Raw genomic sequence first — 43,698 nt, 5'->3', positions numbered from 1 at the left:
GCACGCAGTCCACCACAGGCACCGATTCCGACCGCCGGGGCACCGTCTCCGACGACGGGTCGAAGAAGTCGAAGGAGAAGCCGGCCGCCGCCGGCTCCTCCTCCCAGCGCCCCGCGCACGCGGGCGCGAACGCTGAGAACCGGTCGACGAAGCCCGGCCTCGGCGCGAAGAAGGATCGATCGCGCGACTCCCCAGAACGACGCGATTGATGATGGCCGGATCCCCCAATCCGGCCCTTCCCAGCCCCCGGCGTCCCCCAGCGCCGGGGGCTTCTTCGTGCAGGCGAGATCATTCCCAGCGGTAGCCGGCGCCGCGCACCGTGATGATGTGGTCGGGGCCGAGCTTGCCCCGCAGGTAGCGGACGTACACGTCGACGACGTTCGAGCCGGGGTCGAAGTCCAGACCCCACACGCGGCTGAGCAGCAGCTCGCGGCTGAGCACGCGACCGGGGTTGCGCAGGAACTGCTCGGCGAGGGCGAACTCGCGTGCCGACAGGTCCACGTCGCGCCCGCCGACGGTGGCCCGGCGGGCGAGGATGTCGAGCATCACATCGCCGTGGGAGACCGCCACCCCGACCTGCGGAGTGGACTCGCGCAGCCGCGAGCGGACGCGGGCGAGCAGCTCCTCGAAGGTGAACGGCTTCGGCATGTAGTCGTTGGCTCCGGCATCCAGTCCCTCGACGGTGTCGCGCGTGCTGGAGCGTGCCGTCAGCATGATGACCGGAACCACCGAACCCCGGGCGCGCAGTTCGCGCAGCACCTCGAAGCCGTCCATCGTCGGAAGGCCGACGTCGAGGAGAACGAGGTCGGCGTCACCGCGCAAGGCGACGGCGAGGGCTTCGGCGCCGTCCTCCACGAGCACGGTCTCGTAGCCGGCCGCTTCGAGACCGCGGCTCACGAACGAGGCGATGCGCGGCTCGTCCTCGACGATCAGGATCCTGGTCATGCCGATGTCTCCCGCTGAAGGACGTCGCCCGCGCGCACGGGTGCCGGAAGCTCGGCAGCGGTGGGCGGAACATGGATCGTGAACGTTGCGCCGCCCCCGGGGGTGTCGCTCACTGTGCAGGAGCCGCGGTGGCCCTTCGCGATCGCGTCGACGATCGCGAGGCCGAGGCCGGAGCCGCCGACGGTGCGCTTGCCCTGCGCGCGATCGAAGCGTCGGAAGATGCGGTGGCGGGCGGCCGGCGGGATGCCCGGGCCGTGGTCGCGCACCCACACAAGGCCGCCGTCGGCATCGAACGAGCTGCCGATCTCGATCGGCGATCCCGATGGCGTGTACTTCGCGGCGTTGTCGGCGAGCTGCAGCCACGCCTGCAGCAGCCGGTCCTGGTCGCCGTGCACGATGCCCTCTGCTTCGCTCTCCACGATCCAGGTGTGGCCGGGGATCACCGCCACGAGCTCGCCGACGCGCGCCGTGAGCGCCGCGAGGTCGACGTCACCCATGAGGTACGAGTCGCCCTCCGCCGCGGCGAGCAGGTCGATGTCCTCGACGAGCCGCGCGAGCCGGTCGAGTTCGGCGATGCCGATCTCGCGGGCGGATGCCGCGTCGCCCGCGTCGCCCGGATCCATCAGCTCGAGGTGACCGCGCACGATCGTGATCGGGGTCTTGAGCTCGTGGCGCACGTCGTCGAGCAGCTGGCGCTGCACGTCGACCGAGCCCTCGATGCGGTCGAGCATGGAGTTCACGGTGCGCGACAGGTCGGAGATGTCGTCGTTGCCCTGCGTGTCGAGGCGTGCCGAGAGGTCGGTGATCGTGATGGCATCGGCGGTCTCGCGCATGTGGCGGATCGGCGAGAGGAGCCGGCCGGTGACGAACCAGCCCACGACGCCGATGGCCGCGAGCACGACGAGCGCCGCGATCACGTACGTCGCCATCGCCGCGGTCACGGGCTCGAGCTCGTCGCCCAGGTTGACGGCCCGCACGTACACGCCCGCACGGTCGTCGCCGTCCATCCGGACCGGGATCGCGATGTAGCGGAGCGACCCCTCGTCGGTCACGGCGGTGCCCATCTTCATGCCGCCGGCCGCGGTCTCCTCCACGACGCGATCGATGAGCTCCTGGTCCTGGGAGATGTCGAATCCCGACAGCGTCGCGGGCTTGAACCGCGCCGCTCCGTCGATGATGGCGACGGATGCCTCGTTCCTGCCCGGCACGAGCCGCGAGACGGCCGCGTACAGGAAGTCCTCGACGTCGCGGAACTCCCGGATGTCGATCGCCTCGCTCGCCGTCGTCGCTCCGCCCTCGGTCGCGGCGGGCTCCTCGGCCGGTGCGGCGACGGTCTGCAGGGTCGAGATCTGCATCTTCAGCCGCTGACCGACTTCGTCGACGACGCGTTCGCGCTGCACGAGGAACGTGACGCTCCCGACGACGGCGAGACCCACGCACGCCACGGCGAGGATCGCGGCGAGGATCCTCACGCGGGCCGGGATCGGCCGGGGAGTCGAGGGGGTCACCCCCTGATTATCGCGCTCCGCGGCCTTCCGCGGCACGGGACGGAAGATCAGCCCGGGTGCGTCATCGACAGGAGGTCGAGCTTCTCGTCGAGCTGCTCCAGCGTCAGCTCGCCGCGCTCGACGTACCCCAGGTCGATGACGGCTTCGCGCACCGTGATGCCGTTGGCGACCGAGTGCTTGGCGATCTTCGCCGCAGCCTCGTAGCCGATGAGCTTGTTGAGCGGCGTCACGATCGACGGCGACATGCCGGCGTAGGCGGCCGCGCGCGCGACATTCGCCTCGAGCCCGTCGATGGTCTTGTCGGCGAGCAGGCGCGCCGCATTGGCGAGCAGGCTGATCGACTCGAGCACGGCGGTGCCCATGACCGGGATCGCGACGTTGAGCTCGAACGAACCGGATGCGCCCGCCCACGCCACGGTCGCGTCGTTGCCGATGACCCGCGCGCACACCATGAGGGTCGCCTCGGGCACGACCGGGTTCACCTTGCCCGGCATGATCGACGATCCGGGCTGCAGGTCGGGGATGTGGAGTTCTCCGAGGCCCGTGTTGGGGCCGGATCCCATCCACCGGATGTCGTTGTTGATCTTGGTCAGCGACACGGCGACCGTGCGCAGGGCGCCGGATGCCTCGACCAGCCCGTCACGGTTCGCCTGGGCCTCGAAATGGTCCTTCGCCTCGGTGATCGGCAGCTCGGTGTCGGAGACGATGAGCTCGATGACCTTCTGCGGGAAGCCGAGCGGGGTGTTGATGCCGGTGCCGACGGCCGTGCCGCCGAGCGGCACCTCGGCGACGCGGGGGAGGACGGCCTGCACACGCTCGATGCCGAGGCGCATCTGCCGCGCGTAGCCGCCGAACTCCTGGCCGAGGGTGACCGGGGTGGCGTCCATCAGGTGCGTGCGACCGGACTTGACCACGCTGCTCCATGCCTCGGCCTTGGCCTCGAGGGCGACGGCGAGGTGGTCGAGGGCGGGGATGAGGTCGTCGATGAGCTCCTGGGTGACGGCGATGTGCACCGAGGTGGGGAACACGTCGTTCGACGACTGCGAGGCGTTGACGTGGTCGTTCGGGTGCACGGTCTGCCCGAGGTCCTGCGTCGCGAGGGTCGCGAGCACCTCGTTCATGTTCATGTTCGACGACGTGCCGCTGCCGGTCTGGTAGACGTCGATGGGGAACTGATCGGCGAACTCCCCGCCGATGATGCGGTCGGCGGCCCGGGCGATCGCATCGGCGACGGCGCCGTCGAGCGTGCCGAGCTCCTTGTTGGCCAGCGCGGCGGCCTTCTTGATCCGGGCGAGCGCCACGATCTGAGCGGGCTCGAGCGGGTCGCCCGAGATGGGGAAGTTCTCGACGGCGCGCTGGGTCTGCGCGGCGTACAGGGCGTCCTTCGGGACGCGCACCTCACCCATGGTGTCGTGCTCGATGCGGTATTCGGTGTCGGTCACTTCGTCGTTCCTCCGTTGGTGCGAGTGAAGAGTGTCAGGATTCGTCGGCCACGTCGCCGACGAGGATGTCGGGGATTGCCGTGCCTTCGGCCAGCCGGTAGTTCGCGCCGACGATCGCGAGGCGGCCCTCGGCCACGGCGTCGCTGATCAGCTCGGACGAGTGGAGCAGTTCGCCCACGGTGTCGCGCAGGTGCTCCCGGCCGACCTGCTCGGGGTCGATCGTCACCGGGGGCACGCCGTCGACGGTGCTCTGCCGCACGACGCGACGGACAGCGGGGACGATGGGCGCGATCTGCCGCCAGATGTGGGCGGGCAGGGACGGGGCATCCGCTTTCGTACTGTCGATCGCCGCACCCACCGCACCGCACTCGTCGTGGCCCAGCACGACGATGAGCGGCACCTCGAGGACGGCGACGGCGTACTCGAGACTGCCGACGACCGAGTCCGAGATCACCTGACCGGCGTTGCGGACCACGAACAGATCGCCGAGGCCCTTGTCGAAGATGATCTCGGCCGCGAGGCGCGAATCGGAACAGCCGAAGAGGGCCGCGCGCGGTCGCTGTCCGGCGGCGAGGTCGTGGCGTCGCTCGACGTCCTGCCGGGGGTGGCGCGGTTCGCCCGCGACGAAGCGCGCATTGCCGCGCTGCATCTCGTGCCACACCTTGCGGGGGGACGGGTGCTCGCTCACTCTGTCTCCTTCTGCAGCTCGCGCACCTCGGGCGCGACCGCGGCCGCGGCCTCCTCGAGGATCGCCTCGTCTGCCTTGCCGTAGATGAGGATCGTGTCGCCGGCGGCCTGCGTGGACAGGGCGACAGAGATGTTGCCCGCCCGTGACGGGTCGTCGATCGCGTATCGTTCCCACGTCACGCCGCCGACGGAGAGCGTGCCGTCGGGGCTCGCGCCGGCGATCATGCGCGCCGGCCAGCCGGGGTCGGCGTCGAACCCCTGGGCGACACGCAGGAACCACGTCTCGTCGGCATAGACGATCGTCCACGCGCGTGGGCCGTCGCCCTCGATCGTCGCGGCGTTGACCGTCCAGTCGGATGGGGCGTCGGGGGCGATGAGCGGTCGGCCCTCGGCCGCCTCGTAGCCGGCGGCGACGGCGGCCACGTCGATGGGCTCGCGTGCCGGCGGCTGACCGCGGGGCACGGCGAAGACGATGACGATCACGACCGCGACGATGACGATGAGCGCGGCGATGAGGTTGCGGGTGTTCTGGCTCTCGCGGTGCACCTTCGACGACTCGGCCTTGCGCGCGGCCGTCTCGTCGGGCGTCTCGGGGCGGCCGAGTTCGGCGACGATGCGGGGGGACTTCGCCATCACGCCCCCTCCGCCGTGGACTGAGCGGAAGAGCGTGCGGCGTCGAGGCGTCGCTTGGCGCCCAGGAGCCACTCGTCGCAGCGTGCCGCGAGGGCCTCGCCGCGCTCCCAGAGCGCGAGCGAGTGCTCGAGGGTCGGGGCGCCCTGCTCGAGCTCGGCCACGACGCGCACGAGCTCGTCGCGGGCCTGCTCGAACGAGAGGGTGGCGACGTCGGACGCGGCTCCGCTCGACTCGGTCATGGTCTCCATCTTAGTTCGGCGCCGGGGCGTCGCCTGCGGGCGCGGGCTCGGCGCCGAGGCCCGTGGATTCGGCGATCTCACCCTCCGAGAGCGCGGCGAAGGACCCGCGTCCGACGGTGACGACGACCGGGGTCGACGACGGCGCCTGGGCGGCGTCGCGCACGATGGTCCCGTCGGCGAGGTGGGCGATGGCATACCCGCGCGCGAGGGTCGACGCGGGGGACAGCGCGCGCAGCGTCGCCCGCAGCTCGGCGGTGCGGCGGGCGTGGGCCTCGAGCGCGCGCTCGACGCGGTCGCGTCCTCGCGCGGCGAGCAGCTCCACCTCCTGCGCGCGCGAGGCGACCATCGCCTCCGGTGCGCGCAGCGCGGGGCGCGACCGCAGCTGCTCGAGCTGCGCGATGTCGTGGGTCACGCGCTGCGTGAGGCGTGACGTCAGCCGCGCCCGCAGCTGGGCGACGAGTGCGCGCTGCTCCGCGACATCCGGCACGACGCGCTTGGCGGCATCGGTCGGCGTCGAGGCGCGCAGATCGGCCACGTCGTCGAGGAGGGGACGGTCGTTCTCGTGGCCGATGGCGCTCACCACGGGGGTGGATGCCGCGGCGACCGCCCGGAGGAGCCGCTCGTCGCTGAACCCGAGGAGGGTCTGGGGGTCGCCGCCGCCGCGCGCGATGATGATGACGTCGACGTCGGGCGCGGCGTCGAGGGCCTTGAGCGCCGCGATCGTCTCGGGCACGCAGCGCTCGCCCTGCGAGGCGGCGTACTTCGTGCGGAAGCGCACCTGCGGCCAGCGCAGCTCGGCGTTGCGGTGGACGTCCTTCTCGGCATCCGAGTTCTCGCCCGTGATGAGGCCGATGGTCTGCGGCAGGAAGGGGAGCGGCTTGCGGCGCGCGGGATCGAACAGGCCCTCGGCGCGCAGCTGCGCGCGCAGCCTCTCGAGGCGCTCCAGCTGATCGCCGAGCCCGACGTGGCGCATCGCCGACACACTGAAGGTGAAGTCGCCGGACTTGGCGAAGAAGTCCGCCTTGACGCACACGATGACGTGGTCGCCGACCTTCAGGTCGGCGGGCAGGCGCTCGCGCGTGGACGACCAGATGCGGAACGAGATCGTCGCGTCGGCCCCGTTGTCCTTGAGCCTTCCGAAGACGTTCCCGCCGCGGAGGTTCCACGACGTGATCTCGCCCTCGACCCAGACCGAGCCCCACGTCTGGATGAAGCCGCGGATCGTCTCGTTGAGCCGCGACACCGACGTCGGAGCCTGCGGAGTCGAGTCCTTCGGGCGCACCGAGTCGGGCGGCGGCGCCTCGCCCGCGACGGGCTCGGGCTGGAAGGTCGTCATGCGGTCCTCTCGTGCGCCGGTGGGGTGCCTGCTCGGCCCGCGCACAGGGGCCGCCCGTAGAATCGAGGGGTGAGCACCAGCACCTTGGGAAGCAGTCCTGTGAGCATGCCCGTTCCCCGCGTCCCGCGGCGGCGCGAACGCCTCCAGGATATCCCCGTGCAGGGACAGAAGCGGGTGCTGCTGGCCTCGCCCCGCGGCTACTGCGCGGGCGTCGACCGCGCGGTGATCGCCGTCGAGAAGGCGCTCGAACGCTACGGCGCACCCGTGTACGTGCGCAAGCAGATCGTCCACAACATCCACGTCGTGACCGAGCTCGAGGCCAAGGGGGCGATCTTCGTCGAGGAGGTCGACGAGGTGCCCGAGGGCGCTCACGTCGTGTTCAGCGCGCACGGGGTGTCGCCGGCGGTCGTGAACGCGGCATCCGATCGGGGTCTGCTCGCCATCGACGCGACCTGCCCCCTCGTCACGAAGGTGCACCGCGAGGCGGTGCGGTTCGCGCGCGACGACTTCGAGATCCTGCTCATCGGCCACGAGGGTCACGAAGAGGTCGAGGGCACGGCGGGCGAGGCGCCCGATCACGTCACGATCGTGAACTCGCCCGACGAGGCCGACCGCATCGAGGTCAAGGATCCGTCCAAGGTCGTGTGGCTGTCGCAGACGACGCTGTCGGTCGACGAGACCATGGAGACCGTCCGCCGCCTGCGCGAGCGGTTCCCGCAGCTGCAGGACCCGCCTTCGGACGACATCTGCTACGCGACGCAGAACCGGCAGGTGGCGATCAAGAAGGTCGCCAGGGACGCCGACCTCGTCATCGTCGTCGGCTCGGCGAACTCCTCCAACAGCGTGCGCCTGGTCGAGGTCGCGCTCGAGTACGGCGCCAAGGCCGCGTACCGCGTGGACTACGCCGATGAGGTCGAGCAGGCCTGGCTCGAGGGCGTCGAGACGGTGGGCGTGACGAGCGGCGCGTCGGTGCCGGACGTGCTCGTGCAGCAGGTGCTCGAAGACCTCGCCGGCGCCGGGTACCGCGACGTCGAGGAGGTCCGCACCGCCGAGGAGGACCTCCAGTTCTCGCTGCCGAAGGAATTGCGGACGGATGCCGCGGGCAAGCGCGACGAGCGCGCCCTCGGTGGCCGGAGCCGCGCGTGACCGACGCAGGCGGCGCTCCGGGGGCGCCCGACCCGCGCCCCCGGCCGCAGTTCGGTGAGTACGCCACGCCCGAGGAGCAGCGGGCGCGCATCAAGCAGCCCGATGCCGCTCTCGTGTACGAGCCGGCTCCCGTCGTCGAGTCCGCGGCCGCCGCGGCGGCGCCGGCGGTCCCCGCTCCCGCGCGCGCGGGGACGGCCGCGGCGCCCCGCCCCCGCGCGATCGACCGCATCGTCACGTTCGCGCTTCTGGCCTACGGTCTCGTCAACGTCGTCTCCTCCTTCCCGGCGCTCGTCGACTTCTCGGCCTACGCCCAGACGATGTTCGACCTCTTGGGCGTGGACGCCACCCTCTCCGACCCCGCGGCGGGCCGGCCATGGGGCATCGCCGCCGCGATCGTGCTGGCCGTCGGCTGGCTGCTCACCGCCGCCGTGTCCTGGATGAGCATGCGCCGCGGTCGCCTGTCGTTCTGGATCCCGATCGTCGGCGGTGTCGTGTTCACCTTCGCCTCGGCGATGCTCATGCTCGTGCCGCTCGCGAACGACCCCGCCGTCTGGCAGGCGCTGGTCGACAGCATCCGCTGATCTCGCCGCGGCGGGCGGATGAGCGCCATACTCGGGACACCGAGAGCGTTCACGTGAACTCGCGGGGCCTGCGCCTCGTGTGTCCAGCGGGAGGTGCGCGATGCCCCGCGATCGAGTCGATCGCACGACGACCGACGCCGAGCGTCTGGCCGCCCTCTACGACGCGCACGCGGCGCCCATCTGGCGATACGTCGTGCACCTCACGGGTGATCGCGCCGGCGCTGACGACATCGTGCAGGAGACGCTGCTGCGCGCGTGGCGCACCCCGCGCATCCTCGAGCAGGATCCCGAGAGCACGCGGTCGTGGATGTTCACGGTCGCCCGGCACCTCGTCATCGACGACGTCCGCAGTGCGCGGCGACGCCGTGAGGTCGGCGTGGCCGAAGTGCCCGACCGCGTGACCGCCGACGCGACGGACGCGCTGTTCGAGGCGATCCTCATCGAGGAGGCGCTCGCCGCGCTGTCGGCCGATCACCGCGCCGTCGTGATCCGCGCGTACTTCGGGGCGCTGACGATCGCCGAGATGGCGGATGAGCTGGAGATCCCCGAGGGAACCGTCAAGTCGCGCCTGCACTACGGGCTGCGTGCTCTGCGCCTCGCACTCCAGGAGAAGGGGGTGACGCGATGAATCCCGATCACGCGCACTTCGCGGAATGGGACGCCGCCTACGTCCTCGGATCGCTCAGCCCCGGAGACCGGCGCGCCTTCGAGGAGCACCTCGCGACGTGCGAACCGTGCCGCGCCGCCCTCGCCGACATCGCGCCGACCCTCGGGCTGCTCGCGCGCGTCCGCGCCGACCGCGCGCAGTCGATGCTCGCGGGCTCCGTCCAGGGCGAGGGACCGGATGCCTCGCGCCGGGCTCGCATCGTCGAGCTCGGCGCCCGAGAGTCCCGGCGCCGCCGGCGGGGATGGTGGGCGGGAGGGCTGGCCGCCGCCGCCGTCCTCGTCGTCGCGGTCGTGCTCGCGGTGACGACCGCCATCGCACCGGCGCTGCGCGGCATCCAGGTGGTGGCGCTCGAGCCTCTGGCCGATCTGCCCATCACCGCCACCGTCGAGCTGTCCGACGCCGCGTGGGGCACCCGCATCGAGATGATCTGCCGCTACACCGAGCCCGCGACGGGGGACGGCTCGGACGAGGGCTGGCCGTACGCCCTCGTCGTGACCGGGGTCGACGGCACGACGAGCGAGGTGTCGAGCTGGCGGGCCTACCCGGGATCGACCGCGCGCCTCAGTGCCGGCACGTCGCTCGACGCCGACGAGATCGCGGCGGTCGAGATCCGCTCGGTCCGCTCGGGAAAGGTGCTGCTGCGCACGGAGGTCGCCCCGTCGACGGAGTGAGCCGGGACGGCTCGGACGACGGATGCCTCGGCCCTGCCCGCGAGGGGGCGGGCCGAGGCATCCGCTCTGCGTGTGCGCCGGTGCTCAGGCGCCGAGGCTCTTGCCGGCCGAGCCGAGCTGCTGGGTGGCCTCGACGACTCGGGCGGCCATCGCCGACTCGGCGAGCTTGCCCCACGCGCGCGGGTCGTAGGCCTTCTTGTTGCCCACCTCGCCGTCGACCTTCAGCACGCCGTCGTAGTTGGTGAACATGAACCCGGCGACCGAGCGCGTGAAGGCGTACTGGGTGTCGGTGTCGATGTTCATCTTCACGACGCCGTTGGCGACGGCCTGGGCGATCTCGGCGTCGGTCGACCCGCTGCCGCCGTGGAAGACCAGGTCGAGGGGCTTGGGGCCGGTCCCGAACTTCGCCGCGATGCCCTCCTGGATCTCGCCGAGGAGCTCGGGCTTGAGCTTGACGTTGCCCGGCTTGTAGACGCCGTGGACGTTGCCGAACGTGAGCGCGGCGATCCAGCGGCCCTGGTCGCCGAGGCCGAGAGCCTCGACCACCTGGGAGACGTCGGCGGTGGTCGTGTAGAGGGCGTCGTTCGAGCCCTCGTGCTGCACGCCGTCCTCCTCGCCGCCTACGACGCCGATCTCGACCTCGAGGATCGCGTTGATCGCCTTCATGCGGGGGAGGATCTGCTGCGCGATCTCGATGTTCTCGGCGAGCGGCACGGCCGAGCCGTCCCACATGTGCGACTGGAAGATGGGGTTGCCGCCGTCGGCGACGACCTGCTCGGACGCCTTGATGAGCGGGAGCACGAAGTCCTCGAGCGCGGGCTTCGGGCAGTGGTCGGTGTGCAGGGCCACCGTGATGGGGTAGCTCTTGGCGACCTCGTGCACGTAGGCGGCGAAGGCGAGGGCGCCGGTCGCGCGGGCCTTGACGGTGTGGCCGGCGAAGTAGTCGGCGCCACCCGTGGTGACCTGCAGGATGCCGTCCGAGCCGGCTTCGGTCAGGCCCTGGAGGACAGCGTTGACCGACTGCGAGCTGGCGGCGTTGATCGCGGGATACGCGAAGCCACCGGCCTTCGCGCGGTCCAGCATGTCGGCGTACTGCTCGGGGGTGGCGACGGGCATGAGTGCTCCTTGCGTCTCTGGGGGCTTCCCTCTCGACTTTAGCGCCGGCGGGTGCGGAGAGCGGATGCCGGCGGCCTGCGTGACTGGTGGTGTGCGGTGTTCTGAGTCTCTGGGAAAGAATCGCGTTTCCTTCGTGCTCGCGGGCCGTAAACTCTGCGGATTGCGAGGGCATGCTGGCTACGCTGGCCCCATGGTGAGTCTGACCGCTGACATGAGCCCGCTCCACCCCGATCGCAACCTCGCACTCGAACTCGTGCGCGCCACCGAGGCCGCCGCGATCCGCGCCGTCCCCTTCATCGGCCGAGGTGCGAAGGAGGAGGCGGACGGGGCGGCCGTCGATGCGATGCGCGCGTTCTTCACCACAGTGAACTTCGACGGCACGATCGTCATCGGCGAGGGCGAGAAGGACGAAGCGCCCATGCTGTACAACGGCGAGAAGGTGGGCAGCGGCCGAGGGCCGAAGGCCGATGTCGCGGTGGATCCCATCGACGGGACGTCCCTGACGGCCGCGGGGCGCAACAACGCGCTCTCGGTGATCGCGGTCTCCGAACAGGGGACCATGCTCGATGCGTCGAGCGTGTTCTACATGGACAAGCTCGTGACCGGTCCCGCCGGCGTCGGCGTCGTCGACATCCGCCTGCCGATCGGCGAGAACATCCGCAGGCTGGCCAAGGCGCTCGGGAAGCCCGTCGACGAGATCGTCGTCTCGGTGCTGCATCGTCCGCGCCACGACCAGCTCATCGAGGACATCCGCGCGGCCGGCGCGGGGACGCGCCTCATGAGCGACGGCGACGTCGCCGGCGGCATCAACGCCGCGCGCCACAACGCGCGGACAGACATGTGCGTCGGCATCGGCGGGAGCCCGGAGGGCATCGTGACCGCGTGCGCGATCAAGGCGCTCGGCGGACACATCCAGGGGCGCCTGTGGGCGCGCGACGACGACGAGAAGCAGCGGGGCATCGACGCGGGACTCCGCCTCGACGACCACGTCTACGAGGCCGATGATCTCGTGAAGGGGAGCAACACGATCTTCGTGGCGACGGGCGTGACCGACGGCCAGCTCGTCGCCGGCGTTCGTCGTGAAGGGGGCTACCTGTACACCGAGAGCGTCGTGCTGCGCGGAGCGTCGGGGACGCTGCGCCGCATCTCGTCGGAGCACCTCGTGTCGAAGTGGCTGTAGCGCGCCGAGGTCTTGTCAAGGGGTCGCGCCACATTGGCGACTCGTGTGACTCCTGTGACTCGTGAGGTTGTTGTGACTCGATCGTGACTCGTCGCGAGTCGATCTCTGGCAGAATCGGACGCGGGTCGACGGCGACTCGTGTTCTCTGATGCGAGGGAGTTTCGATGTCCGGACAGCTCGGCGGTTCGTCGCCGCAGACTGGCGCGCATGCCGTCGTCGCCAACGCGGTCGTCGCCAACACCGCCGATCCGGCGCGTCGCCCTGACGTCCTGCTGCGCGTCCGGCGCGACGAGGGCCACGAGATCAGCGCGTGGTGGATGGTGGGCGCATTCGTCGGCGTTTCCGCCGCGGTCATCGCTCTCCTGAGCTTCGTCCCCGGCGGCGCCTGAGCTTTCGTTTCGGCGGCGCTCGAGCTTCGTGCCGTCAATCGGCGGGTGCGATCCGCGAGCGCAGCTCGCCGAGGTCGGCGGTCGCCGTGTGCGCGTCGCTCGCCGTGCCCGCGCCGCCGGGGCTCGGCTCCGACGCGGACGCCCGTGCGCCATCGAGGCTCAGCGTCTCGTCGAGGAACTCCGGTGCAGTGAGCCGCCGAGGCGCCTTCTCGATCGTGGCGGGCGCGTTCACCGCATCGAGCTTGGTGGCGTCGATGCCCGGGAAGCGTCGGGCGCTCACGAGCACGCGGGACTCGAGCGAGCCGGCGAAGCGGTTGTAGCTGTCGACGGTCCGCTCGATGGCGCGGCGCAGATCGTCGGCGTGGCCGGCGAGGGAGCCCAGGCGTTCGTAGAGCTGGTTGCCGAGGTCGAAGAGCGTGCGCGCCTCGGCTGCGACATCCTGCTGCGTCCAGGCGTAGGCGACCGTCTTCAGCACCGCCCACAGGTTGACGGGGGAGGCGAGCGCGACGCGCTTGCCGAACGCATAGTCGAGCAGTGACGGGTCTTCTTCGAGCGCCGCCGCGAGGAGCGACTCGCTCGGCACGAAGCAGACCACGAACTCGGGGCTGGACGGCAGACCCGACCAGTACGCCTTCTTGGCGAGCGCGTCGACGTGCGCGCGGACGGCGCGTACGTGCTTGTCGAGCAGGCTGCGCCGACGGGCCGCGTCGGCGCCCTGCGCGGTCAGCGGGATCGCGCTGGCCTCCAGGTAGGCGTCGAGCGGAACCTTGGCATCGACGGCGATCGCCTTCTCGCCGGGGAGGCGGATCACCATGTCGGGGCGGCCGGCACCGGCATCTGATCGGATCGATGTCTGCAGGTCGAAGTCGACGTATCGCGTGAGTCCGGCCGCCTCCACGACGCGCCGCAGCTGCGTCTCGCCCCACACGCCGCGGGTGGATCCGGATCGCAGAGCGCTCGCGAGCGACTCGGTCGTCGCCCGCAGCGCCTCGTCGGACTCGTGCGCCCGGCGGAGCTGCTCGGCGAGCGTGCCGAACTGCGTGTGCCGGTCGCGCTCGAGTTCGCCCACCTTGGCCTGCATGGCGGTCAGCGTCTCGTGCACCGGCGCGAGGGCGCGCAGCACCGACTGCTCGCGGCGCTCGCGCTCTTCGCGGGAGGCCTGGTCGAGACGCGCCTGCGCGGCGAGCTCGCGGTAGAGCACCTGCTGGTGGTCGAGCTGCGCCTGTACGCCGTGCCGCGTGGCCGTCTCGGCGGCGAGCCGGGAGCGGAGCTCGGCCTGCTCGCGCGCGGCGCGCGCTGCTGCGCGGGCGAGCCCCGCGGTGAAACCGGCGAGGGCGCCGACCAGGAGGGCGGCCAGGGCGATCACCGAGATGAGAACTGCGTCCATGGGTTCATGGTGACGGGTGCCGCCGACATCGAGGCCCCGGGAGCGCCGAGCCGGCAGACCGGCGCAGCAGCAACAGCGCGCGGGCGCGGGTGCCTCAGGCGACCGCGAACGAGACCGCGGGCGCCTCGGTCACGGCGATCTGCGAGACCTTCACGCCGCAGTACTCGGCGAGCAGGCCGATGTCGTCCGCGGCGACGCGACGCGCGGCGTCGATCATCACGTGCGCGCACGCGAGGGCGTCGGCCGTGGCGTTGTGATGGGCGAACTCGGCGAAGCCGGCCTCGGCGGCGACGAAGGGCAGACGGTACGACTCGAGCTGGTACACCCTTCGCGCCACCTGCAGGCTGCACGCGTAGCGGTACGGCGGGCACTCGTCGCCGGTCGCCTCGCACGCGCGCTTGATGACCGCCATGTCGAATCCCGCGTTGTGGGCCACCAGCACGTCGCCGCCGATGAAGGCGTCCATCGCGGCGAGCTGGCCCGTCCAGGTCGCCGCGCCGATGACGTCGGCCGCGACGATGCCGTGGATGCGGGTGTTCAGCTCGAAGAACCGGTCATGGCCGGCCGGAGGCTGGATCAGCCATCCCGTCTGCGCCACGACCTCGCCGCCGCGCACCTTCACCATGCCCACCGCGCACGCGGACGCGTTGCTGGAGTTCGCCGTCTCGAAGTCGATCGCGGTGAAGTCCAATGCCACGTGCACAGATTCACCCGGAGCCACAGGCACCGCGAGCAGGCGCGCCGCGGACGCGTCGCATCGGGGCGCGAGACGCCCGCGCCGCCGCGGTCCTAGGCTCGGAGCATGTCCAGCCGCGAGGAGATGTCCCGGTCGTTCGGCGCAGCCGCCGGCGCATACGAGTCGGGCAGGCCCGAGTACCCGGGCGCCGCCGTCGAATGGATGCTCGAGCCGGTCCGCCGCGAAGGGCGCGCGCTGCGCGTGGCCGACGTCGGCGCCGGCACGGGCAAGCTCACGCGTGCGATCGTCGAGAGCGGTGCCGACGTCGTCGCGATCGACCCCGACGCCGGCATGCTGGCCTCCCTGCGCGAGAACGTGCACGGCGTCCCCACCTTTGTCGGAACGGCGGAGCGGATGCCGCTGCCCGACGCCTCCGTCGACGCGCTGCTGCTCGGCCAGGCGTGGCACTGGGTGGATCCGCCCGTCGCGGCCGCCGAGTGCGGTCGCGTGGTGCGCTCCGGCGGGGTGCTGGGGCTGATCTGGAACGTGCGCGACGAATCCGACGCGTTCGTGCGGGGTCTCACTGCGATCATGCATCCGAGCAGCGCCGAGCAGATGATCGCCGACGGCGGTCCGACCGTGGCTGCGCCGTTCGGTCCGCTGGAGAAGCGGACGTGGGGCTGGACGCGCACGATGACCAGGAACGCCCTCCTCGACATGGTCGCCTCGCGCAGTTACGTCATCACCGCCGAGCCCGGCGAGCGGGAGCGCGTCATGACCGAGATCGCCGCACTCTTCGACGGGGCGAGCCGTCAGAACGACGACGGTCTCCCGGTGGTGGAGCTGCCGTACCGGACCGAGGCCTTCCGCGGCATCCGGGCATAGCGCGCACGCGCGGACCGGGTTAGCGTGACCGGATGCGCACGCTCACGGTCTGCAACTTCGTCACCGTCGACGGCAGGTACGAAGACGACGACCATGACATCGCATCGTTCTTCGAGCACCAGCATCCCGACTATCACGGCGCCGACAGCTTCGACCACTACACGACCGGACTGCTGCGGGACTCGAGCACGCTCGTGCTCTCGGGTCGGCGCTCGGCAACCTGGGCTACTGGACGGGCGTGCGGGTCGATCCGGCCGCGACCCCGATCCGCCGCGAGTTCGCCGAGCTGATCCTCGGGGTCGAGAAGCTCGTGGTGTCGGACACCATCACGGCCGAGGACCTCGCACCGTACGACAATGTGCGCATCGTGCGCATCGCCGACGCGCGGCGCGAGATCGCCGCGCTCAAGGCCGCGGAGGGCGGCGGCATCCTGATCCTGCTCGGGCGGGTGCTGTGGAACGACCTCATGCACGCGGGGCTCGTCGACGAGCTGCATCTCGTGACCTTCCCGCTGATCGCAGGATCCGGCGTGCCGCTGTTCGACGCCCGGCCGCCCGTGGCGCTCAAGCTGCTCGGCACGCACGCCTGGGAGGACTCGGGGAACGTCCTCATGAGGTGGCGCGTCGACGCCGCGGCGAGGACGCGGTGAAGGCCGTCTGCTTCGATCTCGACGGCACGCTGCTGCGCGACGATCGCTGCAGCGGGGCAAGCCGGCCACGGTCGCGGTCCACGTCGGCGACAACCAGCTCGCCGACGTCGGCGGAGCACGCAACGCGGGGCTCACGGCGGTGTGGGTCGATCGCCACGGCGGGGACGCGGCATCCGATCCCCATCACGTCGTGCCCGATCTGCGCGGCCTGGTTCCCCTGCTCTGAGAGGGCGGCCGCCCCCACGTAGACTTGACGCCCGTGGCTCTCACCATCGGAATCGTCGGACTGCCCAACGTCGGCAAGTCCACCCTCTTCAACGCCCTGACCAAGAACCAGGTTCTCGCGGCGAACTACCCGTTCGCGACGATCGAGCCGAACGTCGGGGTCGTGAACCTTCCCGACCCGCGCCTCGACACGCTCGCGGAGATCTTCCACAGCGAGCGCATCCTGCCCGCGGCGGTCTCGTTCGTCGACATCGCCGGCATCGTGCGCGGCGCATCCGAAGGTGAGGGGCTGGGCAACAAGTTCCTCGCGAACATCCGCGAGGCCGACGCCATCGCGCAGGTGGTCCGCGGCTTCGCCGACGACGACGTCGTGCACGTCGAGGGCGCGGTGAACCCGCAGAACGACATGGAGACGATCAACGCCGAGCTGCAGCTCGCCGACCTCGAGACGCTCGAGAAGGCGATCACGCGGTACGAGAAGGAGGTCAAGGGCAAGAAGCTCGACCCTTCGGTGCTCGCCGCGGCCGTCGAGGCGCGCGACGCGCTGCAGCGCGGAGAGCTGCTGTCGGCCTCGGGCATCGACCTCTCGCCGATCAAGGAGCTCGGTCTCCTGACGGCGAAGCCCTTCATCTTCGTCTTCAACGTCGACGAGGCGGTGCTGACGGATGCCTCGCGCAGGGCGGCGCTCGAAGCCCTCGTCGCCCCCGCCAAGGCGGTTTTCCTCGATGCCAAGATCGAGTCCGAGCTGATCGACCTCGACCCCGAGGACGCCGCGGAGCTGCTCGCCTCCACCGGGCAGGACGAGTCGGGCCTGGACCAGCTCGCGCGCATCGGCTTCGACACCCTCGGCCTGCAGACCTACCTCACGGCGGGTCCGAAGGAGGCCCGGGCGTGGACGATCGGCAAGGGATGGAAGGCGCCGCAGGCGGCCGGCGTGATCCACACCGACTTCGAGAAGGGCTTCATCAAGGCCGAGGTCATCTCGTTCGACGATCTCGTGGCGACCGGCTCGGTCGTCGAGGCGCGCTCCAAGGGAAAGGCGCGCCTCGAGGGCAAGGACTACGTCATGCAGGACGGCGACGTCGTCGAGTTCCGCTTCAACGTCTGAGCGCGAGAGGAATCCCAGCGTCATGACCGACACCCAGATCTTCGAGCCCGACGGCCGCGCGATCCCCTTCGTCGACGAGGGCGACGGCCCGGTCAAGCTCGTGCTGATCCCCGAGCCCGGTGAGGGTCGCGACGCGCTCGCCGTCGTCGCGCACTACCTCGCCGAGGAGGCGGGCTTCCACGTCGTCCGCATCGGATATCGCCCCGGCGGCGACCCGCTGTCGCTCGCCGACCGCGCCGCCGACGTCATCGCCGTCATCGACAGCCTCGGTTTCGACCACACCTGGATCGGCGGACACGGGTTCGGCGGAACCGTCGCCCGTACGATCGTGGCGGATCATCACGACCGCGCGAACGGCCTGCTGCTCCTGGGCGTGGAGGACGAGGACATCGCGCTCGCGCCGGCGATCCCCGTGCTCATCGTCCAGGGCGCGGACGACCAGATGAACGACGCCGCGAACGGGGTCGCGCTGCAGGCGACCGCGCCCGAGCGCGCCAGTCTCAAGACGCTCGACGGAGCGGGTCACCTCTTCCCGCTGACCCACGTGTTCGACACCGCGGTGGCCGTCGAGGAGTACCTCGACTGGGACTGACCCACCCCTCTCGGTGCCCTGCGTCATCGCCCTTGACGCTTCTTGTACGGCTTGGGCTGCCCCTTGACCGCCGGCGCACGGCCCTTTCCCTTCGACGCCTTGGCCTTGCCGCCCGCCGGAACGACGGGCTTGGCCGCCGGGGCGGGCGCGGCGGAGATCCGCCGCCGCGCCTCGTCGAGCAGCAGCGAGCCCGCGGGCGTGAGAGTCCAGCCGCCTCTGCTGCGCGTGAACAGCGGATGCCCCGTGTCGGCCTCGAGCCTGTCGATCGACGAATGGAGCGAGGCGAGTGGGATGCCGAGCGCCTCGGCGGCGCGCGGCACATGGAGGCCGGCATCGACGACGGCGACGAATCGCTGGAGCTGAGTGATGTTCACGAGGGCCTCCCGGGCGGGCGCGTGGTCGCGCGCTCCAGGGTATCCGTCCCTCGCCGGCTCACCGGCCGGCCAGCTCCAGCAGGCGAGCCCGCCCCGGCGCGATGTTCTCCTTCAGTCGTGCCTTGGCCGCGACGACGGCGGGGTCGTCCGCACGCTCGGCGGGCACCCGTGCGGGATTGAGCGTCGTCTCGTTGGCCCACGCGCGCAGGTCGGACTCGTTCGTCATCGCGAGCGACGCATCGCCGCCGATGACCTGCATGGTCGCCCAGTCCGCCGTCGTGTCGGAGTACGGCGACGGGCGGCACATGCGATTCTTCTCCGCATCGTCCGCGCGGGTCGCCTCGACATGACCGGCGAGCGCAGCGCCGAAGCAGGGGAATCCGACGCGCACCGGCTGCGGGGTGATCGCCTCCCGCGACCAGATCGGCCGGAGCCCCGGGTACTTGAGGCCCTCGGCGGCGCAGTGCACGACCAGAGCCCCTTCCGGCACCCGTACGTCACCGTCGGCGAACCGGAGGCGCCCGGGAGCGACCGAGCGCAGGTGTCCACGGCGGATCACGTGGTCCACGGTGCGCACCAGGTCGAGCTCCCACATGGCGAGCGTGGGCGTCTTGGCCATCGTGGGCGTCACCGCGGGGTCGATGCGCAGCATGATGCCGGCGTCCTCGAGGCGCAGGAACACGTCGTCCGGATCAGAACCGGCGGCGGCCGCCGCCATGGTGTCGGCGGCCATGCCGAGGAAGATCGCCGGGTCGGGCTGCACCACGGCGCGGTTGAGCAGCCACGGATCACGCGGGCGGACCCACGTGATGGCATCCGGCAGGACGCCCTGGAGGAGCAGCCAGACGCAGGTGTCGGTGGCCGTCTTGCCCGCTCCGACGATGACGACGTGCCCGGGCGCCCATGCCAGGCGAACGAGTTCGTTCACCGCGACGACACGCGCACCGTCCTCGACCTGGAAGGGCGGAGGAGTGAGCGCGGGGATGTCGGGCGACAGGTACCGGGCGTCCACGACGCGCGCGCGGGGTGCGTGGAGGCGCCCGCCGCTCAGCAGCGACACGACCCGCCGGTCGCCGAGGTACTCGCTCAGTCCGTGGAAGACCACGCGGTCGGTGGCGACCAGTCGCCGGAGCACATGGTCGTAATACGCGCACACCGCCGCAGCGCCGGCCCGCTCGTGCAGGCCCCGCTCGGGGCCGTCGGTCTGCAGCCGACCGTCACCGAGGAGCGTCGATGCCACGCCGTAGAACGCGGAGGCCTGATGCAGCCGGACGAACCCGTACGCATCGAGCCAGTGTCCGCCCGCGGCGTCGCGGCGATCGACGATCGCGACCGATGCGTCCGCGTCGGTCGCGATGAGCGCGTCGACGAACGCCATCCCCATCGCCCCGGCTCCGACGACGAGATAGTCGACATCGAGGATCGACTCCATGCGCCCATGAGAGCAGTCGCCGCAGGCCCCGTCAATGCGCCGGCGCCGTCAGTCCGCACGATCCAGCGCGTCGAGCTGGTCCAGCGCCTCGTGCGCGCGCGCGAGGCGTGCGTCGATGCCGAGGTCCCACCACGGTTCGCCGCGCTCGCCGAGGCCGTGCTTGGCGAGGTTCACCCGGTGCCGGGCGTGGGCGACGGCATCCGGATCCTCGTTCTTCTTGCCGACGCGCACCGCGGACCGTCCGCGACCGAGATGCGACGTCAGCGCCTCGACGATGTCATCGGGCAGGCGCGGATCGGTGCGCCGCCAGCGACGGCCGTGCACGACGAGCCAGCGGTCGTCGTCGGTCTCGTCCACGGACAGCACGGTACTCCGCGCACGCCGTCAAGACGCGAAGCGCGCGGCCAGCCGGACGAAGGTCGGCAGTCCCGGATCGATCGTCCCTCCGCGGTGCACGGTGAGGGCGACGCAGCGCATGGCTCGAGAGTAGGGCGAGGGTCGGACAGGATGCCCCATCGAGCGCCCCGCATCGCCTACTCGACGAGCTTGCCGACGACCGAGATCTCCTCGCGCATGAGCTCCGCGATCTCGTCGGGGATCGCGGGGATCGGCTCGCGCACCACGCCCGTGCGCGGAGACCACACGAGGTTCACCTGGAGGCCGGGGTCGGTGTCCGGGTAGTCGCTGCGGTTGTGGCATCCGCGGGTCTCGCGACGCTCGAGCGCGGCCTCGAGGGTCGCGCGGGCGGCCAGCGCCGCCGACTTGAGGTCGAACGCGTGCGCGAGGTCGTGGAATCCGGCGATGTCGGGGTGCACGCCGATGTCCGCCATACGGGTCTCGATCGCATCGAGCTCGGCGAGGCCGGCGAGCAGCCCTTCCTCCGAACGGACTACTCCGGCATGCTCGGTCATGGTGTCGCGGATCGCCCGCTGCAGCGCGCGGACGTTCTCCTGGCCGTCGGACGCGAGGAGTGCGTCGAGCTCACCGCGCGCGGTGGCCACGGCGTCCGCCGAGCGCACCTGAGCCGGCAGCGACCTCGCGTAGGAAGCAGCCGCCCGGCCGACGATCCGCCCGAACACGAGCAGCTCGATCAGCGAGTTGCCGCCGAGACGGTTCGCGCCGTGCAGGCCCGACGAGGCCTCGCCGATCGCATAGAGGCCGGGCACGTCCGTGCCGTGGTCGGACGAGCGCACCCACACGCCGCCCATCGAGTAGTGCGCGGTCGGCGCGATCTCGATCGGCTCCTTGGTGATGTCGAGCATCTGCAGCTCGAGCATCGTCTGGTACACGCGGGGGAGGCGCGTCATGATCGTCTCTCGCGGCAGGTGCGACACGTCCAGCCAAACCCCGCCGTTCGGCGTGCCGCGACCCTCCTTGATCTCGGTGTAGCAGGCGAGCGCCACCCGGTCGCGGGTGGACAGCTCGAGGCGCTCGGGGTCGTAGCGGTGCATGAACCGCTCGCCGAGGCCGTTGCGCAGGATGCCTCCCTCGCCGCGCGCCGCCTCGGAGACGAGGGTTCCCGCAGCGCTCTCCGGCTCGATGATGCCGCTCGGGTGGAACTGCACGAGCTCGGGGTCGCGCAGCCGGCCGCCGGCCTCGACGGCGAGCCGGAACGAGTCGCCGGTGTTCTCGTCGCGCCGCGACGACGTGCGGCGCCAGATGCGGTTGTGGCCGCCCGCGGCGAGGATGACGGCATCCGCGTGGATCAGGTATCGGGTGCCGTCCTCGAGGTCGAAGCCGTACGCGCCGAACACACCGCCGTCGTCGTTCACGAGGATCCTCGTGACGTAGACGGTGTCGAGGATGGGCACGTCGAGCTGGGTGGCCCGGTTGATGAGCGTGCGCTGGATCTCGAGCCCGGTGTAATCGCCGGCGAACGCGGTCCGGCGGAAGGTGTGCGCGCCGAAGAAGCGCTGCGAGATGCGTCCGTCGTGCTCGCGGGCGAACGGCATGCCGTACCGCTCGAGGTCCTCGATGCCGCGGGCCGCGCCCTGCGTGACGATCTGCACGGTCTCGGGGTTCGCGAGCAGATAGCTCTCCTTGAGCGTGTCGGCGGCGTGCTGCTGCCAGGTGTCGTCCTCGTCCATGGTGCCGAGCGCGGCGTTGATGCCGCCGGCCGCGAGGGAGGTGTGCGCGTCCGTCTTGGGACGCTTGCCGAGCGCGAGCACGTCGACGCCCGCTTCGGCGAGTTCGATGGCGGCACGGAGGCCCGAACCGCCCGTTCCGATCACGAGGACGGTCGTGGAGAGCTGGCGCTCTGAAGTGGTCATGGTTCCACGGTAGGCACGGCACCTCGATAACTCCAATGAGCATTTCGAGTGCCGACGATAGTCTTTTGCTATGAATCTCGACCAGCTCCGCTCGTTCGTCGCGGTGGCCAGGCTCGGAAACTTCACGCGCGCCGCGTCCGAGCTCCATCTCGCCCAGCCATCGCTGAGCCGTCAGATCGCGCTGCTCGAGCATGACCTCGGAGCGGAGCTCTTCAACCGTGCGCGCGGCGGCAGCACGCTCACGACAGCCGGGCAGTCGCTCCTTCCGCTGGCGCGTCGCATGCTGGCGGATGCCGACACGGTGCGCCGCGAGATCGATGAGCTCGCCGGGCTCCGCCGCGGCCGGGTGCGGCTCGGCACCACTCCGACGCTCTGCGTGAGCCTCGTCGCCGAGGTGTTGAGCGCCTTCCACGCGGCGCACCCCGCGGTCGAGCTCCACATCTCGGAGCACGGCTCGCGCCGGCTGCTCGACGAGCTGGCGGCCGGCGAGCTCGACCTCGCGCTGGTGACGACGTCCGACACGGCGTCGGCCGAGCGGTTCACCGTCGCACCGCTGCTCGTCGAGGAGCTCGTCGTCATCTCGTCGAGCGCTTCGCCGGCCGTCGCGCCGGGCGACAGCATCCGACTCGCCGACCTCGCCGACCTGCCGCAGGTCGTGTTCGCATCCTCGTACGACCTGAGACGGACGACGGATGCCGCGTTCCGGTCGGCCGGACTGACGCCCCACGTCGTCGTCGAGGGCGCCGAGATGGACGCCGTGATCCGCTTCGTCGAGCGCGGGATCGGCGTCGCGGTCGTGCCGGCGATGGTCCTCGTCCAGCGGCCCGCCCTGCGCGCACTCCGCCTGGTCGAGCCGACCCTCACGCGCTCGATCAGCATCGCCCGCGTGGCAGGCATGTCGCCGACAGCCGCGGTCGAGGTGATGGAGGCGACGATCGGGCGCACGGCAGCCGAACTCGCCGCCGCCCAGTCCGCGACGATGCGGGTCGCAGCGATCTGACCGGATGTGTCACAGATCGGCGAGCTGTCCTGTCTGGGCTCGTGACGCCCGCACCCGCGCGGGTGCCAGAGAGGATGCGTCGCGGGCGGTGTCGCAGGCGGCGGCTACGGTGCTGGCATGCCGATCGACATGCCGCTGGACGACTGGTTGCTCGACTCCGACCCCGCCCTGCGCTGGCAGGTGGAGCGCGATGTGACCGGCGCCCCGCCGGCGCAATGGCAGGCGACGAGGGCTCGAGTCACGTCCGAGGGCTTCGGTGCGGCGCTGCTCGCGCGGCAGGACGCCGACGGGCAGTGGGCGGGCGGCTCGTTCTTCCCCGCCGGCTTCTTCGACGGCGACGAGCCGGATCAGCCCGGGCAGCCGTGGGTCGCCACGACGTGGGCGCTGCGAGACCTCCGCGAATGGGGAGCGGATGCCTCGGCCCTCGGCGACACGGCCGCGAGGCTCGATGCGAACAGCCGGTGGGACTACGACGACCTGCCGTACTGGGGCGGCGAGATCGATGTCTGCATCAACTCCTATACGCTCGCGACCGGCGCCTGGCTCGGCGCCGACGTCTCAGCGCTCGCCGCATGGTTCCCGGCGCACCAGCTGGCCGACGGCGGGTGGAACTGCGAAGCCGAGGAGGGCGACTCGACGCGGTCGTCCTTCCACTCGACGCTCAACGCCCTCCGCGGGATGCTGCAGTACGAGCAGCTCACCGGCGACACGAGCCTGCGCGCCGCGCGTCACCGCGGAGAGCAGTACCTGCTCGATCGGCGCCTGCTCTTCCGTGCGTCGACGGGTGAGAAGGTGGGCGAGTTCGTCGAGCGCTTCGTCTACCCCAACCGCCACCGCTACAGCGCGCTGTTCGCGCTCGACTACTTCCGCGCGGCCGCGCTGCACGACGGCGCCGCACCCGATCCCCGCCTCGCCGACGCGATCGAGCTCGTGCGCTCGGCCCGGCAGCCCGACGGCACGTGGCTGCAGACCACCCCCCTCGCGGGACGCACGTGGTTCGACGTCGACGTCCCGGAGGGCCAGCCGTCGAAGTGGCTCACGGTCATGGGTGTGAGGGTGCTCGAGTGGTGGGATGTCGCGAGGGGGTAGCGACGGGGGTGCTGTGCTGACCCGGTCTCCGGGTGTATCGTTCGGCTGTCCGTGCCAGCGGCGACGGGGAGTCCGGGTGGCCGGGATCACACCTGGGAGTGCGCCATGGTCATCAAGCTGCCGTCGTCCGGAGCGATGCCCGAGGGTCAGGAGGCCGGCTGCGACACGTCGGGTCTCATCCTCGTGCACCGGATCTTCCGCTGGCTCTACCGCGAGCTTCCCATGCTCATCCGCGAGGTCTCTCCCGGTGACACCAAACGCTCGGCGATCGTGGGCAGGTACGCGCATCTGGACTTCTTCGCGCTGCACATGCACCACGAGACCGAGGACACGGCGCTGTGGGACCGGCTCACCACGCGCGATCCCGGATGTGCGTGGCACGTCGACCAGATGAAGGCGCAGCACGCCGAGGTGGCGCGCCAGCTCGCGGTCATCGAACCGCAGCTGCCGGGATGGGTCGCCACCGCCGATCCCGCGCGGGGCGACGCCCTCGCGCGGGACATCGAGACGCTCCGAGACACGCTCTCGGCGCACCTCGGGCACGAAGAGGACGCGATCATGCCGGTCGCCGGTGCGGTGCTCTCCCAGCAGGAATGGGACTGGATGGAGGAGCACACGCGTGCGACCCTGTCCGCCCACCGCAAGGAGCTCGGCAAGGACATCATGGCGTTGCAGGCGGGGCTGCTGATCGCGAGCGTTCCCGAGGACGAGCGGCAGGAGTGGATGCGGGCGAACATCCCCGCGCCGATCCGCGTCCTGTACGCGCTGCTGCTCAAGCGCCGGTACGACAAGGCGATGCGCGATCTGTACCCCGACCGTCCGGTCCCCGCGATGGTGTGACGACGATGTGGAAGCGCGTCGTGCTCGACACCCGGCTGCCGCACCCGGTGGAGCGGGTCTTCCCGTATCTCGCCGATCCTGGGCGATGGCCGGAGTTCGCGCCCGCGGTCGCGTTCCGGCAGCGGATCGGAGAGGGCACGGCCGAGGTGGGCAGCCGCTGGTGGGCTGTCGACCGGATCGGTCCGTTCCGCGTGAGGTTCGCCGACGTGCTCGAGTCGATCGAGCCGGAGCGGCGGGTCGTGTGGCATTCGACCTCGCCCTGGAACTCGCGGGTCGAGTACCTGTGCATCGCCGAGGGTCGCGGCACGCGCGTGCGGGCGGACTACGGCGGGGACATCGCGGGTTGGCTGGCGCTGACGGCCCTCATCCCCGGGTTCGCTTGGAGGTGGATCCTCCTGCGCGACTTCCGTGGTCTCACCCGGCTGCTCGACGCGGAGGATCGGGTGTCAGCGGTCGGCCGCTCCTCTTCAGTGCTCGACCAACCGCGGGCGGCGAGATCGGCGTAAGGGTGCACCCCGAGCGCGCCCCGGGGAATGCGCCGCCGCCGCGCCCGGCTGTACTCTCGTGCGGCCGCACATCCCCGCGGCCGGAGCAACACGAAGGAGCACCACCGTGCGCGCACTCATCCACTCGACCTTCGGCGATCCGGCCGAGGTCCTCGAGGTCGCGGAGCGGCCGCTGCCGGAGCCCGGCCCCGGACAGGTGCGCGTGCGCACGGTGCTCGCCCCGATCCACAACCACGACCTCTGGACGATCCGCGGCACGTACGGCTACAAGCCGGAGCTCCCCGCAGCCTCGGGAACCGAGGCCGTGGGTGTCGTCGACGCGCTGGGCGAGGGCGTGGACGCCCTCTCGGTCGGCCGGCGCGTCGCGACGGGCGGCACATTCGGCGTGTGGAGCGAGTACTTCGTCGCGAAGGCGGCGTCGCTGATCCCCGTGCCCGACGCGATGAGCGATGAGACCGCCGCGCAGCTGATCTCCATGCCGTTCAGCGCGCTCAGCCTGCTCGACTTCCTCGACGTGCAGCCTGGCGACTGGATCGTGCAGAACACCGCGAACGGGGCGGTCGGCAGGCTCCTCGCGCAGTTCGCCGCCGCTCGCGGAGTGCGAGTGCTGGGGCTGGTGCGCCGAGACGGCGGGGTCGACGATCTCGCCGCCCTGGGCATCGACGACGTGGTCTCGACCGAGGCGGAGGACTGGCGCGAGCGCGCCATGCGGATCCTCGGCGAGAACGCCCCGCGTGCGGCGGTGGACTCGGTGGGCGGCTCCGCCGCCGGCGACCTGCTGTCACTGCTCGGCGAGGGCGGCACCCTGGTGTCTTTCGGCTCGATGCAGTCCGGCACGCTGCAGCTGTCGGCCGGTGACCTGATCTTCAAGCAGGCGACGGTGAAGGGCTTCTGGGGCAGCACCGTCAGCAGGACGATGGATGCCGCGACCCGCGGCGCGCTCTTCGCCGAGCTCGTCCAGCGGATCGGCTCCGGCGAGGTGTCGCTGCCCGTCGAGGCGGTCTTCCCGTTCGAGCAGGCGCGTGACGCGGTGACCGCCAGTGGGGCAGCCGGCCGCGCCGGCAAGGTCCTCCTGGAGTTCTAGCCCGGGCGCGGGGTCAGCTCGCCGCCCCCGTCCGCAGGGCCTCCGCCCGTGCGTACGCCCGTTCGAGCGAGGCGCCCACGATCTGCGACTCGCCGATGACATTCTCGCGGCCGAGGTGCTCGAGCCTGCCGGTGCTCGCGAGCAGGTCGGCGAAGCGATCCGGCACGCCCGAGAGGACGAGCGCGACCCCCTGGGCGCGCAGATCGGCGGCGATCTTGTCGAGGGCCTTCAAGAATGTCGCAGACGGCACCATGGGCGAGCCGCGCATCGACAGGACCATCGCGGCGTCGGTGACGCCGGCCGTCGCCGGCCAGTCGTCGACCATCCTGTTCACCTCGGCGAAGATGCTGCCGCCGGTGTAGTGCAGCACGGTGGTCTGGTGCGACGGCAGCTGCTGGGGCGGGTCGCCGAGACGCCACCCGTCGCCTTCGCGCACGAGCTGCAGCATCCGTCCGGTCCTCGCCAGCGCGACGGCGCTCAGGATGATGGACAGCCCCGCGCCGAGGAAGATCGCCTGCTGCAGCGGCAGCTCGGTGGTCGCGGCGAACGTCGCCAGCATCGCCACGGCCGACACCGCCGACGTGCGGAAGACGAGGCTGATGTCGGGCCAGCGTCCGACCACGAGCTCGCCGCCGATGACGATCATGAGGCCGCCGATCACGGCCATCGGGATGTACCCCGCGAGAGGCCCCACCAGCAGCACGATGAGCGCGAGCCACAGGCCCGCGAAGATTCCCGCCCAGCGGGTGCGTGCGCCCGCGCTCGTGGCGACACCGGTGCGCGACATCGAGCCGCCCGTGGGCAGCGCCGAGAAGAAGCCCCCGGCGATGTTCGCCAGTCCCTGCGCGGTGAAGTCCTTCGAGGCATCCGGTCGAAATCCATCCGGGTTCGCGACGGCCGCGCTGATGCCCGCCGCCTGGGCGAGGGCGACGAGTGCCACCGCGACCGCCCCGGTTGCGAGCGCCGGGACGTCGGCGATGTCGGGAAGGCTGAAGGGCGGCAGCGAGCGGGGGATCGCTGCGATGTCGGACACGAGCGTGACGTTCAGTCCGAGCAGGGCCACCGGGACGCTCACCACGATGAGCGCGGTCAGCGTCGACATCGCCTTGAGCGGCTTGATGAATCGCACGAGCACCCACACGAGCACCGTCACCGACGACACCAGCACGGTCTCGGGCTGCCACTGCCCGATGTTCGCGAAGGCCTGCACGATCTTGCCGACCGTGTTGTGGCTCGTGGGGGAGTAGCCCGTCGCGTCGTCGATGACCCCCGCCACGATCTGCACCGCGATACCGGTCGAGAACCCGGTCATCACGGCTGTCGACACGTACGACATCACCGAGCCGAGCTTGAGCAGGCCGAGCGTCAGCATCACGACGCCGGTGAGGACCGTGAGCGTCGCGATCGCGCCGAGGTCGCCGGGATCCAGCCCCGCGCCGGCCAGGACGCTGTGCGAGGTGAGGGCGATCGCGCTCGTGAGCGTCGTCACCATGAGGACGGTGCGCGCGAAGAACGACCCGATGATGGTCGGCACGACGCCTGACCACAGGCCGAGCGGCGCCGAGAAGTTCCCGATGCTCGCGTACGCCATGCCCTCGGGGATCGAGAACAGCCCGGTGGCGAATCCCGACACGACGTCGCGGCCCGTCGGCCTGCCGATGCCCGCACCCTTGCCCTGACGCGCACCCGCGGCCGCGCCCGTGACCGTGCCCTTCGCGCTCGCATCCGGCTGCGGCTCCTCGGCGGCCGCGGTCTGCTCTCTGCTCATGTCCACCCACCCTGACGCCGCGGGCGGATCGGGGCCCGCGGCCCGCTCAGTCTGGGGAGCGGCATCCGTCCTCGCATCACTCTCGACGGGTGACCTCGGCACGACGACGCGACGGGCGGGCGGATGCCGCGATCCTCACCCGCGAGGAATGATGCGCCCCTCGAGAGCCGCCGATAGCGTCAGCCCGACGTGCCGCGGGTCCTCGGGGAACCTGCACGCGCCGCTCGCGCGAGGCACCGATTGGAGAAGTGATGATGACCGACGAAGCCCGCACATCCGTCGTGGGGGAGCCTCTCCCGCCGACCCGCAGCCTGCCGTTCCCGCCGAAGCCGTCCGGCAGCTACGCGGGTCGCACGCTCGACGAGTCCACGTACTCGCCGCTCCCGCCGCAGCGGCACCTCGGCCAGGATGCCCCCAACGTGCTCGTCGTGCTCATCGACGACGCCGGCCCCGCACTGCCGGCGCCGCTGGGCGGCAAGGTCGACACCCCGACGCTCGATCGCATCCGTCAGGGCGGGATCGGGTACAACCGCTTCCACACGACCGCGATGTGCTCGCCGACCCGGGCGTCGCTGCTGACCGGACGCAACCACCACCGCGTGGGCGCGGGGCAGATCGCCGAGCTCGCGAACGACTGGGACGGCTACTCCGGCCACATCCCCAAGAGCAGCGCCACGATGGCCGAGGTGCTCCGTCAGTACGGCTACTCGACCGCGGCGTGGGGCAAGTGGCACAACACCCCCGCCGAGGAGACGACGAAAGCCGGTCCATACGACAACTGGCCGACGGGCAACGGGTTCGAGTACTTCTACGGCTTCCTCGCCGGCGAGGCGTCGCAGTACGAGCCGAACCTGGTGCGCAACACGACGAGCGTGCTGCCTCCGAAGTCGCCCGAAGAGGGCTACCACCTCAGCGAGGACATCGCCGACGACGCCATCGCGTGGCTGCGCGACCACAAGGCCCTCGCCCCCGACCAGCCCTTCTTCATGTACTGGGCGACCGGTGCCATCCACGGACCGCACCACATCATGAAGGAGTGGGCCGACAAGTACGCCGGGGTCTTCGACGACGGCTGGGACGCCTATCGCGAGGACGCGCACGCGGGCGCGAAGGCCGCGGGATGGATCCCCGAGGACGCCGTGCTCACCCCTCGCCCCGAATCGCTGCAGGGGTGGGACGAGATCCCCGACCATCAGAAGCCGTTCCAGGCGCGTCTCATGGAGGTGTGCGCGGGGTTCGGCGAGCACGCCGACGTGCAGGCGGGCCGGATCGTCGATGAGCTGGACCGTCTCGGCTACGCCGACAACACGATCATCGTCTACATCTGGGGCGACAACGGCTCATCCGGCGAGGGCCAGAACGGCACGATCAGCGAGCTCCTCGCGCAGAACATGATCCCGACCACCATCGATCAGCACATCGCGGTCCTCGAGGAGCTCGGCGGCCTGGACGCGCTGGGAACGCCGGCCACCGACAACCAGTACCACGCAGCATGGGCGTGGGCGGGCTCGTCGCCGTATCAGGGCATGAAGCTGATGGCCTCGCACCTCGGCGGCACGCGCAACCCCATGTTCATCCAGTGGCCGGGCCGCATCGCGCATGATCCTGAGCCCCGAACGCAGTTCCATCACGTGATCGACCTCGCTCCGACCATCTACGAGATCCTCGGCATCTCGCACCCCGACACCGTCAACGGCATCCCGCAGGATCCCATCGACGGCACGAGCTTCGCGTACTCGATCGACGACAAGACGGCCGAGGGCCGGCATCGCGTGCAGTACTTCGAGATCATGGCGAGCCGCTCGATCTACGAGGACGGCTGGCTGGCGTCGACGACGGGCCCGAGGCTCCCGTGGATTCCGGGCGTCCCCGCCGGCATCCAGACGTGGACGCCCGACAAGGACGTGTGGGAGCTGTACAACCTCGACGAGGACTGGAGCCAGGCGAACGACGTCGCCGACCGGCATCCCGAGCGACTCGCCGCGATGAAGGAGCTCTTCGCCATCGAGGCGGCGAAGAACAAGGTCCTCCCCATCGGCGGCGGCCTCTGGGTGGTGCCGTTCCACCCCGAGCTGCGGATCTCACCGCCCTACACGGAGTGGGAGTTCTCGGGCGACACGTCCCGCGTACCGGAGTTCTGCGCGCCCTCGCTCGGGAACAAGCCGAACGTCGTCACGATCGACGCGAAGGTCGGCGACGCGGCGAACGGCGTTCTCTACAAGCTCGGAGGCGCGGGCGGCGGCCTCACCGCGTTCGTCGTCGACGGCGTGCTCACGTACGAGTACAACCTGTTCCTCGTGCAGCGCACGACGGTCGCGGCATCTGAGCCCTTGACGGCCGGCGATCACCGCATCGAGATCGAGACCTCCTACGTCGAACCGCGGCCCGGCGGGCCGCTGAACGTCGTGCTGCGGGTGGACGGCACGGAGGTCGCGTCGGGCACCGTGCCGGTCAGCGCCCCGCTGCTCTTCTCGGCGAACGACTGCCTCGACGTCGGCCGCGCGTACGGAGGCGCAGTGTCGCGGGCATACGTCGATCGCATGCCGTTCGCATTCGACGGCGTGATCGACCGGATGCACGTCGCCTACACGACCGCCTGAGCGGGCGGGTGGTGACGAGACGCCTCGATCGGCTCGTCACCACCCGCCCGTGAGGGTTCCCATCGGGCGAGCGGATGCCGCGCCCCGCGGCTCCGGCACGCGGACACGTGCGTCCGTAGCGATCGTTCCTCGAACATGCAACCCCTGTGGCAGCCCGCGTGCCGTCGATTAGACAGGGGGCATGCAGGTGCTTATCTATGCGGGGAGCCGATTTCTCACGAGCGACGCGATCGCCGTCGCCCTCCTCCAGTACAGCGCCGCGCTCGCGGAGGGGCGTGAAGCGGCCACTGTCGAGATCCCGGTCCTCGAAGAGAACGGGCACGAGTCGACCGCGGTGTTCCTCGTCGGTCCCGCCAGCCAGATCGTCTCGAAGGACTTCGACACCGCCCTCCCTGAGCCCGACCACCCCGACGTCGTCGAGAAGCTTGAAGCCCTCACGCGCAGCATGCACCCCACCGCCTCGACGGATCGCAACCCGCCCGCGCAGGACGTCGACTGGAACTGGGAGAGCTGACCGCGGTCGTTCCCTGCGCCTACGGGTGGATCTGGTTCCCGTCGGCGTCCCACAGCTCACCGCCGGCGACCTCCGGCGCGTCGTCCGGGATCGGCACGATGGCCAGCGGCACCCCCGGGGTCAGCAGAAGGTGCGCCCACCGCGGCGCACCTTCGCCGTCGTTGACGGTGAGCCAGTAGAGGCCGCTGCTGACGCCATCCTCGATCTCGCCCAGGAGCGAATCCAGCTCGCGGCCGCCGACGCTGTAGTGCTCGCCGCCGTAGATGATGTCAATCCGCTTCATCGTGGTTCTCCTTCGCGGGAGTCTCCGCGGGCTCCGGCACGAGGTACAGCCCGGCCGGGGAGTTCGCCGTGTAGACGAGGGCGTCGATCCACGCCATGTTCAGCCGCGGCGTGCGGCTTCCGTAGTACTTGTAGACGAGCGAGCAGCGCGGGTGGATCCACACCGTCGTCCGGCCGTCGCCGATGCTGGTGTCGTCCTTCCAGGTGAAGTGGAACGGCTCGCCGCGCCGGAGCTTCGTGCCGATCACGAGCTGCAGGTGCGCCAGCGTCCGATCGTCGAAGTCCACCTTGATCGTGCCGTCGTAGATGAACTTGCCCATGCTGGCCTCCCTGGCGGCCGCGATCGCACAGGGCGGTCAAGGGGGGCGCGGCCACCGCCTTCATGCTCGCGGTCGGCGGGCGAGGGGCCAACGCCCTTGACACCCCTGTTCCGCGCCGCTACCGGACGCGAGGTGCCGTCGAAGCGTCGTCAGCGGAACGACAGCGGCGCGCGGTGGGGGATCGGGACAGGCTTGGAATCGGTGCTGACGGACGCTGACAGCCTGCGCACGCCCGCGACCAGCACCGCCGCGAGCGAGGCGTAGACGTCGACGCGCGAGCCGCCCCGCACCCAGACCGCCTCGTAGGCGCCCGAGGGCAGCCGCTCGACGTACGCCACCAGCTCGCCGTCTCCGCCGGCGACGCCCGCCTCGGCGTGGTCGCACAGGCGCCACGCGCGGTCGCCGAGCGGGACGAGCTCGAGATGGTGCACGGGCGCGGCGTCGAGGTTCATCACGGTCTCCTCACCGTCTGCTCATCGCCTCGTCTTCGAGGCGGAGTCGTCGCATCATGCAACCGCCGCTGCCACACGGCGAGGGGCTTGACATCGCCCGCGCAGGTGCCTACCACCCCGCGAATCCGGAACGGCCGGGATTGACACCGCGCGGGCGCGACCGCTACCGAGGAGGCATGCCAGACGTCGACACCCTTCCCGCCGCGCGAGCCGTCGAGCGCCTCCGACTCGCCGAGGCGCGGCTCGCGCGGCGCCGCCAGACGGCGTGCGGTCCGAGCGAGACCGCGCGGGCGGCCATGCGCTACATCCTCGAGCGAGCGGATGCCGGTGACCCCGCCACTCCCACGGACATCGCCGCCCATCTCGGGCTCGCCACGGCGTCGGTGACGGGCATCCTCCATCGCCTGCGCGGGGGCGGACTCATCTCGTTCGTGCGCAATCCGGATGACGGCCGGAGCAAGCGCGTCGTCCCTGTCGACCGCGCCACCGACGTGGAGGACGTCGATCCCCTGACTGCGAGGATCCGCCAGTTCGCAGGCGGGCTCACCGAGCGCGAGGCCGAGCACGTCGCCCGATTCCTCGACGCCGTCAGCGACGCGGTCGACCGCGAATGCACGTGACGTCCGGACCGCTGGTCAGGCCGAGGGCTGCTCTCGCGCCGGCGCGACGGCGGCCGCCTGCGGCTCGTTCACGACGCTGAGTCCGTGCGGGCCGTTCGCCGCGAGCATGAGCTCCTCGATCCAGTCGCGGTTGAGCGCCGGCGCGCGAGAGCCGTAGAAGTGGAACACGATCGGCACGGCGGGATGGACCCACAGGCTGCGCGACCCGTGCTGCTCGGAGTGGTGGAAGAGGAAGGGCTCCGAGCGCCGCAGCTTGTTCATGAAGACGATCCGCAGATGCGCGAGCGCGCGGTCGTCGATGTCGAGCGACTGGCCGTCGCTGCCGTAGATGAGTCGTCCCACGGATGCACACCGTAGAGGGCGGGTGCGGCCGGTGCGAAGTCCGGTTAGGCAGCCTAACCATCTGCTCGACCGGCGCTCTGGAACCGGTTTCGCTGTCGGCCGGAGCTGCGGGTATAACGGGGGACATGACCGCGTCCGACGAGATCGAGTTCCGCGACATCCGACCGGACGACGCCGGTGAGACCCTCACGCTCCAGCGCGCGGCCTTCGTGCAGGAGGCGCTCATCTACGACAGCGTGCAGATGCCGCCACTCACGCAGACGCTCGACGAGCTGCGGGCGGAGCTCGTCGAGAACCTCGGGTGCGTCGCCGTGGATCGTGGGCGGCTGATCGGCGCGGTGCGCGCTCAGGCGTCCGAGGGGCTGCTGCTGATCGGGCGCCTCGTCATCGCGCCGGATCGCCAGGGCGAGGGCATCGGATCGCGACTGCTCGAGGCCGTCGAGCGCCGAGGTCGGGAGAGCGGATGCCGCGAGGCCGAGCTCTTCACCGGATCGCTGAGCGAGGCCAACCTGAGGCTGTACGAGCGAACCGGCTACCGCGAGACGGACCGGGTCGAGGGCGACGACGGCATCGAGCAGGTCTTCCTGCGCAAGACGCTCGGCTGACGCCGGCCCGGCCCGTCTCGGCGCTGGGCCCGGCCCGCGCCCTGTCGTTCTGTCGGCGCTCGATGCCAGGATGGGGGCATGCCCGAGTCGCCCGAGGTGCAGGCGCTCGCCGAGTTCCTCGACGAGCGCGTGACGGGGCGATCGGTGCGCGAGGTCGACGTGCTCGAGTTCCGCACCGTGAAGACCCGTCAGACGCCGCCGTCCTCCCTCGTCGGACGCACCTTCCGCGGTGCCCGCCGGCACGGCAAGCACGTCGCACTGGCCGTCGACGACGACGCGCAGCTGGTCGTGTCGCTCGGTCGCCACGGCTGGGTCCGGTGGCGTGACGCGGGCGACGCGGCCGACGACCTGCAGGCCGACGCACCGCCTGCGCTCGCCGAGATCGGTCTCGACGGGGGCGGGGCGTTCGCCGTGACGGATGCCGGCACCTGGGTCTCGCTCGGACTCTTCGTCGTCGACGACGCGCTGGCCGTGCCGGCCATCGGCAAGCTCGGCCCCGATCCCGCCGACCCCGCGTACTCGTCGAGCGACTTCGAGGTCGCCCTCGGCGGGCGGCGCAAGCAGGTGAAGGCGATCCTCCAGGAGCAGGAGTCGATCGCGGGCATCGGCAACGCCTACTCCGACGAGATCCTCCACCTGGCGAAGGTCTCACCCGTCGTGCACGCAGCCGCCCTCGACGACGGCGCACGCGAGCGCCTCTATGCCGCCACCCGCGACACCGTCCGCGGCGCGATCGCCGCGCGGCGTGGCATCCCGATCGACCGTCTCAAGGCCGCGAAGGTCGACGCGATGCGCGTCCACGGACGCGCGGGCGAGGCCTGCCCCGTGTGCGGAGACACCGTGCGCGACTTCTCGTTCGCCAGCACGACGGCGCAGTACTGCCCCACGTGCCAGACGGGCGGCGTGCTCCTGTGACCTGCGCGAGCCGCGGCCCGGTCGGGGCCGCCCTCCGCTGCGCGCGGGTAGCATGGCCGTCATGACTTCTTCGCAGCTTCCCACCCCGACCCTTCAGCCCGTCGGCGACGAGAAGAACCTCCTCACCGTCGTCGAGTCCGCGGGTTCGTGCTGCGGTGGCGGCGCGTGCAGCACCGACTGACGCGTTTTCTCGACCTCGCCAGACGCTGACCCCGCGATGACCGACGATCAGCTGCACGTGACCCCGCGCCTCGCGCGGGTGCTCATGACCGAAGAGGCCATCTACGGCCTCATCCTCGTCTCGGGCATGATCGTCGTGAGCGCCGGCGGCACATCGCTCGGCGCGTTCCTGACCGTCGCGATCACGGTCCTCGTCTTCTACGCCGCGCACGTCTATGCCGGCACGCTCGGCCGCTTGGCGGTCAGCGAGGGCGAGCGCGGACTGCGCTCCAGCCTCGCATCGGCCGCGCGCCAGTCCTCCGGCATGCTCATCGCCGCGGTCGCCCCGCTGATCGTGCTGCTCCTCGGCACCACGCGGGTGCTCGATGACGACACCTCGCTGTGGGCGGCTCTCATCGTGAACACCCTGGTCCTCGCCGGGCTCGGCTGGATGGCGGTCGCGCGCTGGAGCACGCACTGGTGGGCGCGGATCGTCAGCGCCGTGCTGACCGCCGCGTTCGGTGGCGTGCTGATCCTGCTGAAGGCCGTCATCCACCACTGACCGGCCGCCCCCGGGTCTACCGGGTCGACGAGAGCAGGGCGTCCGTGAGGTCCGGGCTCAGATCGGGCACGTCGTCGACCGGCACGGCCAGCGCCTGGAGCACACGGCTGAAGAAGTTGCGCGCGCCCGCAGCGAGAGCGATGTCGACGATCTGGCGGTCGCTGAACCCCGCCTCCCGCAGGCGTTCGGCGTCGGCATCCGTCATCTGCTCCGGATCGCGCGACAGCCTCTCGGCGAAGGACATCACCGCGAGATCCGCCTCCGCGAGTCCCGCCTCTCCACCGTCGCGGGCGATGCGCGCCAGCTGGTCCTCGTCCAAGAGTCCGGCACGCAGCGTCTTGCGGCCGTGCATGAGCAGGCAGTGAGGTGATCCGATCGCCCGCGCCGCCGCGAGGGTCGCCAGCTCGTACACGCGCAGCCCGATGGACGGGACCACCGCCCGGATCAGCGACTCGAACGCCTGATGCGCTTCGGGGTTGATCGCCATCGCCCGTGTGTGCGACAGCACGAAGCCGACGTCGGCGACATCACCCGCATACATCTCGGCGGCGTGGCCGGTGGCGGACTCGGGGTCGGGCGGCTGGACGATCATGGCGGGCTCCTGCGGGTCGACGATGGACACCCCCACAATGCACGATGCCCCACCCCCGGTCGAGGGGGAGGGGCACCGTCCTGATACCGGTTCAGTGCGCGGCGGGTGCGCCCATCGGCTGATCGGCCGGCTTGCGGATGAGGAATGCGCCCACCAGCAGCGGCAGCGACAGGAATGCGGCCGTGAGGAACGCGGCGTGCGTGCCGGCCGCGCCCGCCGTGATCGCGTCGGCACCCGTCTCGGACGCCGCCGAGTTCGCCGCGGCCATCACGCCGAACATGAGGGCGATGCCCGCGGCACCGGCCACCTGCTGCGCCGTGCCCACGACGGCGGAGCCGTACGAGTAGAAGCGCGGCTCGAGCGAGCCCAGCGACGCCGTGAACAGGGGAGTGAACGACAGCGCGAGCCCCAGCGAGAGCACCGTCTGCACGACGGCCACGAGCCACACCGGGGTGGCGACGCCGAAGGTGGTGTAGACCCACAGCATCGCGGTCGTGATCACCGCGCCCGGGACGAGCAGCACCGTCGTGCCCCAGCGGTCGTAGATGCGGCCGATGAACGGGCCGGCCAGGCCCATCGCCAGCGCACCCGGGAGCACGACCAGGCCGGTCGTGAGCGGATCGACCTCGAGGACGTCCTGCAGGTACAGCGGGACCACCGTGATCGCGCCGAAGAACGCCATCGACATGATGACCATCTGGCCCATCGACAGCGAGAAGTTCGCACTGCGGAAGACGCGGAGGTCGAGCAGCGCGTCGTCGTTGCGCTGCAGGAGCACCTGACGCCAGCCGAACAGGGCGAGCGCGACGACGCCGATGGCCAGCGACACGATCAGCGTCGTCGTCGACGTGGCCGTCGCGGCCGCGGCATCCGCTCCGCCGCCGTGCCCGCCCGCGCCCAGCTGGCTGAGGCCGAACACGAGCCCGCCGAAGCCGAGCGCCGACAGGATGACCGACACGACGTCGATCGGGGCGTGCGTCGTCTCGCCGAGGTTGTGGATCCACTTCGCGCCGACGACGAGCGCGACGACGGCGATCGGGAGGACGATGCCGAAGATCCAGCGCCATTCGAAGTTGTTCAGGATCGCGCCGGCGAGCGTCGGCCCGATCGCGGGGGCGAGCGACATGACGATGCTGACCCGGCCCATCATGCGACCGCGGATCGCCGGCGGCACCACCGTCATGAGCGTCGTCATGAGCAGGGGCATCATGATCGCCGTGCCCGACGCCTGCACCACGCGGGCGACGAGGAGCACCGGGAAGCCGGGCGCGAGGAACGCGATCAGCGTGCCCGTCGAGAACAGCCCCATGGCGGCCACGAACATGGCGCGCGTGGTGAAGCGGCGCAGCAGGAAGCCGGTGATCGGGATGACGACCGCCATCGTGAGCATGAACGCGGTCGTCAGCCACTGCGCCGAGAGGGCGGTGATGCCCAGATCGGTGATGAGGTGGGGGATGGCGACCCCCATCGTCGTCTCGTTCAGGATCGCGACGAAGGCGGCGGCGAGGAGGAGCCAGATGACGCGGCTCTCTTCGGGCCCGAGCTTGGGCACGGCGGGGGCGGCGACCCGGATGCCGTCGGTGGCGGGGTGCATGTCGGTGGCGGCCATGGGATGTCTCCTCATGTGGTCTTCAGGCGATGGTCGGCCTGCGCGGAGGGCAGGAGTCGGCCATGCGGAGATGGCGAGGGATGGCCGCGCGAAAACGGCAAGCCATCAGGATAACGGCGGGGTCGGACACGACATTCCCGCAGGTGCCGGATTCGACCGGCTTCTCGTCAGGTGCGGGGTGCTCCCGCGAGAACGGCGCTCAGTTCTCGAGCGTCTCCTCCGACGCAGGACGATCCCACTTCTCGGAGCCGATCGCGTCGGTCGAGTGCGGCGTGGGCTCGTTCTGCTCCACGAGCGGGGGGAGCGGGTTGAGCAGCTCCTCCTCGGGGATGGCCTTGAGAGCGTCGATCTCCTCGCGCAGAGCCGCCAGGTCGGAGCCGTCGTGCTGGGGGTTATCAGGAGTCGAGACCATGGGGCAAGCCTAGTGGGAGCGGGGGACCCCGTCAGTAGGCTGACGCACATGAGCATGCGGGGCGGCGGTGGCGGCGGCCACCCCGGCTTCCGCGGCGTCGACATCGAGTCGCAGAAGAAGCTGAACGCCGCCGCGCCGAAGATCCCGAACCTCGGCAGGCGGGTCGTGGCGCTGTTCCGTCCTTACGCGTTCCCGCTCGTCGTGACGGGCGTGCTCGTCGTCGTGGGGGCGGGCATCGCGGTCATCCCGCCGCTCATCGTGCAGCGCATCTTCGACGACGCGCTCTTCCCCGTCGACGGGGCGCCCCCCGACATCCCGCTGCTGTGGCGGCTCGTCGCGCTCATGATCGCCCTGTTCCTGCTGTCCGCCGGCCTCGGCGTGCTGCAGACGTGGTTCACGTCCACGATCGGCAACAAGGTCACGGGCGACCTGCGCGTCCAGCTCTTCGACCACCTCCAGGCGATGGAGCTCGGGTTCTTCACGCGCACCAAGACCGGGGTCATCCAGTCGCGGCTGCAGAACGACGTCGGCGGCGTCTCGGGTGTCCTGACGAACACCTTCACCAGCATCCTGGGCAACGTCGTCACCGTCATCGCGTCGCTCGTCGCGATGATCATCATCGACTGGCGCCTCACCATCATCGCCGTCGTGCTCATGCCGATCCTGGTCGTCGTGCAGCGCCGTGTCGGTCAGGTCCGCGCGCGCATCGCCGGCGAGACGCAGGAGTCGCTCTCGGAGCTGACGGCCATCACGCAGGAGACGCTCAGCGTGTCCGGCATCCTGCTCTCGAAGTCGTTCAACCGCCAGCGCGCGGAGTCGGCGCGCTACGCCGACGAGAACCGCAACCAGGTGCGCCTCCAGGTGCGGCGGGCGATGAGCGGCCAGGGATTCTTCGCCGTCGTGCAGGTGCTCATGGCGAGCGTCCCGGCGGTCATCTACCTCGTGTCGGGGTACTTCATCACCGGCGGCGAGGTCGTGATCACCGCCGGCACCGTGGTGGCTTTCACCACCGTTCAGGCGCGCCTGCTCATGCCGCTCATGGGCCTGATGCGCGTCACCCTCGACCTGCAGACCTCGGCGGCCCTGTTCGCCCGCATCTTCGAGTACCTCGACCTCCAGCCCGCGATCCGCGACGCTCCCGATGCGATCGGGGTGGAGCGGGCCCCCGGGCCGCTCGGCCGCATCGAGTTCCGCGACGTCGTGTTCCGGTATCCGGACGCCGCAGCCGACGCCCGCCCGACCCTCCAGGGCGTCACCTTCACGGCCGAGCCGGGTCAGCATGTGGCCTTCGTCGGACCATCGGGCGCCGGGAAGACGACCGTGCTCTACCTCACGCCGCGCATGTACGAGGCATCCGGCGGCTCGGTCCTCTTCGCAGGCGCCGACGTCCGACGGCTCACGCAGGAGTCGATCATCGACCAGGTCGGCATCGTCTCGCAGGAGACCTACCTGTTCCACGCCACGATCCGTGAGAACCTCCGCTACGCGAAGCCCGAGGCGACGGACGCCGAGCTCGAGACTGCGTGCCGGGCCGCGAACATCCACCACATCATCGAGGGGTTCGAGCTCGGCTACGACACCGTCGTCGGGGAGCGCGGCTACCGGCTCTCCGGGGGTGAGAAGCAGCGCATCGCGATCGCCCGCGTGCTGCTCAAGGATCCGCCGGTGCTGCTGCTCGACGAGGCGACGTCGGCGCTGGACACGGTCTCGGAGCGCGTCGTGCAGGAAGCGCTGGATGCCGCAGCCCGGGGCCGCACGACCCTGTCGATCGCGCATCGCCTCTCGACCGTCATCGCCGCCGATGTCATCCACGTGATCGAGGCCGGCCGCATCGTCGAGTCCGGCACGCACGCCGAGCTCATCGAGCAGGGCGGCCTTTACGCCGAGCTCGCCGCGCAGCAGCTCGCCGCGTCCCGGATCCTCGAGGCGGAGGAGGCCGACCCGCCCGCCGACCACCCCGACCGCCGTGCCGACCGCCCGCCGGTCGAGGCGGCCGTGCGGGTCGCTCCCGCGCCGGTGCCCGCCGAGCCGTGGGTGCCGACTCCCGAGGTCCCCGGCACCTGAGGCGACCGGGCGGTTACCAGGCCTCGGCCTCGGCGACGACCGCGTGGGTCGCCGACGAGAGGACCGGGAGGCCGCCGGTGCGCGCCGTCAGCGCGCGCGTGAACGCGCCGAGCGCGCGCCGGTAGGCCTCATCGGGGTGGTGGCGGCCGATCTCGACGAGCGTCGGCAGGTCCATCGACAGGATCAGGCGGACGCGGGATGCCGCGGCGCGCGGCTGCCCCGCGGCCTCGAGCGCCTCGATCCCGCCGTCGAGCGCCTCGAGGTAATCGCGCAGCACGGGGAGCTCGGACTTCTGCTGCGTGATCGACGTGCCGTCGGCCCGCTCGCGCCATTCGACGACGACGTCGGGGAGGACGTCGAACGCCCGCGCGCTCGTGTACAGCTGCTGGGCCACGATCTGGTCCTCGTAGGCCTTGCCGAGGGGGAAGCGCAGCCCCGTGCGCCGCCACAGGTCCATGCGGCTGACCTTCGACCACGCGACGATGTTCCCGGATGCCTCCGGATGCTCTGCGAGCGTCGTCCCGCTGCGTGCGGGGTCGGTCGCGGCGGCCACCCAGGGCTGCACGTGACCGGCCGCGTAGCCTCCCGACCCGTCCGGTCGCAGGCGGACGTACGCGCCTGCGGCCAGATCGCTTCCGCTGCGCTCGAGTGCTCCGACGAGGAGTTCGAGCGCTCGCGGCGTGTAGCGGTCGTCGGCGTCGAGGAAGGCGACGTAGCGCGTCTCGACGAGGTCGAGGCCGGTGTTGCGCGCAGCGCTCAGCCCGCCCTGTGAGCGGTGGTGCACGACGCGGAAGCGGGGATCGCGCGCGGCTGCGGTGTCGAAGATCGCGCCGGTGCCGTCGCGCGAGGCGTCGTCGACGAGGACGGCGGTCCAGTCCGTGAGCGTCTGGGCGCGCAGCGAGCTCAGCGCTTCGGCGGCGTAGGCGGCCACGTCGAACCCGGGGACGATGACGGTCACGACGGGAGCGTGCGGCGGGGTCACCCGCCCGATTGTACGGCGGCGACGGATGCCCCGACCGCGTCGGCGACGGCATCCAGCGGCTGGCGCAGCCAGTGCGGGAACGTGAACCGCACCGCCGTCTGCGCCACCTCGGGCGGGACCCCCATCGCGACGAGCACGTGGGAGGGCTCGTCGCTGCCCGCCGCGCACGCCGACCCGCTGGACGACACGACGCCGCGACGCTCGAGCTCGAGCAGCACGGCCTCGCCGCTCGTGCCGGCGAAGGTGAAGCTCGCGGTCGCGGGCAGGCGGTGCACGGGGTGGCCGGTGAGCTCGGCCGAGGGCACGGTGGCCAGCACGCGCGCGACGAACCGATCGCGGATCGCGGTGAGGCGGGCGGATGCCTCGTCCCGCTCCGCCTCGGCGAGTTCGAGCGCGGTCGCGAGACCGACGGCTCCTGCGACGTCTTCGGTGCCGCTGCGGCGGCCGCGCTCCTGGCCGCCGCCGTGCAGGAGGGGCTCCACCGGCACGCGTCCGCGCACGCCCAGGACCCCGGTGCCCTTGGGGGCGCCGAGCTTGTGCCCGGCGAGGGAGATCGCATCGATGCCCAGGTCCGCCGCCGAGAGAGGCAGCCACCCGGCAGCCTGCACGGCGTCGACGTGCAGCGGCACGCCCCGTGCACGGGCCGCGGCGGCGATCGCGGCGACGTCCTGGATCGTGCCGACCTCGTTGTTGGCGTAGCCGATGCTCACCAGAGCGGTGTCGTCGCGGAGGGCGCCGGTGACGGCATCCGGATCCACTCTCGCGTCGCGATCCACCGGCACGCGCGTGGCCTCGAAGCCGTGGAGACGCTCGAGGTAGGCGACGGACTCGAGGATCGACTCGTGCTCGATGGGGGTCGTGACGACGTGCCGTCGGCTGCCGAGGTGCTGAGCGCCGAGCGCGATGCCCTTCACGGCGAGGTTGTTGGCCTCGGTGCCGCCCGAGGTGAAGACGATGTCGCCCGGCCGCATCCCCAGCACGCGCGCGACGCGGGCGCGCGCGTCCGCCAGGGCATCGGCTGCCGCCTCGCCGACCGTGTGATGGCTCGACGGGTTGCCGAACCACTGCGTGAGGTACGGCATCATCGCCTCGAGCACATCCGGACGCACCGGCGTGGTCGCCGCGTTGTCCAGGTAGAGCATGCTCATCGCGGATGCCTCACGCGCCGGACCGCGCGCCCGGCCCGTCGATCCGCACGTCGAGCCCGAGGTCGAGAGCGCGCGCCGAATGGGTGAGGGCTCCGACGGAGATGACGTCGACGCCGGTCTCGGCGATCGCGCGCACGGTGTCGAGCGAGACGCCGCCCGAGGCCTCGACGATCGCGCGCCCGCCGACCTGCGCGACCCCTGCGCGAAGGTCGTCGAGCGAGAAGTTGTCGAGCATGATCGTGCCGATTCCCGCGGCGAGCACCTGCTCGATCTGGTCGAGGCGGTCGACCTCGACCTCGACGTGGGTGGTGTGCGGGAGGCGGGCGATCGCGCCCTGCAGGGCCGCGGTCACCGAGAGTCCGTTCTGCGTGACGACGGCGAGGTGGTTGTCCTTGGCCATGACGGCGTCCGAGAGCGAGTGGCGGTGGTTGTGGCCGCCGCCGCTGACGACGGCGTGGCGCTCGAAGGCGCGCAGCAGGGGGGTGGTCTTGCGCGTGTCGGCGATGCGCGCGCCGGTGTGGGCGACCTCGGCGACGTAGCGCGCGGTGAGCGACGCGATGCCCGACATGCGCTGCACGAAGTTGAGGCCGATCCGCTCGGCCGTCAGCACACCGCGCGCCGGGCCGGTGACCGTGGCGAGCACCGCACCGGTGTCGAAGCGGTCGCCGTCGGCGACCCGGAGGTGCACGGCGATCTCCGCATCGACGAGTCGGAACGCCGCAGCGAAGACCTCGCCGCCGCTGAACACCCCGGGTTCGCGCGCCACGAGCTCGGCGACGGCGGTCGCCCCCGCGTCGATGAGGTACTCGCTCGTGATGTCGCCCCACGGGGCGTCCTCCTCGAGGGCGGCGCCGACGGTGCGGTCGATCGTGGCTCGGGTCAGCATGCGACGGCCTCCTGCGCGGCGGTGCGGGTCGTGCTCGGGTCGTCGCGGCGGAAGTGCGCGCCGACGGATTCGCGCCGAGCGCGAGCGGCGGCGACGAGCTGCTCGGCCACGACGAGGAGGTTCTCGTTCTCGTACTCGAACTCGGTGCGGGGAGCGCGAGCCTCGGCTCGCCAGCGCGCGATGACGGATGCCGCGTGCCCGAGGCCCTG

Annotated in this window: 50 protein-coding genes and 1 pseudogene; 25 read left to right on the top strand and 26 right to left on the bottom strand. The window is 71.2% G+C overall.

Features of this window, described 5'->3' with window-relative positions:
- Positions 1–209 (top strand): hypothetical protein (locus OB08_RS04695; RefSeq protein ID WP_461472621.1); only part of this gene is annotated, 209 nt, incomplete at its 5' end.
- A gap of 79 nt (positions 210–288) precedes the next feature.
- On the opposite strand, the gene OB08_RS04690 is transcribed toward OB08_RS04695, so the two are convergent.
- Genes OB08_RS04690 through xseA form a run of 7 tightly spaced genes read right to left on the bottom strand, consistent with a single transcriptional unit; the run spans position 289 to position 6,790 of the window.
- Positions 289–945, bottom strand: coding sequence for a response regulator transcription factor (locus OB08_RS04690; RefSeq protein WP_461472619.1), 657 nt, complete (start codon positions 943–945; stop codon positions 289–291).
- A complete protein-coding gene (locus tag OB08_RS04685) occupies positions 942–2,453 on the bottom strand; it encodes a sensor histidine kinase (protein WP_461472617.1) in 1,512 nt (503 codons plus the stop codon). The genes OB08_RS04690 and OB08_RS04685 overlap by 4 nt, the downstream gene beginning before the upstream one ends.
- Positions 2,454–2,500: 47 nt before the next feature.
- On the bottom strand, positions 2,501–3,895 hold the full coding sequence (locus tag OB08_RS04680; protein WP_461472615.1) for a class II fumarate hydratase: 1,395 nt from the start codon (positions 3,893–3,895) through the stop codon (positions 2,501–2,503).
- A 34-nt stretch (positions 3,896–3,929) separates the two neighbouring features.
- Positions 3,930–4,544 carry a carbonic anhydrase gene (locus tag OB08_RS04675; RefSeq protein ID WP_461472631.1) on the bottom strand — a complete coding sequence of 205 codons (615 nt, stop codon included), beginning with the start codon at positions 4,542–4,544 and terminating at the stop codon, positions 3,930–3,932.
- Between the two features lie 35 nt (positions 4,545–4,579).
- On the bottom strand, positions 4,580–5,215 hold the full coding sequence (locus OB08_RS04670) for a DUF4245 family protein (RefSeq protein WP_461472613.1): 636 nt from the start codon (positions 5,213–5,215) through the stop codon (positions 4,580–4,582).
- Positions 5,215–5,463, bottom strand: coding sequence for an exodeoxyribonuclease VII small subunit (locus OB08_RS04665; protein WP_461472611.1), 249 nt, complete (start codon positions 5,461–5,463; stop codon positions 5,215–5,217). The genes OB08_RS04670 and OB08_RS04665 overlap by 1 nt, the downstream gene beginning before the upstream one ends.
- A gap of 1 nt (position 5,464) precedes the next feature.
- Positions 5,465–6,790, bottom strand: a complete 1,326-nt coding sequence (xseA, locus tag OB08_RS04660; RefSeq protein WP_461472609.1) for an exodeoxyribonuclease VII large subunit — start codon at positions 6,788–6,790, stop codon at positions 5,465–5,467.
- Positions 6,791–6,895: 105 nt separating this feature from the next.
- Here xseA and OB08_RS04655 point away from each other — a divergent pair, with 105 nt between their 5' ends.
- The 4 genes from OB08_RS04655 (at position 6,896) to OB08_RS04640 (ending at position 9,855) form a co-directional block, all read left to right on the top strand.
- Positions 6,896–7,936, top strand: a complete 1,041-nt coding sequence (locus OB08_RS04655) for a 4-hydroxy-3-methylbut-2-enyl diphosphate reductase (RefSeq protein WP_461472629.1) — start codon at positions 6,896–6,898, stop codon at positions 7,934–7,936.
- Positions 7,933–8,517, top strand: coding sequence for a DUF6264 family protein (locus OB08_RS04650; protein WP_461472607.1), 585 nt, complete (start codon positions 7,933–7,935; stop codon positions 8,515–8,517). The genes OB08_RS04655 and OB08_RS04650 overlap by 4 nt, the downstream gene beginning before the upstream one ends.
- A gap of 100 nt (positions 8,518–8,617) precedes the next feature.
- Positions 8,618–9,145, top strand: coding sequence for a sigma-70 family RNA polymerase sigma factor (locus OB08_RS04645; RefSeq protein ID WP_461472605.1), 528 nt, complete (start codon positions 8,618–8,620; stop codon positions 9,143–9,145).
- Entirely contained in the window at positions 9,142–9,855 is a 714-nt protein-coding gene (locus OB08_RS04640; RefSeq protein ID WP_461472603.1) for a zf-HC2 domain-containing protein, read from the top strand. The genes OB08_RS04645 and OB08_RS04640 overlap by 4 nt, the downstream gene beginning before the upstream one ends.
- Before the next feature lie 84 nt (positions 9,856–9,939).
- On the opposite strand, the gene fbaA is transcribed toward OB08_RS04640, so the two are convergent.
- On the bottom strand, positions 9,940–10,971 hold the full coding sequence (fbaA, locus tag OB08_RS04635) for a class II fructose-bisphosphate aldolase (protein WP_461472601.1): 1,032 nt from the start codon (positions 10,969–10,971) through the stop codon (positions 9,940–9,942).
- Positions 10,972–11,161: 190 nt separating this feature from the next.
- Here fbaA and glpX point away from each other — a divergent pair, with 190 nt between their 5' ends.
- The gene (gene glpX, locus OB08_RS04630) at positions 11,162–12,151 is read left to right on the top strand and encodes a class II fructose-bisphosphatase (RefSeq protein WP_461472599.1); all 990 of its coding nucleotides are present in this window, start codon (positions 11,162–11,164) and stop codon (positions 12,149–12,151) included.
- 164 nt (positions 12,152–12,315) lie between these two features.
- A complete protein-coding gene (locus OB08_RS04625; protein ID WP_461472597.1) occupies positions 12,316–12,540 on the top strand; it encodes a UDP-N-acetylmuramyl pentapeptide phosphotransferase in 225 nt (74 codons plus the stop codon).
- Positions 12,541–12,574: 34 nt separating this feature from the next.
- Here the strand turns inward: OB08_RS04625 and OB08_RS04620 are convergent, their stop codons facing one another.
- Both OB08_RS04620 and OB08_RS04615 read right to left on the bottom strand, forming a co-directional pair.
- Positions 12,575–13,927 (bottom strand): DNA recombination protein RmuC, encoded by a 1,353-nt coding sequence (locus OB08_RS04620; RefSeq protein WP_461472595.1) that lies wholly within the window; start codon positions 13,925–13,927, stop codon positions 12,575–12,577.
- A 94-nt stretch (positions 13,928–14,021) separates the two neighbouring features.
- Entirely contained in the window at positions 14,022–14,624 is a 603-nt protein-coding gene (locus OB08_RS04615; protein ID WP_461472593.1) for an exonuclease domain-containing protein, read from the bottom strand.
- A 105-nt stretch (positions 14,625–14,729) separates the two neighbouring features.
- On the opposite strand from OB08_RS04615, the gene OB08_RS04610 reads away from it, so the two are divergent.
- Genes OB08_RS04610 through OB08_RS04585 form a run of 6 tightly spaced genes read left to right on the top strand, consistent with a single transcriptional unit; the run spans position 14,730 to position 18,062 of the window.
- Positions 14,730–15,488, top strand: a complete 759-nt coding sequence (locus OB08_RS04610) for a class I SAM-dependent methyltransferase (protein WP_461472591.1) — start codon at positions 14,730–14,732, stop codon at positions 15,486–15,488.
- Between the two features lie 32 nt (positions 15,489–15,520).
- On the top strand, positions 15,521–15,778 hold the full coding sequence (locus OB08_RS04605; RefSeq protein WP_461472589.1) for a hypothetical protein: 258 nt from the start codon (positions 15,521–15,523) through the stop codon (positions 15,776–15,778).
- Positions 15,727–16,137, top strand: coding sequence for a dihydrofolate reductase family protein (locus tag OB08_RS04600; RefSeq protein WP_461472587.1), 411 nt, complete (start codon positions 15,727–15,729; stop codon positions 16,135–16,137). The genes OB08_RS04605 and OB08_RS04600 overlap by 52 nt, the downstream gene beginning before the upstream one ends.
- 7 nt (positions 16,138–16,144) lie before the next feature.
- Complete coding sequence (locus OB08_RS04595) at positions 16,145–16,363, top strand: HAD family hydrolase (RefSeq protein ID WP_461472627.1); 219 nt, start codon at positions 16,145–16,147, stop codon at positions 16,361–16,363.
- Positions 16,364–16,396: 33 nt separating this feature from the next.
- Complete coding sequence (ychF, locus tag OB08_RS04590; RefSeq protein WP_461472585.1) at positions 16,397–17,470, top strand: redox-regulated ATPase YchF; 1,074 nt, start codon at positions 16,397–16,399, stop codon at positions 17,468–17,470.
- 22 nt (positions 17,471–17,492) lie between these two features.
- The gene (locus tag OB08_RS04585) at positions 17,493–18,062 is read left to right on the top strand and encodes an alpha/beta fold hydrolase (protein WP_461472583.1); all 570 of its coding nucleotides are present in this window, start codon (positions 17,493–17,495) and stop codon (positions 18,060–18,062) included.
- Positions 18,063–18,085: 23 nt separating this feature from the next.
- Here the strand turns inward: OB08_RS04585 and OB08_RS04580 are convergent, their stop codons facing one another.
- The 4 genes from OB08_RS04580 to OB08_RS04565 all read right to left on the bottom strand — a co-directional run bounded on the left by OB08_RS04580 (position 18,086) and on the right by OB08_RS04565 (position 22,138).
- A complete protein-coding gene (locus OB08_RS04580; RefSeq protein ID WP_461472581.1) occupies positions 18,086–18,436 on the bottom strand; it encodes a LysR family transcriptional regulator in 351 nt (116 codons plus the stop codon).
- Positions 18,437–18,494: 58 nt separating this feature from the next.
- On the bottom strand, positions 18,495–19,868 hold the full coding sequence (locus OB08_RS04575) for a pyridine nucleotide-disulfide oxidoreductase (protein ID WP_461472579.1): 1,374 nt from the start codon (positions 19,866–19,868) through the stop codon (positions 18,495–18,497).
- A gap of 48 nt (positions 19,869–19,916) precedes the next feature.
- Positions 19,917–20,225: a biopolymer transporter Tol gene (locus OB08_RS04570; RefSeq protein WP_461472577.1), complete on the bottom strand. Its 309-nt coding sequence runs from the start codon at positions 20,223–20,225 to the stop codon at positions 19,917–19,919.
- A gap of 176 nt (positions 20,226–20,401) precedes the next feature.
- Complete coding sequence (locus OB08_RS04565) at positions 20,402–22,138, bottom strand: L-aspartate oxidase (RefSeq protein WP_461472575.1); 1,737 nt, start codon at positions 22,136–22,138, stop codon at positions 20,402–20,404.
- Positions 22,139–22,208: 70 nt separating this feature from the next.
- Here OB08_RS04565 and OB08_RS04560 point away from each other — a divergent pair, with 70 nt between their 5' ends.
- The 5 genes from OB08_RS04560 to OB08_RS04540 all read left to right on the top strand — a co-directional run bounded on the left by OB08_RS04560 (position 22,209) and on the right by OB08_RS04540 (position 26,657).
- Positions 22,209–23,138, top strand: a complete 930-nt coding sequence (locus OB08_RS04560) for a LysR family transcriptional regulator (RefSeq protein ID WP_461472573.1) — start codon at positions 22,209–22,211, stop codon at positions 23,136–23,138.
- 117 nt (positions 23,139–23,255) lie between these two features.
- A complete protein-coding gene (locus OB08_RS04555; RefSeq protein ID WP_461472571.1) occupies positions 23,256–24,227 on the top strand; it encodes a squalene cyclase in 972 nt (323 codons plus the stop codon).
- 105 nt (positions 24,228–24,332) lie between these two features.
- Entirely contained in the window at positions 24,333–25,067 is a 735-nt protein-coding gene (locus OB08_RS04550; RefSeq protein ID WP_461472569.1) for a hemerythrin domain-containing protein, read from the top strand.
- Between the two features lie 5 nt (positions 25,068–25,072).
- Entirely contained in the window at positions 25,073–25,573 is a 501-nt protein-coding gene (locus OB08_RS04545; RefSeq protein WP_461472567.1) for an SRPBCC family protein, read from the top strand.
- A gap of 106 nt (positions 25,574–25,679) precedes the next feature.
- A complete protein-coding gene (locus OB08_RS04540) occupies positions 25,680–26,657 on the top strand; it encodes a zinc-binding dehydrogenase (RefSeq protein WP_461472565.1) in 978 nt (325 codons plus the stop codon).
- 13 nt (positions 26,658–26,670) lie between these two features.
- On the opposite strand, the gene OB08_RS04535 is transcribed toward OB08_RS04540, so the two are convergent.
- The gene (locus tag OB08_RS04535; RefSeq protein ID WP_461472563.1) at positions 26,671–28,425 is read right to left on the bottom strand and encodes a SulP family inorganic anion transporter; all 1,755 of its coding nucleotides are present in this window, start codon (positions 28,423–28,425) and stop codon (positions 26,671–26,673) included.
- 254 nt (positions 28,426–28,679) lie between these two features.
- On the opposite strand from OB08_RS04535, the gene OB08_RS04530 reads away from it, so the two are divergent.
- Together OB08_RS04530 and OB08_RS04525 are read left to right on the top strand one after the other, a co-directional pair.
- Positions 28,680–31,025, top strand: a complete 2,346-nt coding sequence (locus tag OB08_RS04530; RefSeq protein WP_461472561.1) for an arylsulfatase — start codon at positions 28,680–28,682, stop codon at positions 31,023–31,025.
- A gap of 181 nt (positions 31,026–31,206) precedes the next feature.
- Complete coding sequence (locus tag OB08_RS04525) at positions 31,207–31,539, top strand: hypothetical protein (protein ID WP_461472559.1); 333 nt, start codon at positions 31,207–31,209, stop codon at positions 31,537–31,539.
- Positions 31,540–31,558: 19 nt separating this feature from the next.
- On the opposite strand, the gene OB08_RS04520 is transcribed toward OB08_RS04525, so the two are convergent.
- The 3 genes from OB08_RS04520 to OB08_RS04510 all read right to left on the bottom strand — a co-directional run bounded on the left by OB08_RS04520 (position 31,559) and on the right by OB08_RS04510 (position 32,593).
- A complete protein-coding gene (locus OB08_RS04520; RefSeq protein WP_461472557.1) occupies positions 31,559–31,822 on the bottom strand; it encodes a hypothetical protein in 264 nt (87 codons plus the stop codon).
- A complete protein-coding gene (locus OB08_RS04515; RefSeq protein WP_461472555.1) occupies positions 31,809–32,141 on the bottom strand; it encodes a DUF7882 family protein in 333 nt (110 codons plus the stop codon). The genes OB08_RS04520 and OB08_RS04515 overlap by 14 nt, the downstream gene beginning before the upstream one ends.
- Positions 32,142–32,290: 149 nt before the next feature.
- A complete protein-coding gene (locus tag OB08_RS04510) occupies positions 32,291–32,593 on the bottom strand; it encodes a hypothetical protein (protein ID WP_461472553.1) in 303 nt (100 codons plus the stop codon).
- A 176-nt stretch (positions 32,594–32,769) separates the two neighbouring features.
- Here OB08_RS04510 and OB08_RS04505 point away from each other — a divergent pair, with 176 nt between their 5' ends.
- Positions 32,770–33,213 carry a MarR family winged helix-turn-helix transcriptional regulator gene (locus OB08_RS04505; protein ID WP_461472551.1) on the top strand — a complete coding sequence of 148 codons (444 nt, stop codon included), beginning with the start codon at positions 32,770–32,772 and terminating at the stop codon, positions 33,211–33,213.
- A 15-nt stretch (positions 33,214–33,228) separates the two neighbouring features.
- Here the strand turns inward: OB08_RS04505 and OB08_RS04500 are convergent, their stop codons facing one another.
- Complete coding sequence (locus OB08_RS04500; RefSeq protein WP_461472550.1) at positions 33,229–33,555, bottom strand: DUF7882 family protein; 327 nt, start codon at positions 33,553–33,555, stop codon at positions 33,229–33,231.
- A 125-nt stretch (positions 33,556–33,680) separates the two neighbouring features.
- Here OB08_RS04500 and OB08_RS04495 point away from each other — a divergent pair, with 125 nt between their 5' ends.
- From OB08_RS04495 to OB08_RS04485, 3 genes are all read left to right on the top strand, one after another.
- A complete protein-coding gene (locus tag OB08_RS04495; protein WP_461472548.1) occupies positions 33,681–34,160 on the top strand; it encodes a GNAT family N-acetyltransferase in 480 nt (159 codons plus the stop codon).
- A 78-nt stretch (positions 34,161–34,238) separates the two neighbouring features.
- Positions 34,239–35,075 carry a DNA-formamidopyrimidine glycosylase family protein gene (locus tag OB08_RS04490; protein WP_461472546.1) on the top strand — a complete coding sequence of 279 codons (837 nt, stop codon included), beginning with the start codon at positions 34,239–34,241 and terminating at the stop codon, positions 35,073–35,075.
- A gap of 217 nt (positions 35,076–35,292) precedes the next feature.
- Positions 35,293–35,796: a hypothetical protein gene (locus OB08_RS04485; protein ID WP_461472544.1), complete on the top strand. Its 504-nt coding sequence runs from the start codon at positions 35,293–35,295 to the stop codon at positions 35,794–35,796.
- A gap of 16 nt (positions 35,797–35,812) precedes the next feature.
- On the opposite strand, the gene OB08_RS04480 is transcribed toward OB08_RS04485, so the two are convergent.
- The 3 genes from OB08_RS04480 to OB08_RS04470 form a co-directional block, all read right to left on the bottom strand.
- Positions 35,813–36,418 (bottom strand): carboxymuconolactone decarboxylase family protein, encoded by a 606-nt coding sequence (locus tag OB08_RS04480; protein WP_461472542.1) that lies wholly within the window; start codon positions 36,416–36,418, stop codon positions 35,813–35,815.
- Positions 36,419–36,479: 61 nt separating this feature from the next.
- Entirely contained in the window at positions 36,480–37,997 is a 1,518-nt protein-coding gene (locus OB08_RS04475; protein ID WP_461472540.1) for an MDR family MFS transporter, read from the bottom strand.
- A gap of 199 nt (positions 37,998–38,196) precedes the next feature.
- The gene (locus OB08_RS04470) at positions 38,197–38,409 is read right to left on the bottom strand and encodes a hypothetical protein (protein WP_461472538.1); all 213 of its coding nucleotides are present in this window, start codon (positions 38,407–38,409) and stop codon (positions 38,197–38,199) included.
- A 54-nt stretch (positions 38,410–38,463) separates the two neighbouring features.
- On the opposite strand from OB08_RS04470, the gene OB08_RS04465 reads away from it, so the two are divergent.
- Entirely contained in the window at positions 38,464–40,473 is a 2,010-nt protein-coding gene (locus OB08_RS04465; RefSeq protein ID WP_461472625.1) for an ABC transporter ATP-binding protein, read from the top strand.
- Between the two features lie 13 nt (positions 40,474–40,486).
- On the opposite strand, the gene OB08_RS04460 is transcribed toward OB08_RS04465, so the two are convergent.
- From OB08_RS04460 to OB08_RS04445, 4 genes and pseudogenes are all read right to left on the bottom strand, one after another.
- Positions 40,487–41,455, bottom strand: a complete 969-nt coding sequence (locus tag OB08_RS04460) for a glycosyltransferase family 2 protein (protein ID WP_461472536.1) — start codon at positions 41,453–41,455, stop codon at positions 40,487–40,489.
- Positions 41,452–42,597: a cysteine desulfurase family protein gene (locus OB08_RS04455; RefSeq protein WP_461472623.1), complete on the bottom strand. Its 1,146-nt coding sequence runs from the start codon at positions 42,595–42,597 to the stop codon at positions 41,452–41,454. Before OB08_RS04455 ends, OB08_RS04460 begins: the two co-directional genes overlap by 4 nt.
- 16 nt (positions 42,598–42,613) lie before the next feature.
- Positions 42,614–43,489 carry a carboxylating nicotinate-nucleotide diphosphorylase gene (nadC, locus tag OB08_RS04450; protein ID WP_461472534.1) on the bottom strand — a complete coding sequence of 292 codons (876 nt, stop codon included), beginning with the start codon at positions 43,487–43,489 and terminating at the stop codon, positions 42,614–42,616.
- Positions 43,483–43,698 (bottom strand): annotated as a pseudogene (locus OB08_RS04445) (L-aspartate oxidase); the annotation flags it as partial. The pseudogene OB08_RS04445 and the gene nadC, both read right to left, overlap by 7 nt.

It is taken from the genome of Microbacterium sp. HJ5 (assembly GCF_054824025.1).
Note: the sequence above shows the minus strand (reverse complement) of the source record. Positions and strands in the feature narration are given on the sequence as shown.

Bases quoted from the DNA above. Each gene is read 5' to 3' on its own strand.
- OB08_RS04690 (WP_461472619.1), bottom strand. From the start codon at position 945: ATGACCAGGATCCTGATCGTCGAGGACGAGCCGCGCATCGCCTCGTTC.
- OB08_RS04675 (WP_461472631.1), bottom strand. From the start codon at position 4,544: ATGCAGCGCGGCAATGCGCGCTTCGTCGCGGGCGAACCGCGCCACCCC.
- OB08_RS04670 (WP_461472613.1), bottom strand. From the start codon at position 5,215: ATGGCGAAGTCCCCCCGCATCGTCGCCGAACTCGGCCGCCCCGAGACG.
- OB08_RS04665 (WP_461472611.1), bottom strand. From the start codon at position 5,463: ATGGAGACCATGACCGAGTCGAGCGGAGCCGCGTCCGACGTCGCCACC.
- xseA (WP_461472609.1), bottom strand. From the start codon at position 6,790: ATGACGACCTTCCAGCCCGAGCCCGTCGCGGGCGAGGCGCCGCCGCCC.
- OB08_RS04655 (WP_461472629.1), top strand. From the start codon at position 6,896: ATGCCCGTTCCCCGCGTCCCGCGGCGGCGCGAACGCCTCCAGGATATC.
- OB08_RS04645 (WP_461472605.1), top strand. From the start codon at position 8,618: ATGCCCCGCGATCGAGTCGATCGCACGACGACCGACGCCGAGCGTCTG.
- OB08_RS04640 (WP_461472603.1), top strand. From the start codon at position 9,142: ATGAATCCCGATCACGCGCACTTCGCGGAATGGGACGCCGCCTACGTC.
- fbaA (WP_461472601.1), bottom strand. From the start codon at position 10,971: ATGCCCGTCGCCACCCCCGAGCAGTACGCCGACATGCTGGACCGCGCG.
- glpX (WP_461472599.1), top strand. From the start codon at position 11,162: ATGGTGAGTCTGACCGCTGACATGAGCCCGCTCCACCCCGATCGCAAC.
- OB08_RS04625 (WP_461472597.1), top strand. From the start codon at position 12,316: ATGTCCGGACAGCTCGGCGGTTCGTCGCCGCAGACTGGCGCGCATGCC.
- OB08_RS04620 (WP_461472595.1), bottom strand. From the start codon at position 13,927: ATGGACGCAGTTCTCATCTCGGTGATCGCCCTGGCCGCCCTCCTGGTC.
- OB08_RS04610 (WP_461472591.1), top strand. From the start codon at position 14,730: ATGTCCAGCCGCGAGGAGATGTCCCGGTCGTTCGGCGCAGCCGCCGGC.
- OB08_RS04605 (WP_461472589.1), top strand. From the start codon at position 15,521: ATGCGCACGCTCACGGTCTGCAACTTCGTCACCGTCGACGGCAGGTAC.
- OB08_RS04585 (WP_461472583.1), top strand. From the start codon at position 17,493: ATGACCGACACCCAGATCTTCGAGCCCGACGGCCGCGCGATCCCCTTC.
- OB08_RS04575 (WP_461472579.1), bottom strand. From the start codon at position 19,868: ATGGAGTCGATCCTCGATGTCGACTATCTCGTCGTCGGAGCCGGGGCG.
- OB08_RS04565 (WP_461472575.1), bottom strand. From the start codon at position 22,138: ATGACCACTTCAGAGCGCCAGCTCTCCACGACCGTCCTCGTGATCGGA.
- OB08_RS04560 (WP_461472573.1), top strand. From the start codon at position 22,209: ATGAATCTCGACCAGCTCCGCTCGTTCGTCGCGGTGGCCAGGCTCGGA.
- OB08_RS04555 (WP_461472571.1), top strand. From the start codon at position 23,256: ATGCCGATCGACATGCCGCTGGACGACTGGTTGCTCGACTCCGACCCC.
- OB08_RS04550 (WP_461472569.1), top strand. From the start codon at position 24,333: ATGGTCATCAAGCTGCCGTCGTCCGGAGCGATGCCCGAGGGTCAGGAG.
- OB08_RS04545 (WP_461472567.1), top strand. From the start codon at position 25,073: ATGTGGAAGCGCGTCGTGCTCGACACCCGGCTGCCGCACCCGGTGGAG.
- OB08_RS04535 (WP_461472563.1), bottom strand. From the start codon at position 28,425: ATGAGCAGAGAGCAGACCGCGGCCGCCGAGGAGCCGCAGCCGGATGCG.
- OB08_RS04530 (WP_461472561.1), top strand. From the start codon at position 28,680: ATGACCGACGAAGCCCGCACATCCGTCGTGGGGGAGCCTCTCCCGCCG.
- OB08_RS04525 (WP_461472559.1), top strand. From the start codon at position 31,207: ATGCAGGTGCTTATCTATGCGGGGAGCCGATTTCTCACGAGCGACGCG.
- OB08_RS04520 (WP_461472557.1), bottom strand. From the start codon at position 31,822: ATGAAGCGGATTGACATCATCTACGGCGGCGAGCACTACAGCGTCGGC.
- OB08_RS04515 (WP_461472555.1), bottom strand. From the start codon at position 32,141: ATGGGCAAGTTCATCTACGACGGCACGATCAAGGTGGACTTCGACGAT.
- OB08_RS04510 (WP_461472553.1), bottom strand. From the start codon at position 32,593: ATGAACCTCGACGCCGCGCCCGTGCACCATCTCGAGCTCGTCCCGCTC.
- OB08_RS04505 (WP_461472551.1), top strand. From the start codon at position 32,770: ATGCCAGACGTCGACACCCTTCCCGCCGCGCGAGCCGTCGAGCGCCTC.
- OB08_RS04495 (WP_461472548.1), top strand. From the start codon at position 33,681: ATGACCGCGTCCGACGAGATCGAGTTCCGCGACATCCGACCGGACGAC.
- OB08_RS04490 (WP_461472546.1), top strand. From the start codon at position 34,239: ATGCCCGAGTCGCCCGAGGTGCAGGCGCTCGCCGAGTTCCTCGACGAG.
- OB08_RS04485 (WP_461472544.1), top strand. From the start codon at position 35,293: ATGACCGACGATCAGCTGCACGTGACCCCGCGCCTCGCGCGGGTGCTC.
- OB08_RS04475 (WP_461472540.1), bottom strand. From the start codon at position 37,997: ATGGCCGCCACCGACATGCACCCCGCCACCGACGGCATCCGGGTCGCC.
- OB08_RS04470 (WP_461472538.1), bottom strand. From the start codon at position 38,409: ATGGTCTCGACTCCTGATAACCCCCAGCACGACGGCTCCGACCTGGCG.
- OB08_RS04465 (WP_461472625.1), top strand. From the start codon at position 38,464: ATGCGGGGCGGCGGTGGCGGCGGCCACCCCGGCTTCCGCGGCGTCGAC.
- OB08_RS04455 (WP_461472623.1), bottom strand. From the start codon at position 42,597: ATGCTCTACCTGGACAACGCGGCGACCACGCCGGTGCGTCCGGATGTG.
- nadC (WP_461472534.1), bottom strand. From the start codon at position 43,489: ATGCTGACCCGAGCCACGATCGACCGCACCGTCGGCGCCGCCCTCGAG.